Source organism: Pseudomonas sp. BIGb0381, from assembly GCF_024809815.1.
Lineage (GTDB): Bacteria > Pseudomonadota > Gammaproteobacteria > Pseudomonadales > Pseudomonadaceae > Aquipseudomonas.
In genome coordinates, this window is the sequence record NZ_JANUEN010000017.1 from 1 (window position 1) to 54,966 (window position 54,966).

Below are 54,966 nucleotides of genomic sequence, written 5' to 3' on the forward strand. Positions count from 1 at the left end.
GCCAGTACTTTGATCAGGAAAGCGGACTGCACTACAACCGTCATCGCTACTACAATCCGGATGTCGGTCGCTACCTGACGCCTGATCCGGTGAAGCTGGCGGGTGGGATTAACGCCTACCAATACGTGCCCAATCCTACGAGATGGGTGGATCCGCTGGGACTGAGTACATGCCCTGGGAATAACGAATGTAAACCATCGTTGAGTGTTGACGAGCCTGTACCACAACACAATGATGGACAGCCAACCCTACCCACTGCCCACTCTCATTTTCCAAGCGACCCTAATGATTTAACAGGCGTGCTAGGAGTAGCGCCAAAAGTCTCTACGACAAGGCATGACACTCAGCGAATGGAGTGGAGACCTAACAGTAATACCCGGATAAGATTTGAGAGCCATCCGGGAGATGAGGGTATATTCGTACAGAGACATCACGGCGAGCACTATCACATAGAGCTAAAGCCCAACGGTTCCAGTTGGAGGCAGGCTGAAAGAAACAATCTAGTAATGAAAGTCATACCACGTAATTACGAAGAAGGGCATGGAACCGGATTTCTACCGGGTGAAAAACATCCAGGAAGCTGATATGAAAAAATTCCCTGTGGCAGATGGAACAATTGAAAAACTGATTTGCAACCGCAATACATTAATAATGGAGTTTACAGACTGGCAGGAAAGACGATGGGAGATAACCTTCAACGATCTAGTTGCCTTTCAAGGCTTAGGTGCTGTCGGCACCGAAATATGTGATATGTACGAAGAGGAAAACACATGGCTTTCTCAAGAAGCAACTAGACTGGAGCCTGATGAAACGGGGATAACTTACTGCTTTACATCGAGTAATGGCGGAGAAACAATTCTTCTTGTAGTTGCTGGTAGCTATAGCGCACAAGAGTTATGACATTGACTGACGCGAGCGGCCGGCGGAATATCAATGAGATGCTAAAATTAAATCAGTATCCTTCGGTCGCTGGCCAAGCAGTCAAACCAATATCATTTGGGAAGAATCTAAAACCACCACTCCCAAGTTTTCTAGAAAAAACTACGCATTGAGAATATCAAAAAGTATGTATACGATCACATCCATATATAGCCAACCTTCTAAAACCAAAGCGCTTTAACTAACAAAAACTTACCAACCAGAATAAAATGAAGATCATTTGTGTCCCTCTTACGCTGAACGCCATGAGATTATTAGATACAAATGATCGCCCAGACTCTCTGCTTGAAATCATTCACCTCGCCGACGAAGAGTATAAAAAATTTCTGATCTCTGGCGCAGTGGAAACTATAAATAAAACCCTGGGAAAAATGATTAACGACTACGAAGACGAGATTATCAACACCAATGAGGACCTCAGCAAGGCGCTAGCAATATTTAAAGACCACCTGACGCCTAAAAACTCTTCAGTAATGAAAAACTGATCCACCTGAACACAATCGCAAGCAAGAGCCAAACAGGGCTATCTTCCTTCTTTTAGCTTAATACATGCACTTGGCAAATGGTCATTTACCATCATTCTCAATAGCGCAACTAAAACATTGAGCTTGACAAGCTAATTACTCACGACTCCAGCTTTGTTGAAGTGAGATCAACTGACTTTTTTCTTTACGCAACAAATATCTGAGCAGAACGTCAGCAACGGACTTGGTATAAAGGCACACTTATTCGACTTTGACGTCGGGACGCATCAGGGAGGCTGGTTCCTGAAAAAATCGGGGGCACAGCATCAATCATTAAATTTCGGCTTGGAAGGTTGGTTTTATGGCGCACTTACGAAAACACCCACCACCACACTAGACCCTGAGCCGAAGCCACAGCACAATCGGCTCACCAAATGAGCCGAATAACCTCTTTATTCGGCTCACGCACCCCAGGCATTCCACCATGGCTCATCCGCACTGGATCTGGCAACACGCCGACTGGCCGCACTTCCATTGGCAACCCGGTCGCCTCGCGGCGTTGCTGCGCGAGTGCGGGCACGCCCAGGGCAAGCTGTTGGGCATGCTCGGTTCCGTCAGCCAGGCAGTCAGCGCACAGAATGAACTGGATGCGCTGCTGCAAAATATCCTGACGTCCTCGGCGATTGAGGGCGAGCAGTTGAATGTCGGCTCGGTGCGCTCGTCCCTGGTAAGGCGGATGGGCCTGGAAGCGATGACAGACGGTCAGGTAAGCCGCCGCAGCGAAGGCCTCGCCGAGTTGATGATGGATGCAATTCAACAATTCACACGGCCGTTTACCCTCGCCCGCTTATTGAACTGGCATCACTTATTGTTCCCGGCCCCGGAAGCAGGCTATGCCGCCAGCGCGCTCAATATCGGGTCATTGAGGGGGGATGAGCCGATGCAGGTGGTGTCGGGCCAGCTTGATCGGCCGACCGTGCATTTCGAGGCCCCGCCACGTCTGGGACTGGAGCAGGCACTGGCGGATTTTCTGGAGTGGTTCGAAACCAGCCGCGATCAGCCGGAACTGGACCCGCTGGTACGCGCCGGCGTCGCGCACTTCTGGTTTGTCACACTGCATCCCTTCGATGACGGCAATGGTCGCCTGACACGCGCTATCACCGATTTGGCACTGGCCCAGGGTGAACACCAGGCCATCCGTTTCTATGCCATGTCAGCCAGCATCCTCGAAGATCGCACCGGCTACTACAACGCACTGGAATCCAGCCAGAAGGCCTCACTGGATATCACTGACTGGCTGGAGTGGTTCCTTAAAACCCTGTTACGCAGCGTGCAGCAGGCCATGGCGCGGATTGACCGAGTGCTGGGAAAAAGTCGGTTCTGGCAGCAACACCGCGACCTCCCTTTGTCTGCTGAACAGATCAAGGTCCTCAATCGCCTGCTCGACGGTGGTGAGAAGGGCTTCGAACACGGCATCAGCGCAGCGCAGTACCAAGCGGAGGCAAAGGTATCCAAGGCGACAGCGACGCGACACCTGGCTGACCTGCTGAAAAAAAACTGCTTGGTTCGTCTCCCCGGAGGCGGCCGCAGCACGCGTTATCAGGTCAATACAGCAGGCGAGTAATGCCCCACTCATTTGCCCCCATCCCCCATGTCTGCTAGTGTCGCGCCGGTTTACCGTCTACCGGAATAGCCGCCATGGCCCGCAAAAAAGTTGCACTCGATTTCGAACAATCCCTCGCCGACCTGCAAACATTGGTCGAGCGTCTGGAGAACGGCGAGTTGTCGCTGGAGGACTCGCTGACGGCGTTTGAGCAAGGCATCGGCCTGACCCGTGACTGCCAGAGCGCGCTGGCGCAGGCGGAGCAGAAGGTGCAGGTGTTGCTGGAGCGTGACGGGGAGTTGGCCGAAGAACCTTTCGATGCGGAACAGCCGGAATGATCGACGCGTATCAGGCCAGTAGCCAAGCCCGGGTAAATACGGCGCTGGAGCCCTTGTTTGTTGCGCCAAGCCCGGAAATGAAGCGCCTCTATGAAGCCATGCGCTACAGCGTGATGAATGGCGGCAAGCGTGTGCGCCCGCTGCTGGCATATGCGGCCTGTGAAGCACTGGGCGCGCCGGCCGAGCAGGCCAACGGTGCAGCCTGTGCAGTCGAGCTGATTCACGCGTATTCCCTGGTACACGACGATTTGCCGGCGATGGACGACGACGATCTGCGTCGCGGCCAGCCCACCACCCATAAAGCCTTTGATGAAGCCTATGCGATCCTCGCCGGTGATGGCTTGCAGAGCCTGGCGTTCAGCGCGTTGCTGGACCCACGCTTGAGCAGCGTCAACGCCGAGATCCGCTTGCGCATGGTCACGGCCCTGGCCCTGGCTGCCGGCCCTGCGGGCATGGTTGGCGGGCAGGCAATCGACATGGGTTCGGTCAGCGTCAAGCTGGATCAAAAAGCCCTTGAGCACATGCACCGCCACAAGACCGGCGCGCTGATCGAAGCCGCCGTTCACTTGGGCGCCCTGGCCAGCGGACATGCCGAAGCCGCGCAATTGGCGGCGCTGCAGACCTATTCCCGGGCCATTGGCCTGGCGTTCCAGGTGCAGGACGACATTCTCGACGTGGAAAGCGATACCGCCACCCTGGGCAAACGCCAAGGCGCCGATATCGCACGGGACAAACCGACTTATCCTGCGCTGCTCGGGCTGCAAGCCGCCAAGGCCTACGCCCTGGAACTACGCGACCAGGCGCTGGACGCCCTGCGACCTTTCGACGCGGCGGCCGAGCCGCTGCGTGACCTGGCGCGGTATATCGTCGAACGCCGCCACTGATTACGGCGGCCATTGCAGCCGCATATCGGCCAAGTTCGGCGCTCTGCGTGGGCAGTTTGCGATGCTTGAGGTAAACTGCCGCCTCTTCTATACCTATAACGATTCGCCTGATGCCCACGACGTTTCAAGAGATTCCCCGCAAGCGCCCGTCCACGCCCCTGCTCGACCGTGCTGTCACGCCGGACGGCCTGCGTCGTCTGGGTGAAGCCGAGCTGGAAACCCTGGCCGATGAGTTGCGCCTGGAATTGCTCTACACGGTCGGCCAGACCGGTGGGCATTTCGGTGCCGGCCTGGGCGTCATCGAGCTGACCATCGCGTTGCACTACGTGTTCGACACCCCGGATGACCGGCTGGTTTGGGACGTGGGCCATCAGGCGTATCCGCACAAGATCCTCACGGGCCGCCGCGAGCGCATGGCGACTCTGCGCCAGAAGGACGGTGTTGCCGCCTTCCCGCGCCGCTCCGAAAGCGAGTACGACACCTTTGGCGTCGGCCACTCCAGCACCTCGATCAGCGCAGCGCTGGGCATGGCAATTGCCGCCCGCCTGCAAGGCAGCGACCGCAAGGCGATTGCCGTGATCGGTGATGGCGCGCTGACCGCCGGCATGGCCTTCGAAGCACTGAACCATGCCCCGGAAGTGGACGCCAACATGTTGGTGATCCTCAACGACAACGACATGTCGATCTCGCGCAATGTCGGTGGTCTGTCCAATTACCTGGCCAAGATTCTCTCCAGCCGCACCTATGCCAGCATGCGCGAAGGCAGCAAGAAAGTGCTCTCGCGTCTGCCCGGCGCGTGGGAAATTGCCCGGCGTACCGAAGAATATGCCAAAGGCATGCTGGTCCCCGGCACCCTGTTCGAAGAACTGGGCTGGAACTACATCGGCCCCATCGACGGCCATGACCTGCCGACCCTGATTGCCACGCTGCGTAACATGCGCGACCTCAAGGGCCCGCAGTTCCTGCATATCGTCACCAAGAAAGGCAAAGGCTTCGCGCCGGCGGAAGTCGACCCGATCGGCTACCACGCGATCACCAAGCTCGAACCGGTGGACGCTCCCGCCGCTGCGCCGAAAAAAGCCAGCGGGCCGAAGTACTCCGGCGTGTTCGGCGAATGGCTGTGCGACATGGCCACCGCCGACCCGCGCCTGGTGGGCATTACCCCGGCGATGAAGGAAGGCTCCGACCTGGTGGCGTTCAGCGAGCGTTTCCCGCTGCGCTATTTCGACGTGGCCATTGCCGAGCAGCACGCGGTGACCTTCGCCGCTGGCATGGCCTGCGAAGGCGCCAAGCCGGTCGTGGCGATCTACTCCACGTTCCTGCAGCGCGGTTATGACCAGTTGGTGCATGACGTCGCGGTGCAGAACCTCGACGTGCTGTTTGCCATCGACCGCGCCGGTTTAGTCGGCGAAGACGGCCCGACTCACGCGGGCAGCTTCGACTTGTCCTACTTGCGTTGCATCCCCGGCATGCTGGTGATGACGCCGAGCGACGAAAACGAACTGCGCAAAATGCTCAGCACCGGCCACCTGTATAACGGCCCGGCCGCCGTGCGTTATCCACGGGGCAACGGCCCGAATGCGCTGATCGAGAAGGACCTGGAGCCTATCGAAATCGGCAAGGGCATTGTGCGTCGCCAGGGCAGCAAGGCTGCATTCCTGGTGTTTGGCGTGCAATTGGCTGAAGCGCTCAAGGTGGCCGAGAAGATCGACGCCACCGTGGTCGACATGCGCTTCGTCAAGCCGCTGGATGAAGCCCTGGTCCGCGAAATCGCCGCCAGTCATGAGCTGCTGGTGACTGTCGAAGAAAACGCCATCATGGGCGGTGCCGGTGCGGCAGTCAGTGAGTTCCTGGCGCGGGAAAGCATCCTCAAGTCAGTGCTGCACCTGGGCTTGCCGGATGCGTACGTCGAACACGCCAAACCGGCGCAGATGCTGGCTGAGTGCGGGCTGGATGAAGCAGGGATCGAGGCTTCGGTGCGCGAGCGCCTAACGCTGCTGGGCCTGTAGAAACCGGGACCCAATGTGGGAGGGGGCAAGCCCCCTCCCACATTTGATTTGCGCCATCCTCAAGCGCTATGGACAGCCCATGAAACACCTGTACCTTGCCCTGCTGCTTCTGCCCTCCCCTGAATTGCTCGCCGACACCCGCGACAACGCCCTGAAACTCCCCGACGTGGTCATCAGCGCCAACCGCCAGGTCCAGGCACGCAACGACAGCAGCGCCGCCAACACCGTGCTCACCCGCGACGACATCGACCGCCTGCAACCCACCAGCCTCACCGACCTGCTCAGCCGTGTGCCCGGCGTGCAAGTCGCGCCCTCCGGTGGCCGTGGCAGTTTGCCGGGCATCTACCTGCGGGGCACCAAGTCCGCCCAAAGCCTGGTGCTGGTCGACGGCCAGCGCATCGCCAACACCACGTCCGGCGACAGCGGCCTGCAATACCTCAACGTCGACCAGATTGAGCGCGTGGAAGTACTGCGCGGCTCGCGCTCGGTGATCTACGGCAGTGACGCGATCGGCGGGGTGATACAGGTATTCACCCGGCGCAATGCCGAGCAGGGCGTGCAACCGCGCGTGAAACTGGGCTTCGGCAGCCATAACACCTGGCAGCGCAGCCTCGGCCTTTCGGGTGGTGACGAACAGACACGCTTCAACCTGGGCGCGAGCCTGGATGAAACCGCCGGCATCAACTCAACCCACCAGTCGTTCCCCAGCGACGGCGACCATGATGCTTATCGCAACCAGTCCGTGAGCCTGAACCTCAGCCATTCCCTCAGCGATGAGCTGGAGGTGGGCTTCAATCTGTTGGATAACCGCGGCAAGTCGGAGTATGACAACAGCTTCGGCCGCTACGACCCCGTCAGCAGGCAAACCGTCGGCCAGAAACCCTACACCGACTACGCCGTGAGCAGCGCCAGCGGCTATGTCGACGCCACGCTCAATGAGCGCTGGCAGTCGCGCCTGGAGCTGGGCCACAGCGAGAACCTCGATACCAAGCGCGACACCCTCAGCGATGATTTCAGCGTATTCAACACCTACCGTGACTCGGTCAACTGGCAGAACGATCTGACCCTGGATGACCAGAACAGCCTGATCCTGGGCGGCGACTGGTACGAAGACCGCTTTCACGGTTCCACCACGTTTACCGAAAACAGCCGCTGGAACCGCGCCGCCTTTGTGCAGCATCGCTTTCACAGCGAGTGGTTTTCCACCGAACTGGGCCTGCGTCACGACCAGAATCAGCAGTTCGGCAGCCAGAACAGCTGGAGCGGCACCCTGACCTTGCCGGTCAACCCCGACAATGACCTGCTGCTGAGTTACAGCGAAGGCTTCCGCGCGCCGACCTTCAACGACCTCTATTACCCGGACACGAAGTACAGCAACCCCAACCTGCAGCCCGAAACCTCAAAGAGCTACGAACTGCAGTGGCGCAGCCAGTTGAGTGACAGCACGCGCCTGGAGGCCTCGCTGTACCGCACCGATTTGAGCGATGCGATCATTCTCGACCAAACCGGCAAGCCACAGAATGTGGCGTCGGCACGCATCAACGGTTTTGAGGCGGCGCTCAAGCAGGAGCTGTTCGGCTGGCAAGGAAACCTCGGGCTGTCGCTCATCGACCCGCGCGACCGCGACAGTGGTCACACCCTGGCCCGCCGGGCGCGGCGCACGTTGAGCCTGGACCTGGACCGGCAATTCGATCAGGTGGGCGTGGGCGCCAGTTGGCAGGCGATCAGCCACAGCTATGACGATGAAGACAACACCCACCGCCTGGGCGGCTATGGGTTGCTCGGGCTGCGTGGCAGTTGGGCGGTGACGCGGGAAGTAGCGTTGTCGCTGAAGGTCGATAACCTGCTGGACAAGTCCTATGCACGGGCGCGCTACAGCTACGACGATCCGGCATTCGTCAACAATCACGATTACCGTGAAGAAGGCCGGGTGTGGATGTTTGGCGTGACGTGGACACCTGAAATCTGATTGTCGCCTGGGCTGGTCTCAAAGGCTCGGAGCAATCACCTGACACAGCCGCGCCAGCGCTTCCAGCATCTGCCCGCTGGGCCGTTCCAGGCCTTTGTCCGGAACCAGCCGCACCCGCTCCGCCATGCTTGGCCAGGCCTTCCAGGCTTCCTTCTGCGCCTGATCGCCTACCAGAATCATCTCGGGATTACGTTGCAATACCGACTCGATGCTGACCTGTGGCGCGGGTAGCTTCAGGTCGTCAAACACGTTGCGCGCACCGCACACGCTCAGCGCATCGCTGATGATCTGGCCACCGCCCACGGTGTACAGCGGCTGATTCCACACCTGATAGAACACCCGCAACGGTTCAGCACGTTGATAACGCTGACGCAACTGCGCCAGGCGCTGGCGCAGTTGCGCAGCCAATTGCCGGCCGGCGTCGGCACGACCCAGTTGCTCGGCGATGGCCTGGACCTGGGTGGTGAGTTGTTCGAGGCTATGGGGTTCGGCGACGTACACCGGGATATTCAGGCGCTGCAGCTGCTCGCGCTGGGCGGGGCCGACGCTGCCGGGCCAGAGCAGGATCAGGTCGGGCCTGAGGCTGAGCAGGCGCTCCATGTCCAGTTGCCCATAACGCCCAACCGACGGCACGTTCGCCAGCGCCGCTGGCCGCTCACCGCCATCGAGCACGCCCACCAGCAGGTCGGCAGCACCCAGTTCAGCCACGATTTCAGAAAGTGAAGGCGCCAGACTGACGACACGTTCGACCGCCAGGCCCTGGGCACTGAATGCCAGCAGCAGAATCGCCAGCCAGCGGCGCATCATCCCAACTGACGCGGGATGCGGTAGAGGTAAAACAACACCATCGTCGACAGCGCCAGCAGGAAAAGCGGCACCGCTTCCAGGCCAACGAACACCGCCAGTGCGCCCACCCACGCCGGTACGGCAGCCACCATCAAGGCCGTACGCCGACGAGCCGCCAGGGTGATCCAGGCAGCCGGTTCTTCCGCAGTATCAAGGGCTTTGGAGGTGGCGATCAGGGCGTGTTTATAGCCATGGAAGTAGCGCAGGCTGAGGAACATCGACGCCACGCCGGCGATAAAGAACGGCATGGCCAGCACCGGCAGCATGGGCTCGGCCTGGCCAAATACCAGGTTGATCACGAACAGCGGGAGCAGCGCCAGGGCCAGGTACTGCCACCAACTGAAGGACAGTCGCCGCTTCACCTGGCCCCGGGTCACGCGCGGTCGACCTCGCCCTGATGCTCGTTGCCCATCATGTGGTCGAGCTTGCTGGCCTTGGTCGCCAGGTAGAGTTTGTTGTGCGGGTTATGCCCGGTGTGCAGCGGCACACGCTCGGCCACGGTGATGCCCATCTCGGTCAAGGCTTTGACCTTGCGCGGGTTATTGGTCATCAGACGCAGGGATTTCACACCCAGGTGCTCCAGCATCGGCAGGCAGATCGCGTAGTCACGCTGGTCGGCAGCGAAACCCAGGCGCTCATTGGCCTCGACGGTATCGGCACCGCCATCTTGCAGCTCGTAGGCACGGATCTTGTTCAGCAGGCCAATACCACGGCCTTCCTGACGCAAATACAGCAGCACGCCACGGCCTTCACGGGCGATGGCGCGCATCGCGGCTTCCAGTTGCGAGCCGCAGTCACAGCGCTGGCTGAACAGCGCGTCGCCGGTCAGGCACTCGGAATGCACACGACCGAGAACCGGTGCGCCATCGGCGATGTCGCCCAGGCTGAGCACAACGTGTTCGCGCCCGGTGGCTTCTTCGAGAAAGCCGCTCATAGTGAACGTGGCAAAAGGGGTAGGCAGCTTGGAAGCAGCGACGAAAACGACGGGCACCGTGTGCTCCTGATTTCAGTTTTTACAAAGGCGGCCATTGTAACAGCACGTTCCTGCAGACGCTTAAGCTGAATTATCGCTGATAAAGATCAATCGGTTTGATTGGCCTTTGTGTTGATTCTATGTAGGAGCGCGGCAGCCTATTCAGGGCGTCTCGCGAAAGTGCTGATAGCCACGTACGACCGGGGTGATGTCGTGCCCGTTGGCGTCGAGCAACGTGACACCCTGCCCCGCCTCGACTCGGCCGATCACGTGGATCGGCCAGCCGCCGGCCAGCAATGGCGCAAGTTCCAGGGGCGGCAGGGTGAACGCCAATACGTAGTCGTCGCCACCGCTGAGTGCGGCCACCCGCGCCTCGTCATCCCCGACAAACGCCAGCAAGGCCTTGGACAATGGCAGCGCCTGGCGCTCGATCAACAGGCTGACAGCCGAGGCCTTGGCGATATGCCCGCAATCAGCCAGAAGCCCGTCGGAGATATCCATCGCAGACGTCGCCCTGCCCCGCAGCGCCAGCCCCAAGGCCAACTGGGGCTGGGGCGACCAGTAATGGGCCAGCAGTGGTTCGGCAATCGTTGCGTCGGCGCTGCGCTGCCCCAATACCAGCGGCAAGGCACCGGCGGCGTTGCCCAACTCGCCGCCCACACACAGCAGGTCACCCGGCTGCGCACCGCTGCGCGTCAGCGCCTGGCCTGCCGGTACCCGCCCGAACACGGTCAGGGTCAGGCTCAGCGGGCCGCGTGTGGTATCGCCGCCCACCAGGCCCACACCGCAACTTTGCGCCATGGCGTTCAAACCTTGGGCATAGCGTTGCAGCCAGTCGGCATCGACGGTCGGCGTGGTGAGTGCGAGGGTAAACGCGAGGGGGTGGGCGCCCATGGCGGCCAGGTCGCTGACCGCCACGGCCAGCGAGCGCTGGCCGAGCAGGAACGGGTCACAGGGGTCGGCAAAGTGCACGCCGGCCACCAAGGTATCGGTGGAAATTGCCAGCTGCTCCCCGGCGGGGAGCGCCAGCAAGGCGCAGTCGTCGCCGATCCCCAAGGCAATGCCCTCGCCGCCCCGCGCACACGGCGCGGCGGCGAAATACTTGTGGATCAGCTCGAACTCGCCCATTCAGGACTCAAGCGCAGGTTAGCGCTTGTACGCCTTCACTTCGGCTTCACGCAGGCGCGGGGCCAGCTTGTCGAGCACGCCGTTGACGAACTTGTGACCGTCGGTCGAACCGTAGACTTTCGCCAGTTCGATGCCTTCGTTGATCACCACGCGGTACGGCACGTCGACGCGCTTGAGCAGCTCCCAGGTAGACAGGCGCAGTACGGCCAGTTCAACCGGGTCCAGCTCTTCGAGGGTCAGGTCCAGGCACGGCGACAACGCAGCATCGATCTCGTCCAGGTTGGCCGGCACACCGTGCAGGATGTCGTGGAAGTAGCTCTGGTCGGCAAACGTGAAGTCGTTATCGACGCGAAATTGCGCTTCGATCTCGTTCAGCGAAGTGCCGGCCATATGACGCTGGTACAGCGCCTGGGTCGCGAGCTGACGGGCAGCACGGCGCTTTTCGCTTTTCGACGGTTTGCCGGCGTCCGCTGGACGCTCGTCACGTGGGTTGAAACGATCGCTCTCGTCGGAAATCACTTGGCCTCCAACTGCGACAGCAGGCTGACCATTTCCAGCGCGGACAGGGCAGCTTCAGCGCCTTTGTTGCCGGCCTTGGTGCCGGAACGCTCGATGGCTTGTTCGATGGAATCAACAGTCAGTACGCCGAAAGCGACTGGCACGCCGAACTCCATGGACACCTGGGCCAGGCCCTTGGTGCATTCGCCGGCCACGTATTCGAAGTGCGGCGTACCGCCACGAATGACCGCGCCCAGGGCGATGATCGCCGCGTATTCACCCTGTTGAGCAACTTTTTGCGCAACCAGTGGAATTTCGAAGGCGCCAGGGGCGCGGATGATAGTGATGTCGCTCTCGCTCACACCGTGGCGAACCAGGGCATCCACGGCACCGCTTACCAGGCTTTCAACCACGAAGCTGTTGAAGCGGCCAACCACCAGGGCATAGCGGCCTTTGGGGGCGATGAAGGTACCTTCGATGGTCTTCAGGGTCATTCGACAAATCTCTTAAAGAGCCGGGACGCGAAAAGTGCGTCCCTCAGTGATGATTTAACCGCAAACAAGGGGCAAAAAGCGCCGGCCTTTATTCGGAGGGCACGTATTCTACAACTTCCAGATCGAATCCGGATATCGCATTAAATTTCATCGGTGCGCTCATCAAGCGCATTTTGCGCACACCGAGGTCACGCAGGATCTGCGAACCAGCACCGACGATGCTGTAGGTGGTCGGCGTTTTCACCTGGGTTTGCTCGGCGGTTTCGCGAATATGCGCGAGTAACACGTCGCCATCCACCGGGTTACCCAGCAGCAGCACCACACCGCTGCCCGCCTCGGACACCGCGGCCATGGCGGCGCGCAGGCTCCAGCGGCCCGGTTGCTTGACCATCAGCAGGTCGCGCAGCGGGTCCATGTTGTGTACGCGCACCAGGGTCGGCTCGTCGGCGCAGATGCTGCCCAGGGTCAAGGCCATGTGCACGTCACCTTCCACCGAATCACGGTAGGTCACCAAATTGAATTGGCCCAGTTCGCTGTCCAGTGGCTGCTCGGCAATCCGCTGAACGGTACGTTCGTGGATCATCCGGTAGTGAATCAGGTCGGCAATGGTGCCGACCTTGATGTTGTGTTCGGCAGCAAAGGCTTCGAGTTCGGCGCGACGGGCCATGGTGCCGTCGTCGTTCATCACTTCGCAGATCACGCCGCTCGGCTCGAAACCGGCCATGCGCGCCAGGTCGCAGGCGGCTTCGGTGTGGCCGGCGCGAGCGAGGGTGCCGCCCGGTTGAGCCATCAACGGGAAGATGTGGCCGGGGCTGACGATGTCTTCGGCCTTGGCGTCCTTGGCGGCAGCGGCTTGCACGGTGCGGGCACGGTCGGCGGCGGAAATGCCGGTGGTGACACCGGTGGTCGCTTCAATCGATACGGTGAACTTGGTGCCGAATCCCGAACCATTGCGCGGCGCCATCAACGGCAGCTTGAGCAACTCGCAGCGCTCTCGGCTCATGGGCATGCAGATCAGCCCACGGGCGTGCTTGGCCATGAAGTTGATGTGCTCAGGCTTGCAGGCCTCGGCGGCCATGATGATGTCGCCTTCGTTTTCGCGGTCTTCGTCATCCATCAGGATGACCATCTTGCCTTGGCGGATGTCTTCAACCAGCTCTTCGATGCTATTGAGCGCCACAGGGCACCCCCTTGGTCAGGATTTCAGGTAGCCGTTAGCGGCCAAAAAACTCTCAGTGATGTTCCCAGTTGCAGGCTCTGCGGCCTTATCGCCCATAAGCAGGCGCTCCAGGTAACGGGCAAGCAAGTCGACTTCCAGGTTCACCCGGCGACCAGGCTGGTACGACGCCATGATGGTCTCGCTCAGGGTGTGGGGAATGATGGTCAGTTCAAATTCGGCGCCGTTCACGGCGTTCACGGTCAGGCTGGTGCCATCGACGGTGATCGAGCCTTTGTGGGCGATGTACTTGGCGAGCTCTTTGGGCGCGCGGATGCGGAATTCCACGGCACGCGCATTTTCGCTGCGGGCAACCACTTCGCCGACACCGTCGACGTGGCCGCTGACCAGGTGGCCGCCCAGGCGGGTGGTCGGGGTGAGGGCTTTTTCCAGGTTGACCGGGCTGCCGGCCTTGAGGTCGTTCATCGCTGTGCAGTCCAGGGTTTCCCGGCTGACGTCGGCGGCAAAGCCGTTGCCCGGCAGTTCGATGACGGTCAGGCACACGCCGCTTACGGCGATGCTGTCGCCCAGCTTGACGTCGCCGAGGTCGAGCTTGCCGGTTTCAACCAGCAGGCGCACGTCGCCACCCTTGGGGGTCATGGCGCGGATGCTGCCGATGGATTCGATAATGCCGGTGAACATGGCCTTCTCCTGGAAAACGGGGCGGGCACTTGAGCGCCCGGTCAGAATTATACGCTCGCTGCTGGCACAGGGATGGCAGTGACTCGCCAGTCGTCGCCTACAGCGCGCATTTCAGTGATCTTGAGTTGGGGGGCGTCTGCCAGTTTCTCAAGCGGCCAGTCGAGTAAAGGCCGGGCGGCGGAGCCGAGGAACTTGCCGGCGACGAAAATCACGTATTCGTCCACCAGGCCTTGCTGGGCAAATGCACCTGCCAGGCTTGGGCCGGCTTCCACCAATACGTCGTTGACGCCACGGGCGGCCAGCGCCACCAGCGCCGAGCGCAGGTCGACCTGGCCGTCCACGCCCGGTACCACCAGGCATTCAGGGCCACGGGGGAACTGGTTTTCCGCGGTGACGCAGGTGATGACCAACGCCGGGCCGGCCTTGAAGAACGGTGCGTTGAGCGGCACGCGCAAACGGCCGTCGATCAGCACGCGCAACGGCGGGCGCGACATGGCCAGGGCGGTGGTGGCTTCGTCCAGGCCGAGTTCGGCGGCGCGAACGGTCAGGCGTGCGCCGTCGGCCAATACGGTGTCGGCGCCGGTCAGCACCACGCTGGCCTCGGCGCGCAGGCGCTGCACGGCGGCGCGGGCGGCGGGGCCGGTGATCCATTGGCTTTCGCCGCTGGCCATGGCGGTGCGGCCGTCCAGGCTCATCGCCAGCTTGACCCGCACAAACGGCAGGCCATGCTCCATACGCTTGAGGAAGCCCTTATTCAGGGCCCGCGCTTCACCTTCGAGCACGCCGCTGTGCACCTTGATCCCAACCTGGGCCAAGCGCTGCATGCCGCGCCCGGCGACTTCCGGGTTGGGGTCCTGCATCGCCGCGACCACCCGCGCCAGCCCGGCACTCACCAGCGCATCGGCGCACGGCGGGGTGTGGCCGTAATGGCTGCAGGGCTCGAGGGTTACGTACGCCGTGGCACCTCGGGCCTTGTCACCGGCAGCCCGCAAGGCATGCACTTCGGCATGGGGTTCGCCGGTGCGCACGTGCCAGCCTTCGCCGACAATCTGCCCATCGCGGACAATCACGCAGCCCACGCGCGGGTTGGGGTGGGTGGTGTACAGGCCGTTGCGCGCCAGTTCGAGGGCGCGGGCCATGTAATGGGCGTCGAGGACAGTCTGTTCAGCAGAAGGCGGGGTCATTCTTTGGCAGGCTCACGGGCCAGGCGGTCGATCTCTTCGCGGAACTCGTTGAGGTCCTGGAAGCGTCGATACACCGAAGCGAAACGGATATAGGCGACTTCGTCGAGCTTTTGCAGCTCGCCCATCACCAGCTCTCCAACCACCAGGCTCTTGACCTCGCGCTCGCCGGTGGCGCGCAGCTTGTGCTTGATATGCGCCAACGCCGCCTCCAGCCGCTCGACACTCACCGGGCGTTTTTCCAGGGCGCGCTGCATACCGGCGCGCAGTTTTTCTTCGTCGAAAGGCTGGCGGCTGCCGTCGGACTTGATCAGACGCGGCAATACCAGTTCGGCGGTTTCGAAGGTGGTGAAACGTTCACCGCAGCCAGAGGCCAGGCATTCGCGCCGGCGACGCACTTGATCGCCCTCGGCGACCAGACGCGAGTCAATGACCTTGGTGTCGTTGGCACCGCAGAAGGGACAGTGCATGGTGGCAGGCAACAAAAAAAGGGAGGGCCATGGTAGCGCATCCCTGTGGCAAGACAAGCCATAGCCTTTACGGTATATAGGCAGGCCTATATGTTTCTTATATTTCAAGCCACGGATTTTGTCCTTTTCTGGAGCCGTACATGCAGTTACGACCACTTGTTTTGCTCACCGTGTTCAGTGTCCTGGTCGCCTGCAGCAGCGAAGCCCCCAAGCCGGCCGCACCTCAACCGACGCCCGCACAAGAGAAAAAAGTCCCCGGCATTGAAGACCTCGGCCCCCTGCCCGCCTATCAACGCGAAATCAGCGGCAGCCTCACCAACGTGCCGGCCGGTGCCGAAGTCGAGATGGCGCTGCTGGTGATCGATGACCGTTCGCGCCCGCAACAACTGCTGGCGAGCAGCGTACTGACCGGCAACGGCAAGCCCCTGGCCTTCCGCCTGCGCTACAACCCCGAGGCGTTCCCAGCCGGTGCGCGGGTTGAATTGCGTGGCCGTGCCAGCCAATCCGGCCAGTTGATCCTGCACCTGCCCGCCGTACGCATCACCCAGGCCATCACCCAGACCACCGGCCCCCTGGAGCTCGTCAAGGCACCATGACGCCACCGTGGGACTTGCAGCACGCCCTGAGCGCGCTGATCGGCGACGCCCAACTGGTGCCCTGCCCGCTGCCGGGCACCGAGCTTTCATTGTGGCTGCTGGATGCGGACAACATGGACCGCGCCTTCAGTCCCGAGGAAACCCGACGCATCCTGCATGAACCGCCCTACTGGAGTTTTTGCTGGGCCAGTGGTTTGGCGCTGGCGCGGTATCTGGCGGCGAACCCGCAATGGGTGAAAGGCAAGCGCGTGCTGGATTTCGGCGCCGGCTCCGGTGTGGCCGGAATTGCGGCGGTTAAAGCCGGCGCGTTGGAAGTGGTTGCCTGCGACCTCGACCCGCTGGCGTTAGCGTCCTGCCGGGCGAATGCCGAACTCAACGGCGTGGCGCTGAGCTATTCAGCGGACTTTTTCGCCGAAGCCGACCGCTTCGACCTGATCCTGGTCGCCGATGTGCTCTACGACCGCGCCAACCTGCCGTTGCTCGACCACTTCCTCAGCCGAGGCCGCGAAGCGCTGGTGGCGGACTCGCGCGTGCGGGACTTCCAGCACCCGGCTTATCGGCGGCTGGAGATACTCGATGCGCTGACATTGCCGGACTTGGCCGAGCCTTGGGAGTTTCGCAAGGTGAGCCTGTACCATTCGCGGCGCCAGCCCTTATAGTTGCCCCATTCCCGCTTTATTCGAGACGCCCCATGAGTGAGCCCACGCCGTACATCTTCGACGTCACCAGCGCCAACTTCGACCAGGCCGTGATCCAGAACTCCTTCGAAAAACCCGTGCTCGTGGATTTTTGGGCCGAGTGGTGCGCGCCGTGCAAGGCGTTGATGCCGATGCTGGCGCAGATTGCCCAGAGTTATCAGGGCGAGCTGCTGCTGGCCAAGGTCGATTGCGAGGCCGAGCAGGACATCGTCGCGCGCTTTGGCATTCAAAGCCTGCCGACGGTGGTGCTGTTCAAGGATGGCCAGCCGGTGGATGGATTTGCCGGGGCGCAGCCGGAGTCGGCGGTGCGGGCGATGCTGGAGCCGCATGTGCAGATGCCACCACCGGCGGCGGCTGACCCGCTGGAGCAGGCCAAGGCGCTGTTTGCCGATGGCCGCATCAGCGACGCCGAAGCCGTGCTGGTAGCGCTGCTGGGTGAAGACAACACCAACGCCGCCGCGTTGATTCTGTACGCGCGTTGCCTGGCCGAACGCGGTGAGTTGGGTGAAGCCCAAACCGTGCTCGATGCGGTGAAGAGCGATGACCACAAAGCCGCCCTCGCCGGCGCCAAGGCGCAAATCACCTTCCTGCGCCAGGCCGCCGACCTGCCGGACGCCGCCGAGTTGAAAAGCCGCCTGGCACAAAACCCGCAGGACGACGAAGCCGCCTATCAACTGGCCATCCAGCAACTGGCGCGCCAGCAGTACGACGCCGCGCTGGAAGGCCTGCTCAAGTTGTTTATCCGCAACCGCGGCTACAGCGAAGGCCTGCCGCACAAGACCTTGCTGCAGGTGTTCGAACTGCTGGGCAATGATCACCCGCTGGTGACCGTGTACCGCCGCAAGTTGTTCGCCGCGCTGTACTAATCGCCGATCCAACTGTACAGCGGCGTATCCCCGCCGCTGGCCACTTTCACCTTGGCGCTATGGCGCAGGCGCACCAACAGGCGCTTGCCCGCCGCGGCATCCCCCGCCAAACCTTCCAGTCGATCAAGCAATTCCAGGCCGCTGAGCTGCCCGGCGTTGCGCAACAGGTCCTGGGCGCTTTGCCACAGGTCATCATTGTGCTTGACCGGTGCCGCCGGCGCAGCGGCCGCGTTTGCCGTTGGCGTTACCTGCAACTGTGCGCCGAGTCGCGCCCAATCGCCGTCATCCAGTTCCAGGGTCAAGTCCACCGGCAGGTCGCCAACGGTTCCACGAATTCGCAACATCGTCCTTACTCCTGCATTTTTCTGACAAGCATGCTCCCATGTGGCTTGCGCAACGCCAAGCGGGCGGTCAAACTCTCAGCACTATTGTTATAAGATCACATAACATAAATTTCATTTTCTGGAGCCTTCTCATGCGCCGTCTGCTGCTTGCTTTGCCGTTTGCCCTGTTGCCACTCGCTATCGCTCACGCCGCCGACGAGCATGACCACGATCACGAACACGGCAGCCTCGGCGCACACGAACACGGCGTCGGTCGCCTCAACGCGGTGCTCGACGGCCAGGCCCTGGAGCTTGAACTGGACAGCCCGGCGATGAACCTGGTGGGCTTCGAACACGTCGCCACCAGCGCTGCCGACAAAGCCAAGGTCGCCGCCGCACGCAAACAGTTGGAGAACCCGCTGGCCCTGTTCAACCTGCCCAAGGCCGCCGGTTGCGTGATCAGCACCCAGGAACTCAACAGCCCGCTGTTCGGCGACAAACCGGAAGCCGACCACGACGACGATGATCATGATGACGACGCCAAAGACGGCGCCCACGAGCATCATCACGATCACAGTGAGATCCACGCCCACTACCAATTCACCTGCGCCAAGCCGGCCGCCCTGGGCAACCTGGACCTGACCCAGGTGTTCAAGACCTTCCCCGCCACCCAGAAAATTCAGGTACAACTGATCGGCCCGAGCGGCCAGCAAGGCGTTGAAGCGACGGCCACGGCAGCCACCCTGAAGTTCTGAGCCCCCATGACCCACGCATTGATCGAACTGTCTGACCTGGGCTTTAACTGGCCAGGTCACCCACAGTTACTGGACATCCCCGCGTTCCGCCTGGAAGCGGGGGAAACCCTGTTTCTCAAGGGGCCGAGCGGCAGTGGCAAAACCACCTTGCTCGGCCTGCTCGGCGGCGTACAGAAGCCCAGCCGCGGCAGCATCCGCCTGCTCGGCCAGGAGCTGACCGAACTCTCGGCCGGTGCGCGGGACCGCTTTCGCGTTGACCACACCGGCTATATCTTCCAGCAGTTCAACCTGCTGCCGTTCCTGTCGGTGCGCGAGAACGTCGAGCTGCCCTGTCACTTTTCCAAGCTGCGCGCGCAACGGGCAATCCAACGCCACGGCAGCGTCGACCAGGCCGCCGCGACCTTGCTGGCACACTTGGGCTTGAAGGACAAAGACCTGCTGGAGCGCCGTGCCGATTCGTTGTCCATCGGCCAACAGCAACGGGTGGCCGCCGCCCGTGCGCTGATCGGCCAACCGGAGTTGGTGATCGCCGACGAGCCCACCTCGGCCCTGGACTACGACGCCCGCGAAGCCTTCATTCAACTGCTGTTCGCCGAATGCCGCGAAGCCGGCGCCAGCCTGTTGTTTGTCAGCCATGACCAAAGCCTGGCGCCGCTGTTCGACCGCAACCTGTCGCTGGCCGAACTCAATCGCGCCGCCACGCCCGCAGAGGTTTGAGATGTATCTGTTTCGTCTAGCCATGGCCAGCCTGGCTAACCGCCGCTTTACCGCGATCCTCACCGCCTTCGCCATCGCCTTGTCGGTGTGCCTCCTGCTGGCGGTGGAGCGCGTGCGCGTTGAGGCGCGCAACAGTTTCGCCAGCACCATCAGCGGCACCGACCTGATCGTCGGCGCGCGCTCAGGGTCGGTCAACCTGCTGCTGTACTCGGTGTTTCGCATCGGCAACGCCACCAACAACATTCGTTGGGACAGCTACGAGCACTTCGCCGCCAGCCCCCAGGTGAAATGGGCGATCCCGATTTCCCTCGGCGACTCCCATCGCGGCTACCGCGTAATGGGCACCAACGAATCGTACTTCGAGCACTACCAGTACGGGCGCAAACAGAACCTGGAACTGGCCAGCGGCCGCGCCTTCGCCACCGACCCGTTCGAAGTGGTACTCGGCGCCGAAGTCGCCGATGCCCTGCACTACAAGCTCGGCGACAAGCTGGTACTGGCCCACGGCGTGGCGGTGGTCAGCCTGGTCAAGCACGATGACAAACCATTCACCGTGGTCGGCATCCTCAAGCGCACCGGCACGCCGGTGGACCGCACGCTGCATATCAGCCTCGGCGGCATGGAGGCGATTCATATCGACTGGCACAACGGCGTACCGGCCCAGGGCAAAGGCCGCATCAGTGCCGACCAGGCGCGCAACATGGACCTCACCCCGCAAGCCATCACGGCCTTTATGCTCGGCCTGAACAACAAGATCTCCACCTTCGCCCTGCAGCGGGAGATCAACGAGTTCCGTGGCGAGCCGATGCTGGCGATCCTGCCCGGTGTGGCGCTGCAAGAGCTATGGAGCATGATGGGCACCGCCGAAAAGGCCCTGTTCGTGATCTCGCTGTTCGTGGTGCTGACCGGCTTGATCGGCATGCTCACCGCAATCCTCACCAGCCTCAACGAACGCCGCCGCGAAATGGCGATCCTGCGTTCGGTGGGTGCGCGGCCGTGGCATATCGCGACGCTGCTGATCTTCGAAGCCTTCGCCCTGGCCCTGTCTGGCGTGATCGCAGGCGTGGGTTTGCTGTACGTGTGCATCGCTGCATCACGCGGGTATTTGCAGGCCAATTACGGTCTGGACCTGCCGATGTCGTGGCCCAGCGAATATGAATGGACCTTGCTCGCCGGTATTCTGGCGGCAGCGCTGTTGATGGGCAGCGTGCCCGCCTGGCGCGCCTACCGACAATCCCTGGCCGATGGCCTGTCCATACGTTTATGAGGAAGGCTTCGATGCGTCGCGCTCTGTTTGCGTTATTGCTGCTGGTGACCGTGCCTGCCTGGGCGGAGGACCAGCCCAAGGACCTGTCCTGGCAGGAGATGATCCCGCCGGACGCGCCGCCGGAAATCCCCAACATGAAACCGCTGCACAACCTGTCGAACATGGCCGATGCCTTGTCCGTCGAAGCGGCGCCGGCGGCCAAGCAGGAACTGCCCAACGCGCCGGTGGTGCAGAGCCTCGACGGCCAGCATATTCGCCTGCCGGGGTACATCGTGCCACTGGAAGTCAGCGAAGAAGGCCGCACCACCGAGTTTTTGCTGGTGCCGTATTTCGGCGCGTGCATCCATGTGCCGCCGCCGCCGTCGAACCAGATCGTGCATGTAAAGAGCGAGGTCGGCGTGAAGCTCGATGAGCTGTATCAGCCGTACTGGATCGAAGGCACGATGCAGGTCAAACCGTCATCCAGTGAGCTTGCAGATGCCGGTTATCAAATGGATGCGCAGAAGATTTACGTATATGAGCTGCAGGAGTAGCGGGTTATTACCGTTTCATTGAGCTGAGTCAACGGCCCAACCGGAACGATCTTTACCATTGGATGTATCTCTTTTAATACACCCTCTGGAGCTCCTATGAACAAGTCTCTGCTCGGCGCGTCCCTCTTCGCGCTCGCCCTCGCCGCCCCTGCCGTCCACGCTCACGAAGCGGGTGACATTCTGATTCGTGCCGGTGCAATCACCGTGAACCCGAAGGCAGACAGCAGCACCGTCAAAGTTGACCAAGGCCCATTGGCCGGTGCCAACCTGGGCGGCAAGGCGACCATGAGCAGCGACACCCAGCTGGGTCTGAACTTCGCCTACATGCTGACCAATCACGTCGGTATCGAACTGCTGGCTGCCACACCGTTCGAGCATGACGTGAAGATCAAGGGCACCGCCCTCGGCGCCGCCAACGGCAAGCTCGGTACGCTGAAACACCTGCCGCCAACCCTGAGCGTCGTGTACTACCCACTGGACAACAAATCCCCGTTCCAACCGTACGTAGGCGCCGGTATCAACTACACCTGGATCTACGACGAACACGTCGGCAGCCGCGCCTCCGAAGCCGGTTTCAGCAACTTCAAGGCCGAGAACTCCTGGGGCTGGGCTGCGCAGATCGGCGCGGACTACATGATCAACGACAAGTGGATGATCAACGCCCAGGCGCGCTACATCGACATCAGCACCAAGGCTACCGTGGAAAACAATGCCGTAGCGCCGGGCACCCGTGCCAAGGTCAATGTGGACGTGGACCCGATGGTTTACATGGTGGGTATCGGTTACAAGTTCTAAGCAACACTGCATAACCCATGTGGGAGGGGGCTTGCTCCCGATAGCGGTGGATCAGTCATGAACCTGTTGACTGACACGCTGCTATCGGGAGCAAGCCCCCTCCCACATTTACTTTGTGTTGTGTCAGCCGTGGCGATAGAACCGGTCAAGCAACGCCGGTAGCCCTGCGCGCCACGCCCGAGGCTTGATGCCGAAGGTGTGGAGGATTTTCTTGCAGGCCAGCACCGCATGCTGCGGTTCGTCTGCCGCATCCGGCCGTGCCGCGTGGGCCTGGGCGGTAGGGGCTTCAATGGCCAGCGGGTGAAAGGTGCGCGCCTCGGTGAGGATCGCCTGGCCCAGCGCCAGCGGCGTGGTCGCCTCATGCCCGGCATAGTGGTAAGTGCCCCACAGCGGCGCCGCGCAATCAAGTTGCTTGAGCACCGAGATAATCACCCGCGCCGCATCGTCCACCGGCGTCGGGTTGCCGCGACGATCGTCCGCCATCAACAATTCATCCGGTTTTTCCGCCCGGGCCAGGAAGCGCCCGAGGGTGCCGTCGACGCTGTCATCCAGCAGCCAGCCAAAACGTAACAGCACATGCTGCGGGCAAGTGGCGCGCACGCTTTGCTCGATACGCCACAACGCCTGGCCACGCAGGCCCAGGGGCACCGGCTCGTCCTTTTCGCTGTAGGCGGTGGCGCGGGAGCCATCGAATACGCGGTAGCTGGACGGTTGCAGCAAGGTAATGTTGTGGTGCTGACACAGTTCGGCCAGGCGTTCGATGGCGAATTCCTGGGCGGCCAGGCGGGTCTCGCTGACGGCTTCGGCCTGGAACCAGTCGAAGTAGTAGGCGAGGTTGATCAACGCATCGGGACGGGTGTCGTCGAGCAATTGGGTGAGGCTCGCGGCATCCCAGCCGTCTTTGGGCGGTTTGGGGGCGAGGAAACCGATGTCTTCCTCTGCACCGAGGCGAATCAGCGCCTGCCCGAGGGCATTCCCGCCGCCCAGTAACATAAGGCGCATTCGCATAGATTGAGCAGGCCCGGTCTGTTTGGAACGATGGTTATTGTCGGCAGGCGGGTGAGGCATGCCGTAGGGTTATTCCAGAATCGTTGCATTTTGCGGGTTTGTAGCGCAACCGTCACGGATAAAGTGCGGGGTTGCAACTTGTTGGAGTGGGCTGCATAACTTAGGCATGAACCTTCCTGAATCAACCGACACGGTATTGAACGGCTTTCACCCCGCCGTCAGCACCTGGTTCCGCCACACCTTCCCCTCGGTGACCAGCGCCCAGGCCCAGGCGTGGCCGTTGATCCGCCAACGCCGTTCAACGCTGATCGCGGCGCCGACCGGTTCCGGCAAGACGCTGACGGCGTTCCTCGCGGTGCTGGATGACTTGGTTCACCAGGGCCTGGCCAACGGCGGGCAACTGCCGGACGAGACGCTGGTGGTGTATGTGTCGCCGCTCAAGGCGCTGTCCAACGACATCCAGATCAACCTGCAAACCCCGCTGGCCGGGATCACCGAGCATTTGCAGCGCCTGGGCCTGCCGCCGCTGGTGATTCGCACCGCCGTACGCACCGGCGACACCCCGCAGAAAGACCGCGCACAGATGCGCAAGCGCCCGCCGCACATCCTGGTGACCACGCCGGAATCGCTCTACGTGCTGCTGGGCTCGGACTCCGGCCGGCAGATGCTGGCCAGCACGCGCACGGTCATCGTCGATGAAATCCACGCCATCGCCGCCAGCAAACGCGGCAGCCACCTGGCCCTGAGCCTGGAACGCCTGCAAGGCTTGTGTACCAAGCCGTTGACCCGCATCGGTTTGTCGGCCACGCAAAAACCTGTCGAGGCGGTGTCGCGCTTTCTGGTGGGTACCGACCGGGCGTGCGACATCGTCGACATCGGCCATGCCCGTGCCCGCGACCTGGATATCGAAGTGCCGCCGGTGCCGCTGTCGGCGGTGATGGCCAACGATGTCTGGGAGTTGGTCTACGACCGTCTCGCCGCCCTTGCCCGTGAGCATCGCACCACGCTGATCTTCGTCAACACCCGGCGCCTGGCCGAACGCCTGGCCCGGCATTTGAGCGAGCGCCTGGGCAAGAGCGCCGTCGCTGCCCACCACGGCAGCCTGGCCAAGGAGATGCGCCTGGACGCCGAGCAACGGCTCAAGGCCGGCGAGCTGCAAGTGCTGATCGCCACCGCGTCCCTGGAACTGGGGATTGATATCGGCGATGTCGACCTGGTGTGCCAGATCGCGTCGCCAGGCTCCATCAACGGTTTTCTGCAGCGGGTGGGCCGCTCCGGCCACCAGGTCGGCGGCACGCCCAAGGGACGCCTGTTTGCCACGACCCGCGACGACCTGATCGAATGCGCCGCCCTGCTCGATTGTGTACGCCGGGGCGAGTTGGACACCTTGCAGGTCCCGGTGGCGCCGCTGGACGTGCTGGCCCAGCAGATCATCGCCGAGGTCAGTGCCCAGGAGTGGCCGGAACAGGCCTTGCTCGACCTGATCCACCGCGCCGCGCCCTATGCCACCCTGGATGAACGCCACTACCAGGCGCTGCTGCAGATGCTCGCCGACGGTTACAACGGCCGCCAGGGCATCCGCAGCGCGTACCTGCACCGCGACGCACTGACCCGCACCCTGCGCGGTCGCCGTGGCGCCAAGCTGACCGCCGTGACCAGCGGCGGCACCATCCCCGACAACGCCGACTACAGCGTGTTGCTGGAGCCCCAGGGCCTGAATATCGGCAGCGTCAACGAAGATTTCGCAGTGGAAAGTATCGCCGGGGATATCTTCCAGCTCGGTAATACGTCCTACAGGATTTTGCGGGTCGAAGCCGGCAAAGTGCGGGTCGAAGACGCTCACGGCCAACCGCCGACCATTCCGTTCTGGCTCGGTGAAGCGCCGGGGCGCAGCAATGAGTTATCCGCCGCGGTCGCACGTTTGCAGGGGCAACTCGACAGCCTGCTCAGCGCCAGCCCCGGCGACCTGCAACCGGCGCATGACTGGCTTACCGGCACCCTCGGCCTGAACCGCGCCAGCGCCGAACAGCTCCTCGATTACCTGGCCCGCGCGCGCCTGGCACTCGGCGCGTTGCCGTCCCAGGACACGTTGATCATGGAGCGGTTTTTCGACGAGTCCGGCGGTACCCAACTGATCATCCACACGCCGTTCGGCAGCCGCGTCAACCGGGCCTGGGGCCTGGCCTTGCGCAAGCGTTTTTGCCGCACCTTCAACTTTGAGCTGCAAGCGGCGGCCAGTGAAAATGCGATCGTGCTGTCGCTGTCCACCAGCCACAGCTTCGAGCTCGATGAGGTATGGCGTTACCTCAACAGCAACAGTGCCGAACACCTGCTGATCCAGGCCGTACTGGATGCACCGCTGTTCGGTGTGCGCTGGCGCTGGAACGCGGGCGTGGCCCTGGCGCTGCCGCGCTTTACCGCTGGGCGCAAAGTGGCGCCGCAGATCCAGCGCATGAAGAGCGAAGACCTGATCGCCAGCGTGTTCCCCGACCAGATCGCCTGCCTGGAAAACCTCGCCGGCGAACGCGAAGTGCCCGAGCACCCGCTGGTGGAGCAAACCCTCGACGACTGCCTGCACGAAGCCATGGACAGCGACGCCTGGCTTGCCTTGCTGCGGCGCATGGAGCGCGGCGAAGTGCGGTTGATCAGCCGCGACCTGCCGGCGCCCTCGCCCATGGCTGCCGAAATCCTCAGCGCGCGCCCCTACACCTTTCTCGACGATGCACCGCTGGAAGAACGCCGCACCCAGGCCGTGCTCAACCGCCGTTGGAGCGACCCTCAGAGCACCGACGACCTCGGCGCACTGGACGCGGACGCCATCGCCGGCGTGTGCGAAGAGGCCTGGCCGGCGCCCCATGGCGTGGATGAAATGCATGAGGCATTGATGAGCCTGGCGTGCATCGCCAGCAACGAGGTCACCCCGCAATGGGCCGAGTGGTTGCAGGCCCTGGCTAAAGGTGGCCGCGCCTATCAATTGCCCAACGGCCTGTGGGTCGCAGTGGAACGCCTGGGGTGTTTGCAGGCGATCTATCCCCACAATTTGCCACTGCTCCCCGGCTTCGATGAGCCCTGGAGCTTTGACGACGCGCTGGTGGAACTGCTGCGCGCGCGCCTCGGTGGCTTCGGCCCGCAGCGCCTGATCGAGATCGCTGCGCCACTGGCCTTGCCGCTGGGCGATGTCACCCAGGCGCTGGCCCGCCTGGAGCAGGAAGGCTACGTGCTGCGCGGTCGCTTCAGCCCCGGCGCACTTGAGGAACAATGGTGCGAACGGCATCTGCTCGCGCGCATTCATCGCTACACGGTCAAGCGCCTGCGCCGGGAAATCGAGCCGGTGGCGCTGCAGGATTTCATGCGCTTCCTGTTCGATTGGCAGCACCTGTCCGAGAGCACGCGCGGCCAGGGCAGCGGCGTGTTGCCGCAGATTGTCGGCCAGTTCGAAGGGTACGCCGCCGCCACGTCGGCCTGGGACAGTGACCTGCTCAGTGCACGGATCAAGGATTACTCATCGACCTGGCTCGACGACCTGTGCCGCAGCGGCAAGCTGGTATGGACGCGCTTGAGCAACAAAGCCGGCGCCATCGCCCTGCGCAGCACGCCGGTGGTGCTGTTGCCGCGCAGCCAGGTGGCATTGTGGAGCGGGCTGACCGACCCCACCGACAGCACGACCCTGTCGCTCAAGGCGCAAAAGGTCCACCTGGCCCTGCGTGAACACGGCGCGCTGTTTTTCGATGAGCTGGAGCACGAAGCCCATCTGCTGCGCAGCGAACTGGAAACCGCCTTGCAGGAACTGGTCGGCGCCGGCCTGGTGAATGCCGACAGCTTTGCCGGGTTGCGTGCACTGACCACCCCGGCCAGCAAGCGCCAGGCGCGCAGCAGTCGGCGCGGGCGTGGGGCGTTTATCGGCGGCATGGACGATGCCGGGCGCTGGGCGCTGATTCGCCGCCCATCAACCGCCGCCGGCCCGCACTCGGCCGAAACCCTGGAACATGTGGCGATGACCTTGCTGCGCCGTTATGGCGTGGTGTTCTGGCGCTTGCTGGAGCGCGAGGCGGATTGGTTGCCGAGTTGGCGCGAATTGCTGCGTACGTTCCATCGGCTGGAGGCGCGGGGTGAGATTCGTGGCGGGCGGTTTGTCAGCGGGCTGGCGGGTGAGCAGTTTGCCTTGCCCGAAGCGATCCCGTTGCTGCGCGAAGTGCGGCGCAGGCCCCATGACGGGAGTTTGATTGCCGTGTGCGGGGCTGACCCGCTGAACCTGGTGGGCACACTGTTGCCGGGCAGCAAGGTGCCGGCGGTGAGTGGGAATCGAATTGTGTATCGGGATGGGTTGCCGGCGGCGGTGATGGTCGCCGGCAAGCAGCAGATACTGCTGGATGTGGATCAGCAGGCGGTGCAGGAGAAGTTGATCAGGCACTGAATTTGAAGGCCTCATTGAGGCCTGGGCTGCTCCGTCAACACCACCGACGCCGGCATCTCTTCCTCCGGCTCATCCACCTGGGTTGTGCGCTTTGGCAGCAAAACCTGCTGTGGATAAGTCTGCGCGAAGTGCACCTCATCACAGTTATCCACAAGCTTTTTCAAACGCTGGTTAAACGCACGGCTCACCGCATATTGCCCGCCGGACACGGTACGGAACTGCGCCGTGAGCACCACGCCATTGAGGTCCATCTTGTCGACGCCAAACACCTCCAGCGGCCCTTGCAGGTTGTACTTGAGGAACACATCGTCGCGAATCGACTGCCCGGCCTCGCGGATCAGCTCCACGGCCTTGTCCACATCGGTGTCGTAGGTGAACTGCACCGAGAAGAACGCATAGGCAAATTGCCGCGACTGGTTGGTGACAGCCTTGATCTGCCCGAACGGCACCGAGTGCACAAAGCCTTTGCCGTCACGCAGGCGCAGGGTGCGGATGGTCAGGCCTTCGACGGTGCCGGCGTGGCCGGAGTCGAGCACCACCCAGTCGCCGATGGACAGCGTGTCTTCGATGATGATGAACAGGCCGGTGATCACGTCCTGCACCAGTTGCTGGGAACCGAAACCAATCGCCAGGCCGACCACACCGGCACCCGCCAGCAGCGGCGCGACGTTGATGCCGAGGTTGGCCATGGTAGTGATTGCGCAGATCACCACCAGGATGATTTTCACCGCATTGCGCAGCAGCGGCAGGATAGTTTTCACCCGGGTGCTGGGCTGGCGGCTGGAGCGTTTGTTCACCGGCGGTTTCAGCGCTTCCTGGATCGCCGTGTCGAGCACCACCCAGAACAACCAGGTCATCAGCAGGATCAGGCCGATGCTGCTGAGGGAGTCGCTGATCGCACGGCCCACCGAGTTGCGCTGGGCAAATTCGAACAGCGACACGCCCCAGATCCGCCCGAGGATTTCGATAAAGGCGATGGCCATGACGATGCGCAAGATCGCGTGCAACAGGCTGAGAAAGCGCTCCTTGTAAGCACTGCTGCGTTGGATCGCCACCTGACTGCGGGACTTGAACAAGTGTTGTAGCACCGTGCTGAGAAACACCGTGCCGATCAACAGGATCGTGGTGAACAGCGCGCAGCGCAGGGCTTTCTGGTTGTCGTCGCCGGCGCCGATCAGGTTGATCGCCGAGACCAGCACCATCAATAAGATCGGCCAGTACCACAGCCCGGAAAATATTCGCAGCGACTGCTGCAAAGCCGGGTGTTTCAGGCGCTGGGCCAGCGGTCGATTGCGGATCAGGTGGGCCACCGGACGGCGCAGGCGCACCACCAGCACACCGAAGATCACCGCCGCAAACAAACCGGTAAACACCGCGATGCTGCTGGTGATATTACCGCCGAGCTGACGCGCAATCTGCGGGCTGGTCAGGGCGTCGCTTAGGGCCGCGAGGAAGCCGATCAGGAACAGCGGCTTGGGGCAGTAGTCGCGAATGATCTGCACCGCCGGCCGCTTGTGGCCGACATTGAACATGACGATGACGCACAGCAGCATGGAGGTGGAAAAGATGCCGCTGCTGGTGGCGTAGGCAAAACACAGCGCCAGCGCACGACCTATCGAGGAGGGTAAAAAGTGGCTGACGTAGAGCGTCAACGGCAGGCAGATCAGCGCGGGGATCGTGTAGGGCACCACATACCCCATCACCCCTTGCAGGCGCCCCCGTCGTTCGATGAAAGGACGGCGACTCAGGCGCAGCACAATAAACCGCCCCAGCAGCGTCAACCCCACGAAGGCACCGACCCACACCCCGGACAGCAGCAGGAAGTCGCCGGCCACGCTCCACGGCGAACGCTCCGACGTCTGGTCAACCAACCGGCCGACCTCATCTGCCGCGCGGTCCGCGCGCAGGCGCCAGGCATCAACGAGGTTCTGATTGAGGTCGAGCTTGTTCTGCACATCATCGATGCTGGAACTGATGGCACCGAGCAGTCCGCCCTCCACCAGCAACTCGGGTTTGGCCGGCGCTTCGGCTTCCGGCGCGGTGGCCGCGGCTTGCAGTGCGTCGCTGCCGCAGAAAAGCAGCGCGCCGAGCAGTAATGCAGTCTTGAAATTCAGCAAAACACCGGGCTCCTTCAGAAGGGTCTGTAAGGAACTGACGGGTTTGAGCCTTGATCGTTCCCCTGCTTGATTGCCGGGTACTGATCCAAATGGGTTTATGCCGCCTGTAGGACGATGGAAACTTTCGGCCAAAAATCGCAGTCAGCCATAAACGGGGGTAAAGCCCCCACCCTTTCACAGGAGCAATCATGGCTGCGATCCCCGACTGGGTGCCCATTACCCCTAGCGTCGCCATCACTCGCTTCACGGTGCTGACGGTCAATATCCACAAGGGCTTCACCGCCTTGAACCGGCGTTTCATCCTGCCCGAGCTGCGCGAAGCGGTGCGCAGTGTGGGCGCTGATATGGTGTTTCTGCAGGAAATCCACGGCACCCACGAGCGCCATCCCCAGCGTTACAGTGACTGGCCGAACATGCCGCAGTACGAGTTCCTCGCCGACAGCATCTGGCCGCAGTTCGCCTACGGGCGCAACGCGGTCTACCCCCATGGCGACCACGGTAATGCGTTGCTGTCGAAATTCCAGATCGTGCGCTATGACAACCTCGACATTTCCCAAAGCGGCCATGAAAACCGCGGCCTGCTGCATTGTGTGCTGCGCCTGCCCGGTACCGGGCAGGAGGTGCATGCGATCTGTATCCATCTGGGCTTGCGCGAGGTGCATCGCCAGCAACAATTGCGCTTGTTGGAGCAACGTATCAGCGAGATCCCGGCGGATGCGCCGTTGGTGGTTGCCGGTGATTTCAATGACTGGCGCCAACGCGCCGACCTGAGCCAAAGCGGCCTGCAGGAAGTCTTCGTGCACGCCCACGGCAAACCCGCGCGCACCTTCCCGGCCCGCCTGCCGCTGTTGCCGCTGGACCGCATTTATGTGCGCAACTTGAAGATTCATAACCCGCGGGTGCTGACCTCCCGCCCCTGGTCCCATTTGTCAGACCATGTGCCGCTGTCGGTGGAGATTGAGCTATGAACGTTGCGGTCGAGCATATTTCCACCGACCAGCCGCCGGATGATGCCAAGGCTCGTGACCTCGATTACGGCTGGCAGAGCGGCAACCAGATCGAATTGCTGGAGAACGGCGAAGCCTATTTCCCACAAGTGTTCGACGCGCTGCGCCAGGCCCAGCGCGAGATCCTGTTGGAGACCTTTATCCTTTTCGAGGACAAGGTCGGCCATGAGCTGCAAGGCATCCTGATCGAGGCTGCGCAACGTGGCGTGAAGGTAGTGGTCAGCCTCGACGGTTTTGGTTGCGGCGAGCTGAGCCCGTTGTTCCTGAGCGAACTGGCTGACGCCGGCGTCATGGTGCAAATGTTTGATCCCGCGTCAAAGACTCTGGGGATTCGTACCAACTGGTTTCGGCGCCTGCACCGCAAGATCGTGGTGGTGGACGCCAAGGTGGCGTTTATCGGCGGAATCAATTTTTCTGCCGACCATTTGGGGGATTTTGGCCCAGAAGCCAAACAGGATTACGCGGTGCAGGTGATAGGCCCGGCGGTGGCCGACCTGCATCATTTTGCCCTCGCCCAAAGCGGGCGCCAGGTGCGCACGCGGCGCGGGTGGCGACGGCGCCAGCAACGGCCATCGCCTTGGCCGACCGATACAGGCGACGGCCTGGTGCGCCTGATTTACCGCGACAATCTGCAACACCGCGACGACATTGAAGAGGCGTATATCCATGCCTTGAGCAAAGCCCAACAACGCGCGGTGATTGCCAATGCCTACTTTTTCCCCGGTTACCGCCTGCTGCGCGAGATTCGCAACGCGGCGCGCCGTGGCGTAAAGGTGCAATTGATCATGCAGGGCCAGCCCGATGTGCTGCTGGCCAAGCTGGCCGCGCGCATGCTCTACGACTACCTGCTCAAGGATGGCGTGGTGATTCATGAATATTGCCAGCGCCCGCTGCACGGCAAGGTCGCGCTGGTGGATGACGAGTGGAGCACCGTGGGTTCGAGCAACCTCGACCCGTTGAGCCTGTCGCTGAACCTGGAGGCCAACGTGCTGATTCGTGACCGGGCGTTCAATCAGCAGCTGTACGAACGTCTGGACGTACTCGCCAAGGAGCATTGCCAGACCATGCCGGAAAACCGCAAGCCGCGCCTGTGGCTATGGCGATTGACCGTCGGTTTCCTGGTGTTCCATGTGATGCGCCACTTCCCCGCGCTGACGGGCTGGTTGCCGGCGCACAAGCCACGGTTGAAACCCTTTGAGGCTCGAACCCATGACATCTGAAGCTAACGGTTCACGCTTCAAGCGCTGGAAGAAACCGCTGACCGTGGCGTTCTTCCTGCTGCTGATCGTGCTGTTCACCCTGCTTGCAAGGCGTATCGACTGGAGCGAAGTATTCCAGACCCTGGGCGATTTCAAGCTGCGCACCCTGCTGATCGCGGGCACGCTGACGTTGTGCAGCTTTATCGTCTACGCCTGCTTCGACTTGATCGGCCGCACCTACATTCGCCAACCGCTGCGCTGGAAGCAGATTCTGCCGGTCGGGATCATCAGCTATGCGTTCAATCTGAACCTGAGTGCCTGGGTCGGCGGGATCGCCATGCGCTATCGGCTGTATTCGCGGCTGGGGGTGAGCACCGGCAATATCGCCAAGATCCTCGGCCTGAGCCTGGCCACCAATTGGTTTGGCTATATGGCCTTGGCCGGGGTGGTGTTCAGCAGCGGCCTGGTGACCATGCCGCCAGGCTGGAAACTGAGCAGCGGCGCCTTGCAGGGAGTTGGCGTGTTGTTGGTCCTGGCCAGCCTGGGTTACCTGGCGGCGTGCCAGTTTTCGAAAAAGCGTGCGTGGTCGATTCGGGGGATCGAGATCAATCTGCCGTCACTGCGCATGGCGTGCCTGCAGTTGGCATTGGGCGCGTTGAACTGGTCGCTGATGGCTGCGGTGATTTTCACATTGTTGCCCGCCAAACTGGACTACCCGCTGGTGCTGGGCGTGCTGCTGATCAGCGCGATCGCCGGTGTTATCACCCATATCCCGGCCGGGCTCGGGGTACTGGAAGCGGTGTTTATCGCCCTGCTGCAACATGAGGCGTCGCGCGGCAGTTTGCTGGCCGGGCTGATCGCCTATAGGGCCATCTACTTTATCCTGCCGCTGCTGATCGCCTTGGTGATGTACCTCGGTGTCGAGGCCAAAGCCAAGGCATTACGGGTGAAGAAAACACCGGCATGATCGCGTTACTGAGATTGGATGATGCTCAACCGCTCGCCCACCACCATCTCGGTGATCCAGTCCACCAGGATCGAGGTGTAAGCCTGCTGGGACACGGGGTCGCTAAGGGAATGGTCGGCACCGTCGATGATGCGGTGAGTCAGGGAATGGGTCTGCTGGCAGGCCGCGCGGTAGCTCATGATGGTGGCGTGGGGCACATGGTCGTCGGTTTCCGATTCGACGATCAGCACATCGCCAGTGAACGCCGAGCAGGCGTGCAAGGCGCGATTGGTCTCGGCGCGCACCAGCGTGCTGCGATAGTCCATCAAGTCCATTTTGTCCAAGTCACGCTTGGGCTTGAGCCATTCATCGTCGCGGTACAGCGCCGGCACACGCAGTGCCAGCCAGCGCACAGGGCGCAACGATGTCAGGATCGCCGCCAGATAGCCGCCGTAGCTGGTGCCCACCACCGCCACCGCCGAGGTGTCGATGGCCGGGTGCGAGAGCAGTCGGTCGTAGGCCGCCAGCAGATCGCGCAGGTTGTCTTCACGGGTGACGCGGGACAGCGGGATACCCGTGCCGGCGTGGCCACGCAGATCGAACGTCAGGCACACACATCCCAGGCCGGCGATACCTTTGGCGCGTTCCAGGTCACGCTCCTGGCTACCGCCCCAACCGTGCACGAATAACACCCCTGGCACCTTCGATTTGGGGCTCAGGAACGTGCCGCTCATCTGTTCGTCGTCGATATCGATCGCAATGCTTTCGCTTCTAGCCGTCATAAGATTCAACCGTCACATACTTGAGAAGAAAGTCGCTGTTTTCGGCCGGGCCTCGGTACACCTCGATGGCATCCGCGGGCAACGCCTGGTCCACGTAGGTTTCTACCGAGGACACATGAATCGCCTTCAGGCCCGGGTGGTTGATAAAACTCTGCAGCGCCGCGACTTCCGCGCTGCTGGCGCCGCCCATGCGCCAGGATTGCTCGAGCACGCCGCTGCGGCGCTGGCCGTCGCTGTCCAGGCCTTGGGCGATGTCGTAGTTGCGCCGGGACGCGTAGAAACCCGGGTAGGCCTCATCGGCGGCCGCGTCGAAGACCTGGGCTTGCTCGATGGCTTGGCGCACGTCGCCGGGCAGCTCGAGCTTGAGCAAATCGTCATAACCGCCAGGCACCACCAGCAGGTTGGAGCCACCGTAGACCTCCTCGCCCTGTCCGTCCTGGGTCAGGTATTGCTCGCCGCAGTAGCTGATGACGTGATCGCCGATAAAACTCTGGCCCACGCTATGGGTGACCACATCGTGCAGGTCTTGTTCCAGCACGACCCCTTCGCTGAACATTCGGACCGCTTCGGGGCGCGCCAGCACAGCCTCGAACTCATCCAGGCTGTGGATAACTTCCTGGCCGCGCCCGGCGCAGGCATGCACCGGTTTCAGGCGGATCGGCCCGTTGTACAGCAGGCGTTCGGCGGCAGGTCGTGCATCCTCCAAGGCAAATACGCTGAGACCCGCCAGCACAACATCGCGTACACGCTCGCAGAATAACGGCGACCAGCCTTCGGGGGCTTTCGCTTCGGGGCATAGCAGCCCATGGCTGATGGCCTTGGTGCAGATAAAGTCGTGATCGACATAACCGCCCCACAGGTCCGCCGGACCGCTGACGTGAAGTTCCCGGGCCTGGGCAGGACCTACCAGAGTCTGCGTGGGCAGCAGGTAAAGTTCACAACCGGCATGCTTTTGTGGGTCATAACTGCCGCCGAATTTGAGCCCCAGTATCTGCGCCAGCCATCGGGCCAACGCGCGGTTGGTTTCGACTTCATGCTGGGGCGCGCCCGCTCGCGTGGAGTGAGCGACGATCCATTTTTTGCGTTGAATCGGGGTCATGCGTCCCCCTTGGCCATCCTGCCATGTGTGTGGGGGGGAAGGCTGCAGGTATCACGCCAAGGTTGTTTCAAAGAAGATGCTTTTAAAATCAAGCCGTTGTCGAAAAAGCGATGGCAGTTGGCCTGCCTGATTCTGCACGACGACACCTTGAACGTACGGTGTTCTGCACGATTCACACGCCAAAACGGCTGCGGTAGTCACTGGGGGCCAATCCGGTAATTTTTTTGAAAATGGCGCGAAAAGCGCTGGGGTCCTGGTAGCCCACGGTCCAGGCAATATGGTCGATGGTGCCGTTGGTAAACTCCAGCATCTGCCGCGCCTTGCCCACGCGCAGGTGCTGGCAGTATTCGGTGGGTTTCAAGCCGGTAGCATTGCGGAAGCGTCGCAGGAAGGTGCGCTCCTCCAGCCCCGCCTCTTGCGCCATGCTGGCGACGGACACGTCCACCGCACCACTGGCTTGCAACCCATGCTGAACCTTGAGGATGGCCGCGTCGCCATGGCTGAGGATCGGCGCGAAGTTACTGCCGCATTGGCTGGCGCTGTCGCTGTGTTCGATCACCAGGAAACGCGCGGTATCGGCGGCGACGCTCGGGCCCATCAGGCGGTCGACCAGGCGCAGGCCCAGCTCGGACCAGGCCATTAGCCCGGCCGTCGTGATCAGATCGCCGTCATCGACGATGGGTTTATCCGCTTCCAGGCGCACGGCCGGGTAACGCGCGGCAAAGGACTTTGCGGAAGACCAATGGGTGGTGGCGCTGCGCCCATCCAGCAACCCACTGCGCGCCAGCAGGATCGAGCCAATGCACACGCCCCCGAGTACGGTGCCCGCCGCGTGTTGCTGGCGAATCCACTCCAGCAACGCAGGGGGTGCCTGTTCTTCGGTGAATTCGCCAATCGACGGTGGCACCAGCACGGCCATCATCGGTTGGTCAGGGCCGGGGTGGCTGGCGAATCCCCTTGACGGCTTGCCACTGGCGTCCACCTGCCAATGGCTGACCCGCAACAACGGCAACTGCGCAGACTGATGCTCAGCGGCGATCCGGTTGGCGACGCCGAACAGGTCGGTCAAACCATGCACGGCAGCCAGTTGCGCCCCCTGATAAATCAACACGCCCAGTTCAACCACGGCCATTGTCAGTTTTCCCCCTGTTATTGTCGGTGCTGCCAATGCCCGGCGTCGGCGCCAGCTAAGATAATGGGCCCCATCACCCATCACGAGGCAATACCCATGGCCAAGCAAGCGCTCATCCTAATCGATATCCAGAACGACTACTTCCCTCAAGGCAAGTGGCCGCTCGATGGCGTGGAAGCCGCAGCGGACAAGGCTGCGCAGGTGCTTCAGGCGTTTCGCCAGAACGGGGATGCGGTGATTCATGTGCGCCATGAGTTCACCTCCGAGGATGCACCGTTTTTCACGCCGAACTCTGAGGGCGCCTATTTGCACCCCAAGGTGCTGAACGAGGGCAGCGAGCCGGTGGTGCTTAAACACTTCGTGAATGCGTTCCGCGAAACCCATCTACGCGCCCTGCTGGAGCAGCGCAGCATCACCGAACTGGTGATAGTCGGCAGCATGAGCCATATGTGCGTCGATGCGGTGGTGCGGGCGGCAGCGGACCTTGGCTACAAGGTCACGGTGATTCATGACGCGTGTGCCACCCGCGACCTGGAATTCAATGGTCAGGTGATTCCGGCGACGCAGGTGCATGGCGCGTATATGGCGTCGTTGGCGTTTGGCTACGCGGGCGTAGTGTCGGCGGATGAGTATTTGAAGGCGCAAGCAGCAGCGGCGTAAGCGCTGCTTGCTTCTGTGCCGTCAGCGGGTCGCGATGATAAACAGGCGCGGGAAGGGCAGTAATACGGTGCCATCGTCTAGAGCTGGATAAGCCTGTGTAATCCGCGCCTGGTATTCCTGTAGGAAGGCGGCTTTTTCGCTATCGGTCAGTGGCGCGAGGAAGGGTCGCAAGCCCGAGCCCTTGAACCACTCCACCACCGCCGCGTGATCCGCCAACGGGTGCTGGTAAGTAGTGCGCCATACGTCCACGGTGCTGCAGTGTTTGCTCAGCAACTCGTAGTAGTAGCTCGCCGAGTGGCGCTCATTGTGTTGGAACGCGCCGTTCTTTGCCGCCCATGGGCCATCTGCTGCCACTTCGCGCGCCAGCCGGTGGGCGGGTTCATTAAGGTTGTCTGGGGTTTGTACGGCGAGCGTGCCACCAGGCGACAACTGGTCGACCAGATGCGGATAGAGCGTGGCGTGGTTTGGCAGCCATTGCAGCGAGGCGTTGGCGAGGATCACGTCGAATGTCTGCGACGGGCTCCAGGCACCGATGTCCGCCAGCTCAAAGTTCAGCGCGGGCAGGCGTTTGCGGGCGTCGTCCAACATGTCGTCGGAACTGTCCATGCCGGTGACCTGCGCCAATGGGAAACGCTCGGCCAATACTTGCGTGGAATTGCCGGGGCCACACCCCAGATCGACCGCAGTGCGCACAACCATATTGGGAATGGCCGCGACCAGGTCACGGACAGGGCGCGTGCGCTGTTGTTCGAACATCGTGTACTGCTTGGCGGACCAGGTCATCACGAACTTCCTTCTTTTGAGAGGTTGGCCACAGCCTAAATCTTGGTAGTCATGAGAACAAATTCCGGGATTGCTGGCCTTCCCTGCCTGGAAAGTGTGGGGCATGAGAAACCTGCCATGGCGTCGACCACTATGCCCCTCAGTGGCGTTTAACTGTTGCAGGGCGACCATCCGAAGACGGTTTTTTCCCGCAGTGTCGCTCGAAAAACCGAGCTAAACTCATTTTTGCCCCGTGCAGACTCGGCATCAAGGGGGCGTTAGTGAAAATGCCAGCGTAGTGTCCATGGACGATTTTTCTGGCCCTCACCAGCCAAATTCATCCACATATTCATGGAGCTATGCCATGTCTTATCTGAAAACTCGCGAAGGCAATGATCTTTATTACAAGGACTGGGGCAGCGGTCAGCCCGTTGTGTTCTGTCACGGGTGGCCACTGAGCAGCGACAGCTGGGAGTCGCAGATGCTGCATTTCGCCAATAACGGTTTTCGCGCCATTGCGCATGATCGCCGTGGGCATGGCCGTTCAAGCCAGCCCTGGGATGGCAATGACATGGACCATTACGCAGATGATTTGGCGGAGCTGATCGAACACTTGGATCTGACAGATGTGATCCTTTTCGGGTTTTCCACCGGAGGCGGCGAAGTCGCGCGGTATATCGCTCGCCATGGCACTGCGCGCGTGGCCAAGGCGGGTTTGATTTGCGCCGTTACGCCACTGATGCTCAAAACCGTCAGCAACCCCCAAGGGACACCCATTGAAGTTTTCGACGGCATGCGAGCCGACTCCATAGCCAACCGCTCGCAGCTCTACCTTGATCTGGCCAGCGGCCCATTTTTCGGATTCAACCGGGAGGGCGTCGAATCCTCTCAGGGCTTGATCAATTCATTCTGGATGCAGGGTGTCATGGGCGGGCATAAAAATACTTTTGATAGCATCAATGCGTTTTCGGAAACCGACTTCCGAGAGGACTTGAAGCACTTCAATATGCCCACGCTCATCATCCACGGCAGCGACGATCAAATCGTGCCGATACAGGCTTCTGCGTTGCAGACTAACTTCTTGATCCCGCACTCCGAACTGCTGATCTACTCGCGCGCGCCTCATGGTTTGACGGACACTCACAAGCAGCGGGTCAACGCAGATATGCTGGCCTTCGCCCTGCGTTAGGCGCCGTCAATACAAAAAAACCGCGCGGCCTTGTCGGCAGCGCGGTTTTTTTCAGCTTGCAGCGAATAGCTTTGGTACGACTCTAGAACGGGATATCGTCATCAAAGCTGTCGAAATCTGGAGCTGGCTGCGGCGCGGCGTGTTGTGGCGCTGGGCGCGACTCACGCTGTGGCTGCTGGCTTGGCTGTGGACGCGACTGCTGTGGGCGCGGTGCCGAGTTGGACATGCCACCCTGGCCTTGTTGGTCGCCCTGTGGACGGCCGCCCAGCAGTTGCATGGTGCCTTGCATGTCGACCACAATTTCAGTGGTGTAACGTTTGATGCCGTCTTTTTCCCACTCGCGGGTTTGCAGCTTGCCTTCGATGTAGACCTGCGAACCTTTGCGCAGGTACTCACCGGCGATCTCTGCCACCTTGCCGAACATCGACACACGGTGCCACTCGGTTTTCTCGACCTTCTGGCCGGTTTGCTTGTCGGTCCACTGTTCGCTGGTCGCCAGACTCAGGTTGGTCACGGCGTTACCGTTAGGCAAGTAGCGAACTTCGGGATCCTGGCCGCATGTACCGACCAATATGACTTTGTTAACCCCACGGGCCATAACGTTCTCCTATGCTGGGCGCGCTGTCGGCACTGGGTTGACCAGTTGCTCGAGCGTCGCGCGATCCAATAATTCGGTGTCCAATTTGATGTAAATGGCCGCCTCTTCCGCGACCACGACGGCATCCGTTACCCCTACGACGGCCTTCAGGCGCTCTACCAGACCGCTTTCACGGATCGCCTCAGGCGATAGCGGCAAACGCAGACTTGTGACGTAGGGAGGTTCGCGCATGGTAACAGCAAAGGCCAACCAAAGTGCAGCCAGCCCGGCGCATCCGAGGAACACAACCGACAGACCGCCATGCTGGAACATCCAGCCGCCCATGATGCCGCCCAACGCCGAGCCAAGGAACTGGCTGGTGGAATACACCCCCATCGCAGTGCCCTTGCCACCGGCCGGTGAAACCTTACTGATCAGCGAAGGCAATGAAGCCTCCAGCAGGTTGAACGCGGTGAAGAACACCACCGTGCCGATAACCAGCGCCCGTAGGCTGTCGCCAAACTGCCAGAAGAATAGTTCAGTGAGCATTAATGTCGTGACGGCGCCGAGCAAAACTCGTTTCATTTTGCGTTTCTTCTCGCCATAGATGATGAACGGGATCATGGCGAAGAACGAAATCAGCAGTGCGGTGAGGTAGACCCACCAGTGCTGTTCCTTGGGCAGCCCGGCTTTTTCCACCAGCGCCAGGGGCAAGGCGACGAAGCTGCACATCAGCATTGCGTGTAATACGAAGATACCTAAGTCCAGGCGCAACAGGTCCGGGTGCTTGAGCGTCGGCAATAGTGCCTTGCGTGCAACGCCCGACTCACGGTGCTGCAACGTGCCGGTGGAGCTCGGCACCATGAAGGCCACGATCACGATCCCGAACAATGCCATGCCGCCGGTGGCAAGGAACAAGCCGTGCAAGCCAAAGGCACGTGTCAGCAACGGGCCGACGACCATGGCCACGGCGAACGACAGGCCGATGGTCATGCCGATCATGGCCATGGCCTTGGTGCGGTGTTGCTCACGGGTCAGGTCGGACAGCAGCGCCATGACGGCAGCGGAAATCGCCCCTGCACCTTGCAGGATGCGTCCGGCAATTACGCCCCAGATCGAATCGGATTGTGCCGCGAGCACGCTGCCGAGGGCGAAGACGATCAGCCCGAGGTAAATCACCGGGCGCCGGCCAATGCGGTCGGAAATGATTCCGAACGGAATCTGAAAAATCGCCTGGGTCAGGCCATAGGCGCCAATGGCCAAGCCGATCAGCGCGGGAGTCGCGCCTGCCAGATCCATTCCATAGGTCGCCAGTACCGGCAACACCATGAACATGCCAAGCATACGGAACGCGAACACCAGGGCCAGACCGCTTGCTGCTCGGGTCTCGCCGCTACTCATGCGTTCGCTGTGGGGATCGTGCATGGAAAAACCTCGTGTGAACCGGCGGCGATTCTACCAGTCCCATCGATTGAGAGGGTATATGCGGCGCTTTGCCGCGCAGCTTTCATGTAAGGCTGCAAGCGGCCTTTTGACAGTGTATATTCATCCAGTCTTTAGCCGTATACTCCGGCATTATTTACGCCCGCCGTGCGAGGCCATCTTGGACAAGATCCTGATTCGTGGGGCTAGAACCCACAACCTGAAGAACATCGACCTGACCCTGCCCCGGGACAAACTGATCGTCATCACCGGCTTGTCCGGCTCCGGCAAATCGTCCCTGGCGTTCGATACGCTGTATGCCGAAGGTCAGCGTCGTTATGTGGAATCGCTGTCGGCCTATGCCCGTCAGTTCCTGTCGATGATGGAAAAGCCAGACGTCGACACCATTGAAGGCCTGTCGCCGGCGATTTCCATCGAACAGAAGTCGACCTCCCATAACCCGCGTTCTACCGTAGGCACCATCACCGAAATCTACGACTACCTGCGCCTGCTGTACGCGCGGGTGGGCATCCCCCGTTGCCCGGACCACGACATTCCGCTGGAGGCCCAGACCGTCAGCCAGATGGTCGACCTGGTGCTGGCCCAGCCGGAAGGCGCCAAGCTGATGCTGATGGCGCCGGTGATTCGCGAGCGTAAGGGCGAACATCTCTCTGTATTCGAAGAGCTGCGTGCACAGGGCTTTGTACGTGCGCGCATCAACGGCAAGCTGTATGAGCTGGACGAAGCGCCGAAACTCGACAAGCAGAAGAAGCACTCGATTGATGTAGTGGTCGATCGCTTCAAGGTACGGGCCGACCTGCAGCAGCGTCTGGCGGAATCGTTCGAGACCGCGTTGAAGCTGGCAGACGGTATAGCCCTGGTGGCGCCGATGGATGACGAACCGGGCGAGGAGATCATCTTCTCCGCACGCTTTGCCTGCCCGATCTGTGGCCACGCCATCAGCGAGCTGGAACCCAAGCTGTTCTCCTTCAACAACCCGGCCGGCGCCTGTCCGACCTGCGATGGCCTGGGCGTGAAGCAATTCTTCGACATCAAGCGCCTGGTCAACGGCGACCTGACGTTGGCGGAGGGAGCGATACGCGGCTGGGACAGGCGTAACGTCTACTACTTTCAGATGCTCGGGTCGTTGGCGTCCCACTACAAGTTCAGCCTTGAAGTGCCATTCAACCAACTGCCGGCAGAACAGCAGAAAGTCATCCTCAATGGCAGTGGCTCGCAGAACGTCGACTTCAAGTACCTGAACGACCGTGGCGACATCGTCAAGCGCTCCCACCCGTTCGAAGGTATCGTGCCGAACCTGGAGCGGCGCTACCGTGAGACTGAATCGGCGAGCGTGCGCGAAGAGCTGGCGAAATTCCTCAGCACTCAACCTTGCCCGGATTGCCGGGGCACTCGCCTACGTCGTGAAGCGCGGCATGTGTGGGTCGGCGAAAAAACCTTGCCCGCAGTGACCAACCTGCCGATCGGCGATGCCTGCGAATACTTTGGTGTACTGAAGCTGACAGGACGACGTGGGGAAATTGCCGACAAGATCCTCAAGGAAATTCGCGAGCGCTTGCAGTTCCTGGTTAACGTCGGCCTGGATTATCTATCCCTGGACCGCAGTGCCGACACCTTGTCCGGCGGTGAAGCGCAGCGGATTCGCCTGGCCAGCCAGATTGGTGCCGGCCTGGTGGGGGTGTTGTACATCCTCGATGAACCATCGATTGGTTTGCACCAGCGCGATAACGATCGCCTGTTGGGGACGTTGAAACACCTGCGGGACATCGGCAACACGGTGATCGTGGTCGAGCACGATGAAGACGCGATTCGCCTGGCGGACTACGTGGTCGACATTGGCCCAGGCGCCGGCGTGCATGGTGGGCATATTGTCGCCGAAGGCACGCCTGCCGAGGTAATGGCACACCCCGACTCGTTGACCGGCAAGTACCTGTCTGGCCGCGTGAAAATCGCAGTGCCAGCCAAGCGCACACCGCGCAACAAGAAGATGGCATTGCACCTCAAGGGCGCGCGCGGCAACAATTTGCGCAATGTAGACTTGGAAATTCCCTTGGGCCTGCTGACCTGCGTGACCGGTGTTTCCGGCTCAGGCAAGTCGACGCTGATCAACAACACATTGTTCCCCCTGAGTGCCACCGCCTTGAACGGCGCCACTACCCTGGAAGCAGCCGCGCACGACAGCATTAAGGGCCTGGAACACCTGGACAAGGTGGTCGATATTGACCAGAGCCCGATTGGCCGCACACCGCGCTCCAACCCGGCTACCTATACCGGGCTGTTCACGCCAATTAGGGAACTGTTCGCTGGCGTGCCGGAATCCCGTTCTCGGGGCTATGGTCCTGGCCGGTTCTCTTTCAACGTCAAGGGCGGGCGTTGCGAAGCGTGCCAGGGCGACGGCTTGATCAAGGTGGAGATGCACTTCCTCCCGGACATCTACGTACCGTGCGATGTGTGCAAGAGCAAGCGTTATAACCGCGAAACCCTGGAGATCAAGTACAAGGGCAAGAGTATCCATGAAACCCTTGAGATGACCATCGAGGAAGCTCGAGTGTTCTTCGACGCAGTCCCGGCGTTGGCGCGCAAGCTGCAGACATTGATGGATGTGGGTCTGTCGTATATCAAGCTGGGACAGTCGGCGACTACGTTGTCCGGTGGTGAGGCGCAGCGGGTGAAGCTGTCTCGCGAGCTGTCCAAACGCGATACGGGCAAGACCTTGTATATCCTGGATGAACCAACAACCGGCCTGCACTTCGCGGATATTCAGCAGCTGCTGGACGTGTTGCACCGCTTGCGAGACCACGGCAACACCGTGGTGGTGATCGAGCATAACCTCGATGTGATCAAGACCGCCGACTGGCTGGTTGATCTAGGGCCGGAAGGCGGATCCAAGGGTGGCCAGATCATTGCCGTAGGTACCCCGGAGCAGGTCTCCGAGATGCCGCAATCGCATACTGGTTATTACTTGAAACCATTGCTGGCGCGCGACCGGGCCTGATATCAAGGCTCAATAAAAAGCCCCTGTCACTGCTGAGGTGACAGGGGCTTTTTTGTAGCCGGAAATCAGAACTGCGATTGCAGGTAATTCTCCAGCCCCACCAACTTGATCAGGCCCAGCTGCTTTTCCAGCCAGTAGGTGTGATCTTCTTCGGTATCGTTCAACTGCACGCGCAGGATTTCCCGCGTGACGAAGTCGCTGTGCTGCTCGCAGAGCTCGATGCCCTTGCAGAGCGCGGCACGCACTTTGTATTCAAGGCGAAGATCGGCTGCGAGCATATCAGGTACGCTGGTGCCCACGTCCAGGTCGTCGGGACGCATACGTGGCGTGCCTTCGAGCATCAGGATACGGCGCATCAGTGCATCGGCGTGCTGTGCCTCTTCTTCCATTTCGTGGTTGATACGCTCGTAGAGTTCGGTAAAACCCCAGTCTTCGTACATGCGCGAGTGGATGAAATATTGGTCACGAGCGGCCAGTTCGCCCGTCAGCAACGTGTTGAGGTAATCGATTACGTCGGGGTGACCTTGCATCGCTCTACATCTCCCTGCTTGAAAGTCTGTAGTTTGAACCATGATGACTCGGAGGTCACTGGACTAACGGCAGAAAAGTGAAGATTTCCGGAGAAAAGTAGCTGAAATAACGCAAAAACCGCCCAAATGAGGGCGGTTCTGCTTATCGTTTAGAGTCAGTTAAGCGATACACCCAGTGCCTTTGCGATTGCTTCTCCATAAGCAGGATCTGCCTTATAGAAGTGCTGCAATTGACGCTGGACCACATCACTGGAAACTCCGCCCATTGCCCCCGCGATGTTGCTGGTGAGCAATGTCTTCTGCTCATCGCTCATCAGGCGGAACAGCGCACCGGCATGGCTGTAGTAGTCGGTGTCTTCACGGTGATCGTAACGATCAGCTGCACCGCTCAAAGCCAACGCTGGCTCGGCGTACTGAGGCGCTTGCTTTGGTGCTTCGGCGTAGCTGTTCGGTTCGTAGTTCGGAGTCGCACCACCATTGCTGCCAAATGCCATCGAGCCATCACGCTGGTAGCTGTTCACCGGGCTGCGTGCAGCGTTCACCGGCAGTTGCTGGTGGTTGGTACCCACTCGGTAGCGGTGAGCATCTGCGTAAGCGAATACGCGGCCTTGCAGCATGCGGTCTGGCGATAAGCCAACACCTGGAACCATGTTGCTTGGACCGAATGCTGCCTGCTCCACTTCAGCGAAGTAGTTCTGCGGGTTACGGTTAAGCTCCAACTCGCCCACTTCAATCAACGGAAACTCTTTCTGCGACCAGGTTTTGGTCACATCAAACGGATTCTCGTAATGAGCATTAGCTTGGGCTTCGGTCATGATCTGGATGCAAACCCGCCATTTCGGGAAGTCGCCACGCTCGATCGCACCAAACAGATCACGCTGGGCATAATCAGGATCGGTACCGGCCAAGCGTGCAGCCTCAGCCGGCGCCAGGTTCTTGATACCTTGCTTGGTCTTGTAGTGCCACTTCACCCAGTGCCGCTCGCCGTTGGCGTTAATCAAGCTGTAGGTGTGGCTACCAAAGCCGTGCATATGACGGTAGCCATCGGGAATGCCACGGTCCGAAAACAGAATGGTGACCTGATGCAGCGCTTCGGGAGAGTGCGACCAGAAGTCCCACATCATTTGCGCGCTTTTCAGGTTACTTTGCGGCAAGCGCTTCTGAGTATGGATGAAATCTGGGAATTTCAGCGGATCGCGTATGAAGAACACCGGCGTGTTGTTACCCACGATGTCCCAATTGCCTTCTTCGGTGTAAAACTTCAAGGCAAAACCACGGGGATCGCGCTCAGTGTCTGCCGAACCACGCTCACCACCCACAGTGGAGAAACGCAGGAACGTTGGAGTTTGCTTACCAACGGACTCGAACAATTTGGCGCTGGTGTACTGGGTAATGTCTCGGGTGACCGTGAAGGTACCGTAGGCACCCGACCCCTTGGCGTGCACGCGACGCTCAGGGATGTTTTCGCGGTTGAAATGGGCAAGCTTCTCGATCAGGTGAAAATCGTCAAGAAGCAGCGGGCCGCGCGGGCCGGCTGAACGGGAATTCTGGTTGTCCGCAACGGGAGCGCCGCTGGCGGTGGTAAGGATTTTATTCTGGCTCATGCTCAATTTTCCTCAGGTCGGACTTGGAACTGCCGGCTAATCGGCCTGGAGGAAGTATTGCCGATCAAGATGACACCATCAAATTTATTAAATCATGGTCTTTGATAGAGAATAACTAACCAACCACCAGTACAAAATTGGGAGCTTAGGAAAGTCGGCAGCGACCTGAAAAATATAGATCGCTTTTGCTACACCCACAAAAAACCGGGCACTGGGCCCGGTTCTTAGTTACAGCTTGTCGTCTTACTCGGCGCTTACAGCTTCGCCAGCAGTAGCACGATCAACCAACTCGACGTACGCCATAGGCGCGTTGTCGCCAGCGCGGAAACCGCACTTGAGGATGCGCAGGTAGCCACCCTCACGGGTAGCGTAACGCTTGCCCAGGTCGTTGAAGAGCTTACCAACGATAGCTTTCGAACGAGTACGGTCGAAAGCCAGACGGCGGTTAGCCAGGCTGTCTGTCTTGGCCAAAGTGATCAGCGGCTCAGCAACGCGACGCAGTTCTTTAGCTTTCGGCAGTGTAGTTTTGATCAGCTCGTGCTCGAACAGCGACACCGCCATGTTTTGAAACATGGCCTTGCGGTGCGAGCTGGTACGGCTCAGGTGACGACCACTTTTACGATGACGCATGGTTCATTCCTTACCAAACTCACGTTCGGTGATTACGACGATCAGGCAGTCGCCTTGTCGTCCTTCTTAAGACTTGCAGGCGGCCAGTTGTCGAGGCGCATGCCGAGGGACAGACCGCGGGAGGCCAGAACGTCCTTGATTTCAGTCAAGGATTTCTTGCCCAGGTTCGGAGTCTTCAACAGTTCTACTTCGGTACGCTGAATCAGGTCGCCGATGTAGTAAATGTTTTCCGCCTTAAGGCAGTTAGCCGAACGTACAGTCAGTTCCAGATCGTCAACCGGGCGAAGCAGGATCGGATCGATCTCGTCTTCCTGCTCGATTACCACTGGTTCGCTGTCACCTTTGAGGTCGACGAACGCAGCCAACTGCTGTTGCAGAATGGTTGCAGCGCGGCGGATAGCCTCTTCAGGATCCAGAGTACCGTTGGTTTCTAGATCAATAACCAGCTTGTCCAGGTTAGTACGCTGCTCGACACGGGCGTTTTCCACCACGTATGCGATACGGCGAACCGGGCTGAACGAAGAGTCAAGCTGCAAGCGACCAATGCTGCGGCTTTCGTCTTCATCGCTCTGACGCGAGTCGGCCGGTTCATAACCACGACCACGAGCTACGGTGAGCTTCATGTTCAGGGCGCCGTTAGACGCCAGGTTAGCGATTACGTGATCGGGGTTAACGATCTCGACATCATGATCCAGCTGAATATCGGCAGCGGTAACCACCCCCGAACCCTTCTTCGACAAGGTCAGCGTAACTTCGTCACGGCCGTGCAGCTTGATAGCCAGACCTTTAAGGTTCAACAGGATTTCAATTACGTCTTCCTGTACACCTTCGATGGCGCTGTACTCGTGGAGCACACCGTCAATCTCGGCCTCGACTACTGCACAGCCGGGCATTGAGGACAACAGGATGCGGCGCAGCGCGTTGCCCAGGGTGTGGCCAAAACCACGCTCGAGAGGCTCGAGAGTGATCTTGGCGCGGGTTGGACTGACAACCTGCACATCAATGTGGCGGGGTGTCAGGAACTCATTTACCGAAATCTGCATGGATGCACCTATTTTCTAGCCCTTACTTGGAGTAGAGCTCGACAATCAGGCTTTCGTTGATGTCGGCGGACAGATCACTGCGAGCAGGAACGTTCTTGAAAACGCCCGACTTCTTCTCAGTGTCTACTTCTACCCATTCTACGCGGCCACGTTGGGCACACAGATCGAGAGCTTGGACAATGCGAAGTTGGTTTTTTGCTTTCTCGCGAACTGCGACCACGTCACCAGCACGAACCTGGTAGGACGGAACGTTTACGGTCTGACCGTTAACGCTGATCGACTTGTGCGATACCAGCTGACGGGATTCGGCACGAGTCGAACCAAAGCCCATACGGTATACAACGTTGTCCAGACGGCATTCGAGCAGTTGCAGCAGGTTTTCACCGGTTGCACCTTTCTTGCCAGCAGCTTCTTTGTAGTAGCCGCTGAACTGACGCTCGAGAACGCCGTAGATACGACGGACCTTCTGCTTTTCACGCAGTTGAGTGCCGTAATCGGACTGGCGACCGCGGCGTTGGCCGTGGATACCAGGTGCTGCTTCAATGTTGCACTTCGATTCGATCGCGCGCACGCCGCTCTTCAGGAAGAGATCGGTGCCTTCGCGACGAGCGAGTTTGCATTTTGGACCAATGTAACGAGCCATTCTTTACAATCTCCTGGATTACACGCGGCGCTTCTTCGGCGGACGGCACCCGTTGTGCGGGATTGGCGTCACGTCGGTGATGCTGGCGATCTTATAGCCACAGCCGTTCAAAGCACGGACAGCAGACTCACGACCTGGACCTGGACCCTTGACGTTAACGTCGAGGTTTTTCAGGCCATATTCCAGCGCAGCTTGACCAGCACGTTCAGCAGCTACTTGAGCAGCAAACGGGGTGGACTTGCGGGAACCGCGGAAACCCGAACCACCGGAGGTAGCCCAAGAAAGCGCGTTACCTTGACGGTCGGTGATGGTCACGATGGTGTTGTTAAAAGATGCATGGATGTGGGCGATGCCATCAACCACTGTCTTTTTAACTTTTTTACGAGGACGAGCAGCAGGTTTTGCCATGATAATTTTCCTGTCGATTCGCTGGGGCGATTACTTGCGGATCGGCTTACGCGGACCTTTACGGGTACGCGCGTTAGTCTTGGTACGCTGACCGCGTACTGGAAGACCACGACGATGACGCAGACCGCGATAGCAACCGAGGTCCATCAAACGCTTGATTTTCATGTTGATTTCGCGACGCAGGTCACCTTCAGTGGTGAACTTCGCCACTTCGCCACGCAGCAATTCAATCTGCTCGTCGCTCAGATCCTTGATCTTAGCGGCTGGGTTTACCCCAGCAACCGCGCAAATCTTCTGCGCAGTAGTGCGACCAACACCATAGATGTAGGTCAGCGAGATAACAGTGTGCTTGTTATCTGGAATGTTAACGCCTGCAATACGGGCCATTCAGTGGGACTCCAATTGACAGCTACCTACGCCCCGGAAGCCAAGAAATAGGGCGCGAGATAATATCGCTGTAATAACAAATAATCAACCCGGCAGCGCACTAGCTGCCGGGCTTCAAGCGGATCACACTCAGCCTTGGCGCTGTTTGTGACGCGGTTCCGCGCTGCAAATTACTCGAACAACACCTTCGCGGCGAATAATCTTGCAGTTACGGCACAGCTTTTTCACCGATGCACGAACTTTCATCACCAACTCCTCGAACCTTATGGGTACTCAGCGCAACATGCCGCTGCCGTAACCCTTCAGGTTGGCTTTCTTCATCAGGGATTCGTACTGGTGCGAAACGAGGTGCGATTGTACTTGGGACATGAAGTCCATCACAACCACGACCACGATCAGCAACGAGGTCCCGCCAAGGTAGAACGGAACGTTTGCTGCAACCACCAGGAACTGGGGCAACAAGCACACGGCCGTCATATATAGAGCACCGAACAGGGTCAAACGAGTCAGAACGCCATCAATGTAGCGTGCAGACTGCTCACCTGGACGAATACCCGGAATAAAGGCACCGGACTTCTTCAGGTTTTCCGCTACGTCTTTCGGATTGAACATCAACGCCGTATAGAAGAAGCAGAAGAAAATAATCCCTGCACTAAACAGCAGAATATTCAACGGCTGACCAGGAGCGATCGACTGAGAGAGGTCCTGCAGCCAGCCCATATTTTCAGACTGACCAAACCAGGTACCCAACGAAGCCGGAAACAGCAAAATGCTGCTCGCGAAAATTGCCGGAATAACACCGGCCATATTCACTTTCAGCGGCAAGTGGCTGGTCTGCGCAGCAAAAACCTTACGGCCCTGCTGACGCTTGGCGTAGTGAACAGCAATACGACGCTGGCCACGCTCAATGAACACCACAAAACCGATAATCGCTACTGCCAGCAAACCGATGGCAACCAGGGCAAAGATATTGATATCACCCTGACGCGCAGACTCGAAAGACTGCCCGATTGCTCTCGGAAGACCGGCGACGATACCTGCGAAAATCAACATCGAGATACCGTTACCAACACCACGCTCAGTAATCTGCTCACCCAGCCACATCATGAACATCGCACCAGCCACAAAAGTGGATACCGCGACGAAATGGAAGCCAAAGTCACCAGTGAACGCAACACCCTGCCCCGCCAAGCCAACGGACATGCCGATAGCTTGAACCAGGGCGAGGATGACAGTGCCGTAGCGGGTGTACTGGCTAATCTTGCGACGGCCAGCTTCACCTTCCTTCTTCAACTGCTCCAGCTGCGGGCTGACGGCGGTCATCAGTTGCATGATGATCGATGCCGAGATGTACGGCATGATCCCCAGTGCAAAAATGCTCATCCGTTCCAGCGCGCCGCCAGAAAACATGTTGAACAAGCTAAGAATGGTCCCCTCATTCTGTCGAAACAGGTCTGCGAGTCGGTCCGGGTTGATACCTGGAACCGGGATGTGTGCGCCTATTCGGTAGACGATAATCGCCAGGAACAGAAAACGCAGACGAGCCCAAAGTTCAGACATACCGCCTTTGCCGAGCGCTGAGAGAGCACCTTGCTTAGCCATTTATTCCTCGAACTTGCCGCCAGCTGCTTCGATAGCCGAACGCGCACCTTTGGTGGCGCCGATTCCCTTGCCGATAGTGACAGCGCGAGTCACTTCACCGGACAGCATGATTTTCACACGCTGTACGTTGACGTTGATCACGTTGGCATCTTTCAGGGTCTGCACAGTAACGATGTCGCCTTCCACTTTAGCCAGCTCGGACAGACGCACTTCTGCGCGGTCCATGGCCTTCAGGGAAACGAAACCGAACTTAGGCAGGCGACGATGCAGCGGCTGTTGACCGCCTTCAAAGCCTGGAGCAATGGTGCCACCGGAGCGGGAGGTTTGACCTTTGTGGCCACGGCCACCAGTCTTACCCAAACCGCTACCGATACCACGGCCCGGACGATGCTTTTCGCGACGGGAACCCGGCGCTGGACTCAGATCATTGAGTTTCATCGATTAACCCTCGACACGCAGCATGTAGTAAGCCTTGTTGATCATCCCGCGATTCTCGGGAGTATCCTGGACTTCTACAGTGTGACCGATGCGACGCAGACCCAAACCCTTAACGCACAATTTGTGGTTAGGGATGCGGCCGGTCATGCTTTTGATCAGCGTTACTTTAACGGTAGCCATGATCAGAAGATCTCCTTGACGCTTTTGCCACGCTTGGCGGCAATGGATTCAGGAGATTGCATAGCTTTCAAACCTTTGAAAGTGGCGTGAACCACGTTTACCGGGTTAGTCGAGCCATAGCACTTGGCCAGAACGTTCTGAACACCAGCAACCTCGAGGACAGCACGCATAGCGCCGCCAGCGATGATACCGGTACCTTCAGAAGCAGGCTGCATGTACACCTTCGAAGCGCCGTGAGCGGACTTCATTGCGTACTGCAGCGTGGTGCCGTTCAGATCAACTTGGATCATGTTGCGACGAGCAGCTTCCATTGCCTTCTGGATCGCAGCAGGCACTTCACGTGACTTGCCACGGCCGAAGCCAACGCGCCCTTTACCATCACCAACCACGGTCAACGCGGTGAAAGTGAAGATACGGCCGCCTTTAACGGTTTTGGCTACGCGGTTAACTTGAACCAGCTTCTCAATGTAGCCTTCGTCGCGCTTTTGGTCGTTATTTGACATAACTTAGAACTCCAGCCCAGCTTCACGAGCAGCATCAGCCAGCGCTTTAACGCGGCCGTGGTACTTGAAGCCAGAGCGGTCGAAAGCCACTTGCGAGACGCCGGCGGCCTTAGCACGCGTAGCGACCAGCTGGCCAACCTTTGTGGCCGCGTCGATGTTGCCAGTGGCACCATCACGCAGTTCTTTATCCAAAGTCGAGGCGCTGGCCAAGACTTTGTTGCCGTCGGCCGAGATGACCTGGGCGTAGATGTGCTGCGACGAGCGGAACACGCAGAGACGCACGACTTCGAGTTCGTGCATTTTCAGGCGTGCTTTGCGAGCGCGACGCAGTCGAGTAACTTTTTTGTCGGTCATTTGCTATGCCCTACTTCTTCTTGGCTTCTTTACGACGGACGACTTCGTCCGCGTAGCGCACACCTTTGCCTTTGTACGGCTCTGGTGGACGGAAGTCGCGGATCTCAGCAGCCACTTGACCTACCAGTTGCTTATCGATGCCCTTGATCAGGATATCGGTCTGGCTAGGAGTCTCAGCGGTGATGCCTTCCGGCAGTTCGTAATCCACTGGGTGCGAGAAGCCAAGGGCCAGGTTCAAAACCGTGCCTTTTGCTTGCGCTTTGTAACCAACACCGACCAGCTGGAGCTTACGCTCGAAGCCTTGGCTTACGCCTTGGACCATGTTGTTTACCAACGCACGCGTGGTACCAGCCATTGCGCGAGTTTGTTGATCGCCATTGCGAGCAGCGAAACGCAGCTCACCAGCTTCTTCAACGATCTCAACGGACGAATGGATATTCAGTTCAAGAGTGCCCTTGGCACCCTTCACCGAAAGCTGTTGGCCTGCGAATTTGACTTCGACACCGGCTGGCAGCTTAACGGGGTTCTTAGCGACGCGAGACATGCTTATCCCCCCTTAGAACACAGTGCAAAGAACTTCGCCGCCGACACCGGCAGCGCGCGCAGCACGATCCGTCATCACACCTTTGTTGGTGGAGACGATAGACACGCCCAGACCGCCACGAACTTTCGGCAGATCTTCAGCGGACTTGTACTGACGCAGGCCTGGACGGCTAACGCGCTTCACTTCCTCGATGACCGAACGGCCTTCGAAGTACTTCAGCTCGATGGACAGCAGTGGTTTGATTTCGCTGCTGATCTGATAACCCGCAATGTAGCCTTCGTCTTTCAGGACTTTGGCAACAGCAACCTTCAACTTGGAAGATGGCATGCTTACGACGGACTTTTCAGCCATCTGGGCATTACGGATACGAGTTAGCATGTCCGCTAACGGGTCCTGCATACTCATGGGCTAGACGCTCCTAATACAAAAAAATTAGCCTTGCGGCTACATATGTCGCTGAGAATCTCCGGGTAAAAAACACGGGCTCAGGCGAGCCGCGTATTTTAGACACACTCCAGAAATGAAACAAGCCCCAAAAGGGGCTTGTTCCAGATTCAGGGTCACCGGCGGTCAGTATCTTTCGATTCAGACCACCTGGACGCTGAAAGTACTTACCAGCTGGCTTTAACCAGACCTGGTACGTCACCACGCATTGCCGCTTCACGCAGTTTGTTACGGCCGAGGCCGAACTTGCGGTAAACGCCGTGTGGACGACCGGTCAGGCGGCAGCGGTTACGCATGCGCGAAGCGCTTGCGTCACGTGGCTGCTTCTGCAGGGCAACTGTAGCTTCCCAACGCGCTTCTGGACTTGCGTTCAGATCAACGATGATTGCTTTCAGTGCTGCACGCTTCTTGGCGTACTTGGCAACCGTGAGCTGACGCTTCAGCTCGCGGTTTTTCATGCTCATCTTGGCCATGGTCCTACTCCAATCAGTTGCGGAACGGGAATTTGAAAGCACGCAACAGGGCGCGACCTTCATCATCGTTCTTGGCAGTGGTGGTCAGGGTGATGTCCAGACCGCGGAGAGCATCGATCTTGTCGTAGTCGATTTCCGGGAAGATGATCTGCTCTTTCACGCCCATGCTGTAGTTACCACGACCATCGAAGGACTTGGCATTCAGGCCGCGGAAGTCGCGAACCCGAGGCAGGGAGATCGACAGCAGACGATCCAGGAATTCGTACATACGCTCACGGCGCAGAGTCACTTTGACGCCGATCGGCCAACCTTCACGGACTTTAAAGCCAGCGATGGATTTCCGAGCGTAAGTCACAACGACTTTTTGACCGGTGATCTTTTCCAGGTCAGCAACAGCGTGCTCGATGACTTTTTTGTCGCCGATCGCTTCGCCCAGACCCATGTTCAGGGTGATTTTGGTAACGCGCGGAACTTCCATCACGTTCCCGAGCTTAAGTTCTTCCTTAAGCTTGGGGGCGATTTCCTTCCGGTAAATCTCTTGTAGTCGTGCCATGGTCTTATCTACCTAGCAGTGTTCAAGCATCAACCGCTTTTTGGGTCGACTTGAAGACACGAATTTTCTTACCGTCTTCTACTTTGAAACCAACGCGGTCAGCCTTGTTGGTTTCGCCATTGAAGATGGCGACGTTAGAAGCGTGCAGTGGCGCTTCTTTCTCGACGATACCGCCTTGTACGCCCGACATCGGGTTAGGCTTGGTATGACGCTTGACCAGGTTCAGACCACCAACAACCAGACGGTCGTCAGCGAGAACCTTCAGCACCTTACCGCGCTTACCTTTGTCTTTGCCGGCGATCACGATGATCTCGTCGTCACGACGAATCTTTTGCATGTCGGATCTCCTTACAGCACTTCTGGGGCGAGCGAGACGATCTTCATGAACTTCTCAGTACGAAGTTCACGGGTCACTGGCCCAAAGATACGGGTGCCGATCGGCTCTTGCTTGTTGTTCAGAAGAACAGCAGCGTTGCCATCAAAGCGGATAATGGAGCCATCTGCACGGCGTACGCCGTGACGAGTGCGGACTACAACAGCAGTCATCACTTGGCCTTTTTTCACCTTACCGCGAGGAATTGCTTCCTTCACGGTAACTTTGATGATGTCACCGATACCAGCGTAACGACGATGGGAGCCACCCAGCACCTTGATGCACATAACACGGCGAGCGCCGCTGTTATCGGCCACATCGAGCATGGATTGAGTCTGAATCATATAATTTCTCCGACCCCTAGTCCTTAGACTTCCACAGCGCGTTCGAGAACATCAACCAATGCCCAAGACTTAGTCTTGGCCAGCGGACGAGTTTCACGAATAGTGACTTTGTCGCCGATGTGGCACTGGTTGGTTTCGTCGTGCGCGTGCAGCTTAGTCGAACGCTTAACATATTTACCGTAGATCGGGTGCTTAACGCGACGCTCGATCAAAACGGTGATGGTTTTGTCCATCTTGTCGCTGACAACACGGCCAGTCAGCGTACGGACAGTCTTTTCGGCTTCAGCCATGATCACTTACCTGCCTGCTGGTTGAGCACAGTCTTCACGCGAGCAATGTCACGCTTAACTTGCGAGAGCAGATGAGACTGCCCCAACTG

At 60.0% G+C, this 54,966-nt stretch carries 63 protein-coding genes (1 of these 63 only partly in view); 23 read left to right on the forward strand and 40 right to left on the reverse strand.

Annotated features, from left to right (window positions below; all coding sequences use genetic code 11):
- The 8 genes from M2397_RS28370 to M2397_RS28405 all read left to right on the forward strand — a co-directional run.
- Nucleotides 1-584: RHS repeat-associated core domain-containing protein (locus M2397_RS28370; protein ID WP_259244893.1), on the forward strand; the 584-nt coding region annotated here is incomplete at its 5' end.
- A 1-nt stretch (nucleotide 585) separates the two neighbouring features.
- Complete coding sequence (locus M2397_RS28375) at nucleotides 586-900, forward strand: hypothetical protein (RefSeq protein WP_131700309.1); 315 nt, start codon at nucleotides 586-588, stop codon at nucleotides 898-900.
- A 248-nt stretch (nucleotides 901-1,148) separates the two neighbouring features.
- Nucleotides 1,149-1,424: a hypothetical protein gene (locus M2397_RS28380; protein WP_256663474.1), complete on the forward strand. Its 276-nt coding sequence runs from the start codon at nucleotides 1,149-1,151 to the stop codon at nucleotides 1,422-1,424.
- A 463-nt stretch (nucleotides 1,425-1,887) separates the two neighbouring features.
- Nucleotides 1,888-3,027, forward strand: coding sequence for a Fic family protein (locus M2397_RS28385; RefSeq protein WP_259244894.1), 1,140 nt, complete (start codon nucleotides 1,888-1,890; stop codon nucleotides 3,025-3,027).
- A 74-nt stretch (nucleotides 3,028-3,101) separates the two neighbouring features.
- Nucleotides 3,102-3,344 (forward strand): exodeoxyribonuclease VII small subunit, encoded by a 243-nt coding sequence (locus tag M2397_RS28390; RefSeq protein WP_003176346.1) that lies wholly within the window; start codon nucleotides 3,102-3,104, stop codon nucleotides 3,342-3,344.
- Complete coding sequence (gene ispA / locus M2397_RS28395; RefSeq protein WP_184746275.1) at nucleotides 3,341-4,228, forward strand: (2E,6E)-farnesyl diphosphate synthase; 888 nt, start codon at nucleotides 3,341-3,343, stop codon at nucleotides 4,226-4,228. The genes M2397_RS28390 and ispA overlap by 4 nt, the downstream gene beginning before the upstream one ends.
- A gap of 110 nt (nucleotides 4,229-4,338) precedes the next feature.
- Nucleotides 4,339-6,237 (forward strand): 1-deoxy-D-xylulose-5-phosphate synthase, encoded by a 1,899-nt coding sequence (gene dxs / locus M2397_RS28400; RefSeq protein WP_259244895.1) that lies wholly within the window; start codon nucleotides 4,339-4,341, stop codon nucleotides 6,235-6,237.
- A gap of 79 nt (nucleotides 6,238-6,316) precedes the next feature.
- A complete protein-coding gene (locus M2397_RS28405) occupies nucleotides 6,317-8,206 on the forward strand; it encodes a TonB-dependent receptor domain-containing protein (protein WP_259244896.1) in 1,890 nt (629 codons plus the stop codon).
- An 18-nt stretch (nucleotides 8,207-8,224) separates the two neighbouring features.
- On the opposite strand, the gene M2397_RS28410 is transcribed toward M2397_RS28405, so the two are convergent.
- The 10 genes from M2397_RS28410 to nrdR all read right to left on the reverse strand — a co-directional run bounded on the left by M2397_RS28410 (nucleotide 8,225) and on the right by nrdR (nucleotide 15,654).
- Entirely contained in the window at nucleotides 8,225-9,013 is a 789-nt protein-coding gene (locus tag M2397_RS28410; protein WP_131700314.1) for a cobalamin-binding protein, read from the reverse strand.
- Complete coding sequence (locus M2397_RS28415) at nucleotides 9,010-9,429, reverse strand: nuclear fragile X mental retardation-interacting protein 1 (protein WP_131700315.1); 420 nt, start codon at nucleotides 9,427-9,429, stop codon at nucleotides 9,010-9,012. Before M2397_RS28415 ends, M2397_RS28410 begins: the two co-directional genes overlap by 4 nt.
- Nucleotides 9,426-10,043 (reverse strand): GTP cyclohydrolase II, encoded by a 618-nt coding sequence (gene ribA, locus M2397_RS28420; RefSeq protein WP_065924905.1) that lies wholly within the window; start codon nucleotides 10,041-10,043, stop codon nucleotides 9,426-9,428. Before ribA ends, M2397_RS28415 begins: the two co-directional genes overlap by 4 nt.
- A gap of 144 nt (nucleotides 10,044-10,187) precedes the next feature.
- Nucleotides 10,188-11,153, reverse strand: a complete 966-nt coding sequence (gene thiL, locus M2397_RS28425; protein WP_259244897.1) for a thiamine-phosphate kinase — start codon at nucleotides 11,151-11,153, stop codon at nucleotides 10,188-10,190.
- A gap of 18 nt (nucleotides 11,154-11,171) precedes the next feature.
- Complete coding sequence (gene nusB / locus M2397_RS28430; protein ID WP_053138236.1) at nucleotides 11,172-11,672, reverse strand: transcription antitermination factor NusB; 501 nt, start codon at nucleotides 11,670-11,672, stop codon at nucleotides 11,172-11,174.
- Nucleotides 11,669-12,145, reverse strand: coding sequence for a 6,7-dimethyl-8-ribityllumazine synthase (ribE, locus tag M2397_RS28435; protein WP_003176356.1), 477 nt, complete (start codon nucleotides 12,143-12,145; stop codon nucleotides 11,669-11,671). The genes nusB and ribE overlap by 4 nt, the downstream gene beginning before the upstream one ends.
- Before the next feature lie 88 nt (nucleotides 12,146-12,233).
- On the reverse strand, nucleotides 12,234-13,325 hold the full coding sequence (gene ribBA / locus M2397_RS28440) for a bifunctional 3,4-dihydroxy-2-butanone-4-phosphate synthase/GTP cyclohydrolase II (RefSeq protein WP_131700317.1): 1,092 nt from the start codon (nucleotides 13,323-13,325) through the stop codon (nucleotides 12,234-12,236).
- 15 nt (nucleotides 13,326-13,340) lie between these two features.
- The gene (locus M2397_RS28445) at nucleotides 13,341-14,003 is read right to left on the reverse strand and encodes a riboflavin synthase (protein ID WP_032884562.1); all 663 of its coding nucleotides are present in this window, start codon (nucleotides 14,001-14,003) and stop codon (nucleotides 13,341-13,343) included.
- Between the two features lie 47 nt (nucleotides 14,004-14,050).
- Entirely contained in the window at nucleotides 14,051-15,187 is a 1,137-nt protein-coding gene (gene ribD, locus M2397_RS28450) for a bifunctional diaminohydroxyphosphoribosylaminopyrimidine deaminase/5-amino-6-(5-phosphoribosylamino)uracil reductase RibD (RefSeq protein ID WP_259244898.1), read from the reverse strand.
- Nucleotides 15,184-15,654: a transcriptional regulator NrdR gene (nrdR, locus tag M2397_RS28455; RefSeq protein WP_167656713.1), complete on the reverse strand. Its 471-nt coding sequence runs from the start codon at nucleotides 15,652-15,654 to the stop codon at nucleotides 15,184-15,186. Before nrdR ends, ribD begins: the two co-directional genes overlap by 4 nt.
- 140 nt (nucleotides 15,655-15,794) lie before the next feature.
- On the opposite strand from nrdR, the gene M2397_RS28460 reads away from it, so the two are divergent.
- Genes M2397_RS28460 through trxA form a run of 3 tightly spaced genes read left to right on the forward strand, consistent with a single transcriptional unit; the run spans nucleotide 15,795 to nucleotide 17,814 of the window.
- Nucleotides 15,795-16,250 carry a YbaY family lipoprotein gene (locus M2397_RS28460; RefSeq protein WP_027605189.1) on the forward strand — a complete coding sequence of 152 codons (456 nt, stop codon included), beginning with the start codon at nucleotides 15,795-15,797 and terminating at the stop codon, nucleotides 16,248-16,250.
- A complete protein-coding gene (locus tag M2397_RS28465; RefSeq protein WP_259244899.1) occupies nucleotides 16,247-16,909 on the forward strand; it encodes a methyltransferase in 663 nt (220 codons plus the stop codon). Before M2397_RS28460 ends, M2397_RS28465 begins: the two co-directional genes overlap by 4 nt.
- 32 nt (nucleotides 16,910-16,941) lie before the next feature.
- A complete protein-coding gene (trxA, locus tag M2397_RS28470) occupies nucleotides 16,942-17,814 on the forward strand; it encodes a thioredoxin (protein WP_131700320.1) in 873 nt (290 codons plus the stop codon).
- Here the strand turns inward: trxA and M2397_RS28475 are convergent.
- Complete coding sequence (locus M2397_RS28475; protein WP_131700321.1) at nucleotides 17,811-18,158, reverse strand: hypothetical protein; 348 nt, start codon at nucleotides 18,156-18,158, stop codon at nucleotides 17,811-17,813. The genes trxA and M2397_RS28475 overlap by 4 nt on opposite strands.
- A gap of 131 nt (nucleotides 18,159-18,289) precedes the next feature.
- Between M2397_RS28475 and M2397_RS28480 the strand changes: the two genes are divergently transcribed.
- The 5 genes from M2397_RS28480 (at nucleotide 18,290) to M2397_RS28500 (ending at nucleotide 22,204) form a co-directional block, all read left to right on the forward strand.
- Nucleotides 18,290-18,892, forward strand: a complete 603-nt coding sequence (locus M2397_RS28480) for a DUF2796 domain-containing protein (protein WP_259244900.1) — start codon at nucleotides 18,290-18,292, stop codon at nucleotides 18,890-18,892.
- 6 nt (nucleotides 18,893-18,898) lie between these two features.
- The gene (locus M2397_RS28485) at nucleotides 18,899-19,609 is read left to right on the forward strand and encodes an ABC transporter ATP-binding protein (protein ID WP_053138261.1); all 711 of its coding nucleotides are present in this window, start codon (nucleotides 18,899-18,901) and stop codon (nucleotides 19,607-19,609) included.
- Nucleotide 19,610: 1 nt separating this feature from the next.
- Nucleotides 19,611-20,876 (forward strand): ABC transporter permease, encoded by a 1,266-nt coding sequence (locus tag M2397_RS28490; RefSeq protein WP_027605183.1) that lies wholly within the window; start codon nucleotides 19,611-19,613, stop codon nucleotides 20,874-20,876.
- A gap of 11 nt (nucleotides 20,877-20,887) precedes the next feature.
- On the forward strand, nucleotides 20,888-21,409 hold the full coding sequence (locus tag M2397_RS28495; RefSeq protein ID WP_145336791.1) for a DUF3299 domain-containing protein: 522 nt from the start codon (nucleotides 20,888-20,890) through the stop codon (nucleotides 21,407-21,409).
- A gap of 96 nt (nucleotides 21,410-21,505) precedes the next feature.
- Nucleotides 21,506-22,204 (forward strand): OmpW family protein, encoded by a 699-nt coding sequence (locus M2397_RS28500; RefSeq protein ID WP_131700324.1) that lies wholly within the window; start codon nucleotides 21,506-21,508, stop codon nucleotides 22,202-22,204.
- 123 nt (nucleotides 22,205-22,327) lie between these two features.
- Here M2397_RS28500 and M2397_RS28505 read toward each other — a convergent pair whose 3' ends face one another.
- Complete coding sequence (locus M2397_RS28505; protein WP_131700325.1) at nucleotides 22,328-23,212, reverse strand: sugar nucleotide-binding protein; 885 nt, start codon at nucleotides 23,210-23,212, stop codon at nucleotides 22,328-22,330.
- Nucleotides 23,213-23,378: 166 nt separating this feature from the next.
- On the opposite strand from M2397_RS28505, the gene M2397_RS28510 reads away from it, so the two are divergent.
- On the forward strand, nucleotides 23,379-27,626 hold the full coding sequence (locus M2397_RS28510; protein WP_259244901.1) for a DEAD/DEAH box helicase: 4,248 nt from the start codon (nucleotides 23,379-23,381) through the stop codon (nucleotides 27,624-27,626).
- 11 nt (nucleotides 27,627-27,637) lie between these two features.
- Here the strand turns inward: M2397_RS28510 and M2397_RS28515 are convergent, their stop codons facing one another.
- A complete protein-coding gene (locus M2397_RS28515) occupies nucleotides 27,638-29,743 on the reverse strand; it encodes a mechanosensitive ion channel family protein (RefSeq protein ID WP_259244902.1) in 2,106 nt (701 codons plus the stop codon).
- Between the two features lie 188 nt (nucleotides 29,744-29,931).
- Between M2397_RS28515 and M2397_RS28520 the strand changes: the two genes are divergently transcribed.
- Genes M2397_RS28520 through M2397_RS28530 form a run of 3 tightly spaced genes read left to right on the forward strand, consistent with a single transcriptional unit; the run spans nucleotide 29,932 to nucleotide 32,916 of the window.
- Complete coding sequence (locus tag M2397_RS28520) at nucleotides 29,932-30,711, forward strand: endonuclease/exonuclease/phosphatase family protein (RefSeq protein WP_259244903.1); 780 nt, start codon at nucleotides 29,932-29,934, stop codon at nucleotides 30,709-30,711.
- Nucleotides 30,708-31,970 carry a cardiolipin synthase ClsB gene (gene clsB, locus M2397_RS28525; RefSeq protein ID WP_167656706.1) on the forward strand — a complete coding sequence of 421 codons (1,263 nt, stop codon included), beginning with the start codon at nucleotides 30,708-30,710 and terminating at the stop codon, nucleotides 31,968-31,970. The genes M2397_RS28520 and clsB overlap by 4 nt, the downstream gene beginning before the upstream one ends.
- Nucleotides 31,960-32,916 (forward strand): lysylphosphatidylglycerol synthase domain-containing protein, encoded by a 957-nt coding sequence (locus M2397_RS28530; protein ID WP_131700333.1) that lies wholly within the window; start codon nucleotides 31,960-31,962, stop codon nucleotides 32,914-32,916. The genes clsB and M2397_RS28530 overlap by 11 nt, the downstream gene beginning before the upstream one ends.
- Nucleotides 32,917-32,921: 5 nt before the next feature.
- On the opposite strand, the gene M2397_RS28535 is transcribed toward M2397_RS28530, so the two are convergent.
- The 3 genes from M2397_RS28535 to M2397_RS28545 form a co-directional block, all read right to left on the reverse strand.
- Nucleotides 32,922-33,677, reverse strand: coding sequence for a S9 family peptidase (locus tag M2397_RS28535; RefSeq protein ID WP_131700334.1), 756 nt, complete (start codon nucleotides 33,675-33,677; stop codon nucleotides 32,922-32,924).
- Nucleotides 33,667-34,776 (reverse strand): DUF3182 family protein, encoded by a 1,110-nt coding sequence (locus tag M2397_RS28540; RefSeq protein WP_145336800.1) that lies wholly within the window; start codon nucleotides 34,774-34,776, stop codon nucleotides 33,667-33,669. Before M2397_RS28540 ends, M2397_RS28535 begins: the two co-directional genes overlap by 11 nt.
- Nucleotides 34,777-34,948: 172 nt before the next feature.
- A complete protein-coding gene (locus tag M2397_RS28545) occupies nucleotides 34,949-35,908 on the reverse strand; it encodes a GlxA family transcriptional regulator (RefSeq protein WP_145336802.1) in 960 nt (319 codons plus the stop codon).
- A gap of 96 nt (nucleotides 35,909-36,004) precedes the next feature.
- Between M2397_RS28545 and M2397_RS28550 the strand changes: the two genes are divergently transcribed.
- A complete protein-coding gene (locus M2397_RS28550; protein WP_131700337.1) occupies nucleotides 36,005-36,568 on the forward strand; it encodes a cysteine hydrolase family protein in 564 nt (187 codons plus the stop codon).
- Between the two features lie 21 nt (nucleotides 36,569-36,589).
- On the opposite strand, the gene tam is transcribed toward M2397_RS28550, so the two are convergent.
- Nucleotides 36,590-37,351, reverse strand: a complete 762-nt coding sequence (gene tam, locus M2397_RS28555; protein WP_259244904.1) for a trans-aconitate 2-methyltransferase — start codon at nucleotides 37,349-37,351, stop codon at nucleotides 36,590-36,592.
- A 343-nt stretch (nucleotides 37,352-37,694) separates the two neighbouring features.
- On the opposite strand from tam, the gene M2397_RS28560 reads away from it, so the two are divergent.
- Nucleotides 37,695-38,519: an alpha/beta fold hydrolase gene (locus M2397_RS28560; RefSeq protein WP_259244905.1), complete on the forward strand. Its 825-nt coding sequence runs from the start codon at nucleotides 37,695-37,697 to the stop codon at nucleotides 38,517-38,519.
- A gap of 82 nt (nucleotides 38,520-38,601) precedes the next feature.
- On the opposite strand, the gene M2397_RS28565 is transcribed toward M2397_RS28560, so the two are convergent.
- Together M2397_RS28565 and M2397_RS28570 are read right to left on the reverse strand one after the other, a co-directional pair.
- Nucleotides 38,602-39,117, reverse strand: coding sequence for a single-stranded DNA-binding protein (locus M2397_RS28565; protein WP_259244906.1), 516 nt, complete (start codon nucleotides 39,115-39,117; stop codon nucleotides 38,602-38,604).
- A 9-nt stretch (nucleotides 39,118-39,126) separates the two neighbouring features.
- A complete protein-coding gene (locus M2397_RS28570; RefSeq protein WP_131700340.1) occupies nucleotides 39,127-40,521 on the reverse strand; it encodes an MFS transporter in 1,395 nt (464 codons plus the stop codon).
- A gap of 178 nt (nucleotides 40,522-40,699) precedes the next feature.
- Here M2397_RS28570 and uvrA point away from each other — a divergent pair, with 178 nt between their 5' ends.
- A complete protein-coding gene (uvrA, locus tag M2397_RS28575) occupies nucleotides 40,700-43,534 on the forward strand; it encodes an excinuclease ABC subunit UvrA (protein WP_259244907.1) in 2,835 nt (944 codons plus the stop codon).
- Between the two features lie 65 nt (nucleotides 43,535-43,599).
- Here the strand turns inward: uvrA and bfr are convergent, their stop codons facing one another.
- The 21 genes from bfr to rpmC all read right to left on the reverse strand — a co-directional run.
- Entirely contained in the window at nucleotides 43,600-44,064 is a 465-nt protein-coding gene (gene bfr / locus M2397_RS28580; protein ID WP_032884537.1) for a bacterioferritin, read from the reverse strand.
- A 155-nt stretch (nucleotides 44,065-44,219) separates the two neighbouring features.
- Entirely contained in the window at nucleotides 44,220-45,668 is a 1,449-nt protein-coding gene (locus tag M2397_RS28585; protein ID WP_145336808.1) for a catalase, read from the reverse strand.
- A 243-nt stretch (nucleotides 45,669-45,911) separates the two neighbouring features.
- Nucleotides 45,912-46,298, reverse strand: a complete 387-nt coding sequence (gene rplQ / locus M2397_RS28590; protein ID WP_003176402.1) for a 50S ribosomal protein L17 — start codon at nucleotides 46,296-46,298, stop codon at nucleotides 45,912-45,914.
- Nucleotides 46,299-46,339: 41 nt separating this feature from the next.
- Nucleotides 46,340-47,341, reverse strand: coding sequence for a DNA-directed RNA polymerase subunit alpha (locus M2397_RS28595; RefSeq protein WP_003176403.1), 1,002 nt, complete (start codon nucleotides 47,339-47,341; stop codon nucleotides 46,340-46,342).
- A gap of 22 nt (nucleotides 47,342-47,363) precedes the next feature.
- Complete coding sequence (rpsD, locus tag M2397_RS28600; RefSeq protein WP_003176404.1) at nucleotides 47,364-47,984, reverse strand: 30S ribosomal protein S4; 621 nt, start codon at nucleotides 47,982-47,984, stop codon at nucleotides 47,364-47,366.
- 18 nt (nucleotides 47,985-48,002) lie between these two features.
- Nucleotides 48,003-48,392 (reverse strand): 30S ribosomal protein S11, encoded by a 390-nt coding sequence (gene rpsK / locus M2397_RS28605; protein ID WP_002555466.1) that lies wholly within the window; start codon nucleotides 48,390-48,392, stop codon nucleotides 48,003-48,005.
- Nucleotides 48,393-48,422: 30 nt separating this feature from the next.
- Entirely contained in the window at nucleotides 48,423-48,779 is a 357-nt protein-coding gene (rpsM, locus tag M2397_RS28610; protein ID WP_024077676.1) for a 30S ribosomal protein S13, read from the reverse strand.
- A gap of 129 nt (nucleotides 48,780-48,908) precedes the next feature.
- A complete protein-coding gene (gene rpmJ, locus M2397_RS28615) occupies nucleotides 48,909-49,025 on the reverse strand; it encodes a 50S ribosomal protein L36 (protein WP_002555468.1) in 117 nt (38 codons plus the stop codon).
- Nucleotides 49,026-49,052: 27 nt separating this feature from the next.
- Nucleotides 49,053-50,381: a preprotein translocase subunit SecY gene (secY, locus tag M2397_RS28620; protein ID WP_003176406.1), complete on the reverse strand. Its 1,329-nt coding sequence runs from the start codon at nucleotides 50,379-50,381 to the stop codon at nucleotides 49,053-49,055.
- Entirely contained in the window at nucleotides 50,382-50,819 is a 438-nt protein-coding gene (rplO, locus tag M2397_RS28625) for a 50S ribosomal protein L15 (RefSeq protein ID WP_003176407.1), read from the reverse strand.
- Between the two features lie 3 nt (nucleotides 50,820-50,822).
- Entirely contained in the window at nucleotides 50,823-50,999 is a 177-nt protein-coding gene (gene rpmD, locus M2397_RS28630) for a 50S ribosomal protein L30 (protein ID WP_003176408.1), read from the reverse strand.
- A 2-nt stretch (nucleotides 51,000-51,001) separates the two neighbouring features.
- Nucleotides 51,002-51,502, reverse strand: coding sequence for a 30S ribosomal protein S5 (gene rpsE / locus M2397_RS28635; RefSeq protein ID WP_003186035.1), 501 nt, complete (start codon nucleotides 51,500-51,502; stop codon nucleotides 51,002-51,004).
- A gap of 3 nt (nucleotides 51,503-51,505) precedes the next feature.
- Nucleotides 51,506-51,856 (reverse strand): 50S ribosomal protein L18, encoded by a 351-nt coding sequence (rplR, locus tag M2397_RS28640; RefSeq protein WP_003186037.1) that lies wholly within the window; start codon nucleotides 51,854-51,856, stop codon nucleotides 51,506-51,508.
- 10 nt (nucleotides 51,857-51,866) lie between these two features.
- On the reverse strand, nucleotides 51,867-52,400 hold the full coding sequence (gene rplF / locus M2397_RS28645; protein WP_003176412.1) for a 50S ribosomal protein L6: 534 nt from the start codon (nucleotides 52,398-52,400) through the stop codon (nucleotides 51,867-51,869).
- A 12-nt stretch (nucleotides 52,401-52,412) separates the two neighbouring features.
- Entirely contained in the window at nucleotides 52,413-52,805 is a 393-nt protein-coding gene (gene rpsH, locus M2397_RS28650; RefSeq protein ID WP_003176413.1) for a 30S ribosomal protein S8, read from the reverse strand.
- Between the two features lie 206 nt (nucleotides 52,806-53,011).
- Nucleotides 53,012-53,317: a 30S ribosomal protein S14 gene (gene rpsN / locus M2397_RS28655; protein ID WP_003176414.1), complete on the reverse strand. Its 306-nt coding sequence runs from the start codon at nucleotides 53,315-53,317 to the stop codon at nucleotides 53,012-53,014.
- Between the two features lie 13 nt (nucleotides 53,318-53,330).
- Nucleotides 53,331-53,870 carry a 50S ribosomal protein L5 gene (rplE, locus tag M2397_RS28660; RefSeq protein ID WP_003194642.1) on the reverse strand — a complete coding sequence of 180 codons (540 nt, stop codon included), beginning with the start codon at nucleotides 53,868-53,870 and terminating at the stop codon, nucleotides 53,331-53,333.
- A 22-nt stretch (nucleotides 53,871-53,892) separates the two neighbouring features.
- Nucleotides 53,893-54,207 carry a 50S ribosomal protein L24 gene (gene rplX, locus M2397_RS28665; RefSeq protein ID WP_007896770.1) on the reverse strand — a complete coding sequence of 105 codons (315 nt, stop codon included), beginning with the start codon at nucleotides 54,205-54,207 and terminating at the stop codon, nucleotides 53,893-53,895.
- A gap of 11 nt (nucleotides 54,208-54,218) precedes the next feature.
- Nucleotides 54,219-54,587: a 50S ribosomal protein L14 gene (gene rplN, locus M2397_RS28670; RefSeq protein WP_002555479.1), complete on the reverse strand. Its 369-nt coding sequence runs from the start codon at nucleotides 54,585-54,587 to the stop codon at nucleotides 54,219-54,221.
- Nucleotides 54,588-54,610: 23 nt separating this feature from the next.
- Nucleotides 54,611-54,877: a 30S ribosomal protein S17 gene (rpsQ, locus tag M2397_RS28675; protein ID WP_003176419.1), complete on the reverse strand. Its 267-nt coding sequence runs from the start codon at nucleotides 54,875-54,877 to the stop codon at nucleotides 54,611-54,613.
- A 2-nt stretch (nucleotides 54,878-54,879) separates the two neighbouring features.
- Nucleotides 54,880-54,966, reverse strand: the final stretch of a protein-coding gene (rpmC, locus tag M2397_RS28680) for a 50S ribosomal protein L29 (RefSeq protein WP_002555481.1). It continues 105 nt past the right edge of the window; only the last 87 of its 192 coding nucleotides appear in the window; the start codon falls outside the window, past its right edge; its stop codon occupies nucleotides 54,880-54,882.

Bases quoted from the DNA above. Each gene is read 5' to 3' on its own strand.
- M2397_RS28375 (WP_131700309.1), top strand. From the start codon at position 586: ATGAAAAAATTCCCTGTGGCAGATGGAACAATTGAAAAACTGATTTGC.
- M2397_RS28380 (WP_256663474.1), top strand. From the start codon at position 1,149: ATGAAGATCATTTGTGTCCCTCTTACGCTGAACGCCATGAGATTATTA.
- M2397_RS28385 (WP_259244894.1), top strand. From the start codon at position 1,888: ATGGCTCATCCGCACTGGATCTGGCAACACGCCGACTGGCCGCACTTC.
- M2397_RS28390 (WP_003176346.1), top strand. From the start codon at position 3,102: ATGGCCCGCAAAAAAGTTGCACTCGATTTCGAACAATCCCTCGCCGAC.
- ispA (WP_184746275.1), top strand. From the start codon at position 3,341: ATGATCGACGCGTATCAGGCCAGTAGCCAAGCCCGGGTAAATACGGCG.
- dxs (WP_259244895.1), top strand. From the start codon at position 4,339: ATGCCCACGACGTTTCAAGAGATTCCCCGCAAGCGCCCGTCCACGCCC.
- M2397_RS28405 (WP_259244896.1), top strand. From the start codon at position 6,317: ATGAAACACCTGTACCTTGCCCTGCTGCTTCTGCCCTCCCCTGAATTG.
- M2397_RS28410 (WP_131700314.1), bottom strand. From the start codon at position 9,013: ATGATGCGCCGCTGGCTGGCGATTCTGCTGCTGGCATTCAGTGCCCAG.
- thiL (WP_259244897.1), bottom strand. From the start codon at position 11,153: ATGGGCGAGTTCGAGCTGATCCACAAGTATTTCGCCGCCGCGCCGTGT.
- ribE (WP_003176356.1), bottom strand. From the start codon at position 12,145: ATGACCCTGAAGACCATCGAAGGTACCTTCATCGCCCCCAAAGGCCGC.
- M2397_RS28445 (WP_032884562.1), bottom strand. From the start codon at position 14,003: ATGTTCACCGGCATTATCGAATCCATCGGCAGCATCCGCGCCATGACC.
- ribD (WP_259244898.1), bottom strand. From the start codon at position 15,187: ATGACCCCGCCTTCTGCTGAACAGACTGTCCTCGACGCCCATTACATG.
- nrdR (WP_167656713.1), bottom strand. From the start codon at position 15,654: ATGCACTGTCCCTTCTGCGGTGCCAACGACACCAAGGTCATTGACTCG.
- M2397_RS28460 (WP_027605189.1), top strand. From the start codon at position 15,795: ATGCAGTTACGACCACTTGTTTTGCTCACCGTGTTCAGTGTCCTGGTC.
- M2397_RS28465 (WP_259244899.1), top strand. From the start codon at position 16,247: ATGACGCCACCGTGGGACTTGCAGCACGCCCTGAGCGCGCTGATCGGC.
- trxA (WP_131700320.1), top strand. From the start codon at position 16,942: ATGAGTGAGCCCACGCCGTACATCTTCGACGTCACCAGCGCCAACTTC.
- M2397_RS28475 (WP_131700321.1), bottom strand. From the start codon at position 18,158: ATGTTGCGAATTCGTGGAACCGTTGGCGACCTGCCGGTGGACTTGACC.
- M2397_RS28480 (WP_259244900.1), top strand. From the start codon at position 18,290: ATGCGCCGTCTGCTGCTTGCTTTGCCGTTTGCCCTGTTGCCACTCGCT.
- M2397_RS28485 (WP_053138261.1), top strand. From the start codon at position 18,899: ATGACCCACGCATTGATCGAACTGTCTGACCTGGGCTTTAACTGGCCA.
- M2397_RS28490 (WP_027605183.1), top strand. From the start codon at position 19,611: ATGTATCTGTTTCGTCTAGCCATGGCCAGCCTGGCTAACCGCCGCTTT.
- M2397_RS28495 (WP_145336791.1), top strand. From the start codon at position 20,888: ATGCGTCGCGCTCTGTTTGCGTTATTGCTGCTGGTGACCGTGCCTGCC.
- M2397_RS28500 (WP_131700324.1), top strand. From the start codon at position 21,506: ATGAACAAGTCTCTGCTCGGCGCGTCCCTCTTCGCGCTCGCCCTCGCC.
- M2397_RS28505 (WP_131700325.1), bottom strand. From the start codon at position 23,212: ATGCGAATGCGCCTTATGTTACTGGGCGGCGGGAATGCCCTCGGGCAG.
- M2397_RS28510 (WP_259244901.1), top strand. From the start codon at position 23,379: ATGAACCTTCCTGAATCAACCGACACGGTATTGAACGGCTTTCACCCC.
- M2397_RS28520 (WP_259244903.1), top strand. From the start codon at position 29,932: ATGGCTGCGATCCCCGACTGGGTGCCCATTACCCCTAGCGTCGCCATC.
- clsB (WP_167656706.1), top strand. From the start codon at position 30,708: ATGAACGTTGCGGTCGAGCATATTTCCACCGACCAGCCGCCGGATGAT.
- M2397_RS28530 (WP_131700333.1), top strand. From the start codon at position 31,960: ATGACATCTGAAGCTAACGGTTCACGCTTCAAGCGCTGGAAGAAACCG.
- M2397_RS28535 (WP_131700334.1), bottom strand. From the start codon at position 33,677: ATGACGGCTAGAAGCGAAAGCATTGCGATCGATATCGACGACGAACAG.
- M2397_RS28540 (WP_145336800.1), bottom strand. From the start codon at position 34,776: ATGACCCCGATTCAACGCAAAAAATGGATCGTCGCTCACTCCACGCGA.
- M2397_RS28545 (WP_145336802.1), bottom strand. From the start codon at position 35,908: ATGGCCGTGGTTGAACTGGGCGTGTTGATTTATCAGGGGGCGCAACTG.
- M2397_RS28550 (WP_131700337.1), top strand. From the start codon at position 36,005: ATGGCCAAGCAAGCGCTCATCCTAATCGATATCCAGAACGACTACTTC.
- tam (WP_259244904.1), bottom strand. From the start codon at position 37,351: ATGACCTGGTCCGCCAAGCAGTACACGATGTTCGAACAACAGCGCACG.
- M2397_RS28560 (WP_259244905.1), top strand. From the start codon at position 37,695: ATGTCTTATCTGAAAACTCGCGAAGGCAATGATCTTTATTACAAGGAC.
- M2397_RS28565 (WP_259244906.1), bottom strand. From the start codon at position 39,117: ATGGCCCGTGGGGTTAACAAAGTCATATTGGTCGGTACATGCGGCCAG.
- M2397_RS28570 (WP_131700340.1), bottom strand. From the start codon at position 40,521: ATGCACGATCCCCACAGCGAACGCATGAGTAGCGGCGAGACCCGAGCA.
- bfr (WP_032884537.1), bottom strand. From the start codon at position 44,064: ATGCAAGGTCACCCCGACGTAATCGATTACCTCAACACGTTGCTGACG.
- M2397_RS28585 (WP_145336808.1), bottom strand. From the start codon at position 45,668: ATGAGCCAGAATAAAATCCTTACCACCGCCAGCGGCGCTCCCGTTGCG.
- rplQ (WP_003176402.1), bottom strand. From the start codon at position 46,298: ATGCGTCATCGTAAAAGTGGTCGTCACCTGAGCCGTACCAGCTCGCAC.
- M2397_RS28595 (WP_003176403.1), bottom strand. From the start codon at position 47,341: ATGCAGATTTCGGTAAATGAGTTCCTGACACCCCGCCACATTGATGTG.
- rpsD (WP_003176404.1), bottom strand. From the start codon at position 47,984: ATGGCTCGTTACATTGGTCCAAAATGCAAACTCGCTCGTCGCGAAGGC.
- rpsK (WP_002555466.1), bottom strand. From the start codon at position 48,392: ATGGCAAAACCTGCTGCTCGTCCTCGTAAAAAAGTTAAAAAGACAGTG.
- rpsM (WP_024077676.1), bottom strand. From the start codon at position 48,779: ATGGCCCGTATTGCAGGCGTTAACATTCCAGATAACAAGCACACTGTT.
- rpmJ (WP_002555468.1), bottom strand. From the start codon at position 49,025: ATGAAAGTTCGTGCATCGGTGAAAAAGCTGTGCCGTAACTGCAAGATT.
- secY (WP_003176406.1), bottom strand. From the start codon at position 50,381: ATGGCTAAGCAAGGTGCTCTCTCAGCGCTCGGCAAAGGCGGTATGTCT.
- rplO (WP_003176407.1), bottom strand. From the start codon at position 50,819: ATGAAACTCAATGATCTGAGTCCAGCGCCGGGTTCCCGTCGCGAAAAG.
- rpmD (WP_003176408.1), bottom strand. From the start codon at position 50,999: ATGGCTACCGTTAAAGTAACGCTGATCAAAAGCATGACCGGCCGCATC.
- rpsE (WP_003186035.1), bottom strand. From the start codon at position 51,502: ATGTCAAATAACGACCAAAAGCGCGACGAAGGCTACATTGAGAAGCTG.
- rplR (WP_003186037.1), bottom strand. From the start codon at position 51,856: ATGACCGACAAAAAAGTTACTCGACTGCGTCGCGCTCGCAAAGCACGC.
- rplF (WP_003176412.1), bottom strand. From the start codon at position 52,400: ATGTCTCGCGTCGCTAAGAACCCCGTTAAGCTGCCAGCCGGTGTCGAA.
- rpsH (WP_003176413.1), bottom strand. From the start codon at position 52,805: ATGAGTATGCAGGACCCGTTAGCGGACATGCTAACTCGTATCCGTAAT.
- rpsN (WP_003176414.1), bottom strand. From the start codon at position 53,317: ATGGCCAAGATGAGCATGAAAAACCGCGAGCTGAAGCGTCAGCTCACG.
- rplE (WP_003194642.1), bottom strand. From the start codon at position 53,870: ATGGCACGACTACAAGAGATTTACCGGAAGGAAATCGCCCCCAAGCTT.
- rplX (WP_007896770.1), bottom strand. From the start codon at position 54,207: ATGCAAAAGATTCGTCGTGACGACGAGATCATCGTGATCGCCGGCAAA.
- rplN (WP_002555479.1), bottom strand. From the start codon at position 54,587: ATGATTCAGACTCAATCCATGCTCGATGTGGCCGATAACAGCGGCGCT.
- rpsQ (WP_003176419.1), bottom strand. From the start codon at position 54,877: ATGGCTGAAGCCGAAAAGACTGTCCGTACGCTGACTGGCCGTGTTGTC.